Below are 49,871 nucleotides of genomic sequence, written 5' to 3'. Positions count from 1 at the left end.
GGGAGAGCAACTGTGTTCCAAGTCAAGCGCTAATCAGGCTAGCGCGGGCTGTGGATAAGAGGGCTGCCAAGCGGTGCCGGACTTGATGACGGCGTTGATGATGGTGAGCAGCTTGTGCATGCAGGCGGTCAGCGCCACCTTCTTAGGCTTGCCCGCTTGCACCAGTCGTTCGTAGAAGCTCCTGAGGACAGGGTCATAACGCACAGCGCTGAGCGAAGCCATGTACAGCGCCGAACGGACATTGGCCCGTCCACCCCAGGTGGAGCGCCGACCCTTGAATGTGCCGCTGTCGTTGTTCAACGGCGCCACACCCACGAGTTTGGCGATCTCGCGTCGCTTGAGTTGGCCGAGTTCGGGCAGCGCAGCCATCAGCATCGCTTGTGTGCCTGGCCCCACTCCCTTGAGCCCTTTGAGCAACTCCAGCTTGTCCTTGAAGTGCTCCTTCAGGAAGCCGCCCGCATCGTCATCGATCTTTCCGATTTGGTGGTCCAGCATCTTCAGAATGGTGCGAATGCTCTTGCGCTGCGACGCGTGCATGCTCGCCAATCGGTTGTGCTCAGCCACCCGCATGGCCACGAGCTGACTGCGCCGCGTCACCATGGCTAGCAGTGTCTCCTGCGCGTCCGTGGGCAGTTTGTAGAGCAGTCGCTCGCGCCGGTCGCTGGCATGCAGCGTGCGCGCAAACTGCGACAGCATCTTCGCGTCCGTGCGGTCCGTCTTGGCCAGGTAGCCCATCGCTTTGGCGAAGTCATGCGCCTGGCGCGGATTGATCACCATGACGGCCAAACCATGCGCGCACAGCATCGCCGCCGCCGGCTGCTCCAGCCCACCGGTGGCTTCCAGCAGAACGACTCCCACGCGCTCGCGCATCTCAGTGAGCATCGCCAACAGCGACTTCAAACCGGGCTCATCGTTGCTGAAGGTCTGCGTCTTGTCCCTGTCATTCAAGGCCACCTCAAGCGTGGCTTTGGAAACATCGATACCAACAAAAATCAGTTCAGGTGCGCCTGCCATTTCCCATCCTTGCAAATTCGAGGTCCGAGCACGCCAGTGCATGTCGGCCGTCCAGCAACTGTTCGGGCTTGCTCAACAGACGGCCAGTCGTCCACGCCAAATGCTCTCCCACGGGCTAGGTATCCCAGAGGGCAGACGGGCTGTGGACAACTGCCAAAACAAACCTGTGTGTACTCTCAAAACGAAAGATACAAGGGCAGGGGTGAGGGCCAGCAGCCGCTCGCAGCGCACCAAACTGTATACACTCCCCTCCTCAACGTCGCCGCGGCGCCCAGTTTTTCTCAGCGCGACGCTTGCCGGTTCACAGCGCCCGCAGTGGTGGTCCGGAACTTGCTCAACGTTCGTTGATGGACAGCTACCTGCTTGACTGGGCCAATCTGCTGCTGCGCTGGCTGCACGTGATCGTGGCCATCGCCTGGATCGGCGCTTCGTTCTATTTCGTCTGGCTGGACAACCACCTGCTCAAGCCGCAGGCCGAGGACCTGAAGGCCAAGGGCGTGGACGGCGAGCTCTGGGCGGTGCACGGCGGTGGCTTCTACAACCCGCAGAAGTACATGGTGGCGCCCGCCAACCTGCCGCGGGAGCTGCACTGGTTCTACTGGGAAAGCTACTGGACCTGGATGAGCGGCTTCGCGCTGTTCGCGCTGCTCTACCTGTTCAACGCCGACACCTACCTGATCGACAAGCGCGTCCATGACTGGAGCGCCGGCGCGGCGGTGGCTGCGGCGCTGGGCTTCCTGGCCGGCGGCTGGATCGTCTACGACCAGATCTGCCGGCGCTTCGGTCGCAAGGCCGACGGTTCGATCGGCAACGACGGCGTGGTGCTCGGGCTGGTCGCCGTGGCCATAGTCGCCGCGGCCTGGGGCGCGAGCCAGCTCTTCGCCGGGCGTGCGGCCTTCCTGATCACCGGCGCGATGATCGCCACGATGATGAGCGCGAACGTCTTCTTCTGGATCATTCCCGGCCAGAAGCAGGTGATCGCCGACATGCGGGCCGGTCGGCCGGTGGACCCGGTCCACGGCCAGCGCGGCAAGCAGCGCAGCGTGCACAACACCTACTTCACCCTGCCAGTGCTGATCGCGATGCTGTCCAACCACTACGGCATGCTCTACAGCCATCCGCAGAACTGGCTGGTGCTGGTGCTGCTGATGCTGGTGGGCGCGCTGGTGCGGACCTGGTTCGTGAAACGCCACAAGGGTGTCGATGCCTGGCCGCTGCTGGTGGCCGTGGTCATGCTGCTGGCGGGACTGATCGCGTGGCTCGCGCCGCAACCGGCGATGGTGCCCGTGACCGCGGCCCCCGCGCTGAGCGCCCCGGCCACGCCTGGCGCCGCCTCGACGGGGGCAACCGCGACCGCCGCCGACGGCAAGGTGCCCTTCGAGACGGTGAAGGCCATCGTCGATGCGCGCTGCCTGGCCTGCCACAACGCGGCGCTGGCGCCCAAGCGCATCCAGTTCCACGAGCCGCAGCTGATCGAGCAGCACGCGGCCGAGATCTACCAGCAGGTGGTCGTGCAGAAGAGCATGCCGCTCAACAACGCGACCGGCATCACCGACGAGGAGCGGGCGACGCTCGGACGCTGGTTCAAGGAACGCTGACGCCGTCGCACGCCCCGGGCCGGAGCCACTCGCTCAGACCAGATCGGCCATGACCTCGATCGGAATGATCGCGCCGGGATGCTGGATCACCCGCGCCGCGACGCGATTGCCGAAGACCGCCGCGCTCACCGCATCCGCGCCGGCCAGGCGCCGCGCCAGGTAGCCGCCCGCGAAGGCATCGCCCGCGGCGGTCGTGTCGACGACGCGCGCCACCTCCTCCGTCGGCGCCTCGGCCCAGTGCCCGGGCGTCTGCGCGCTGTGCACCAGCGTGGGCGATGCACCGCGTTTGATCAGCACCTCCGGCGTCGGCAGCGATTGTGCCTGCGCGATCGCAGCCTCCAAAGAGTCGAGGCCCGTCAGCGCCTGATGGTCGTCCGCGGTCACCAGCGCGATCGTGGCCAGCGAGAACGCGCGCTCGAAGGCCACGCGTGCCGCGGCGCGGTCGGGCCACAGACGCGGTCGGAAGTTGTTGTCGAACACCACCTGAGCGCCGCGTGCGCGCAGGCGCTCCATCAGCGCGAAGAGCCGCTCCCGCCCCGCGGGCGGCAGCACGGCCAGCGTGATGCCGCTGAGGTAGAGCGCGTCGAAGTCCTCGGCATGGCGCTCGAGCGGGCTGACGGCCTCATCGAAATAGGCCTTCGCCGCGGCGGTGTCGCGCCAGTAGTGGAAGCTGCGCTCGCCGGCGGGATCGACCTCGATCAGGTACAGCCCGGGCATGCGTCCGGGGATCCGCCGCACCAGCCGGGTGTCGATGCCCTGGTCGCGCCAGCGCTCCAGCAGGCCGGTGCTCAGGCCGTCGTCGCCGAGGGCGGTCGCATAGGCCACCTGAACGCCGGCCGCATCGCCGCAGCGCTTGAGGTACACGGCGGTGTTGAAGGTGTCGCCGCCATAGCCCTGGGTCATGGGACCGAAGGCCTGACCCTTGAGTTCCAGCATGCATTCGCCGATCACGGCGACGCGTCGAGTCATCGGAGACCTCCCATCCATGGCTGATCCGTTCAGCGCAGCCAGCGCTGAAGTTCCGGCATCGCGACGGGCAACTGCCCGGCGACCATCGCCGAGAACACCTGCGCGCCCTTCGCGCCCAGGTGGGTGCGATCGAACACCGGATTGGCCGCGCCGGCGCGTTCGGGCGAGGAGGCACCCTGTGCGGGCGCATCGATCGGCTTGGGCGCCATCGCGAGCGTGTCGGCCTCCGCTTCTCCCATCGCCTGCACCGCGGCGTGGCTGATCGCGTTCAGGTCGATCACCGGCACGCGGTGCTCGGTGGCGACGCGGATCGTCGCCTCGGCCCAGGGACGCAGCGCGTTGTCGAGCCGTCCCTGTGCGTCGAAGCTGCGTCGCGTCAGCGGCGTCAGCATCACCAGGCGAGCGCCGGTTGGCGCGACGTCGTCGATGTAGCGGGCGAGATTGGCGGGGAACTCGGTCTGGAGGTCGGTCGAGCGGCCCGGCTTGCCGGGCTGGTCGTTATGGCCGAACTGCATGAGCACCACATCGGTTTGCCCGGCCGGCCGGGCGCGCAGCAGCGCCATCACCTGGTCCCACAGACCTTCGGCACGGAAGCTCTTCGTGCTGCGCCCGCCCTTGGCGAGGTTGAGGCAACTCACCCCGGGCTGGAAGCGCGCGCACAACGCGTCGCCGTAGCCGCTCTTCGTGGCCATCGTCGAATCGCCGACGAGGATCACGCGGAGCGACGTCGGCGGCGTCTCCTGCGCTTGAACCGCGCCGGCCAGGAGCGCCAGCGCGAGCAACCATGACTGCTTCATGCGCGCATTAGAACTTATAGCTCGCGCCCAGCAGGAACTCACGGCCGGTGACGTGATAGACCACCGGGCTGTTGCGGGCCCGGGAGATGAACTGGTCGTTCGCCTCGTTGGTCAGGTTGACGCCCTCCAGCGTGACCGTGAGCCGGTCGTTGATCTTGTAGGAGATCGACGCGTCCACGTTGAGCGTGGCGTTCTTCCCTTCGACGTCGTTGTTGTTCTGCCCCGGCACCCGCGTCAGGAAGGACGAGCGCTTGGAGGCCGAAACCCGGGCGCTGAAGGTGTCGTCGTCGTAGTACAGCGTGGCGTTCCACGACTTCGGCGACATGTTGAGCAGGTCGTCGGTGATGGTGGCGTTGCTGGTCGGCGAAACCAGGTAGGTGATCTTCGACTTGACGTAGGTGTAGTTGAGGACCGTGCCGAAATTGCGCCCCCACGACGGCAGGAAGGTGAACGGCTGCTGGTAGTTCAGCTCGATGCCGCGCAGCTTGCCCCCCGGGGTGTTGATCGGCGTGGTGAGCTGGAAGACCTCCTCGCCGGTGAAGTTGGAGGGCAGCAGCGACAGCGGCAGGCCGGTCTGGTTGTACGGCGCGTTGGTGCGCAGGCTCTGGATGTAGGTGTCGATGTTCTTCTGGAACACGCCCACGCCGATGAAGGCATTGCGGCCGAAGTACCACTCCAGGCTGCCGTCGAAGGTCTTGGCGCGGAAGGGCTTCAGATACGGGTTGCCGGTGGTGATCGACAAGGTGCCCGTGGTGCTGATGGTGCCGCCCGGGTTGAGGTTGCCCAGCTGCGGACGCGCCATGACCTTGGCCGCGGCGAAGCGCGCGATGAGGTCCTTGGTGAGGTTGGCCGAGACGTTCAGCGCCGGCAGCCAGTCCTTGTACTTCTGGCCGATGACGACCTCGGTGCCGCCGCCGGTGGCCAGGTAGCCAGTGGCCTCCTGCTCGGTGACGACGTAGCGCACGCCGACGTTGCCCTGCATCCGCAGGCCCAGCACGCGGCCCTCGAAGTCCGCCTGCACGAAGCCGCCCCGGTCGCGCTCGACCACCGCGCGGTTGTTGCCGCGCGCATTGCCGTTCGTGATGGAGGACAGGGTGAAGTCGCCCGGTCCGCCCGCAGGCCCGCTCTTGAGGCAGTTGCAGTAGATGTCGTAGGCGGCGGCGATGGCGTTGAGGTCGGGAATGACCCAGGACGTGGGCGTGCCCGCCGGCAGGCTCAGGCCGCGACCGAAGTTGGTCAGCATCGTCGTCAGCACGCCCGATCCGGCCGCCGGCGAGAAGATGGTGTCGTTCTGGTTGATGCGGCGGAATTCGTAGGTGTCGAAGCTGTACTTCTTGTAGTCGTAGCCCGCCTTGAGGGTCAGCGTGTCGGGCAGCACCTCCCACGCCAGGTCCAGGTGGGCGATGTCGTTGCGGTTGTTGGCGCCCTGCGGCCGGATGCGGACCTCGCTGGTGGTCGTGTTGGCGACCGTGGTGGGCTGCGTGCCGGTGGTGACCTGCGGCACGCCGACGATCTGCAGCGCGCCGTTCGGCACCGTCGGGTCGAAGGGGTACTTGATGACCGGCAGGCGGTCGTCGTTGCGGAAGTCCAGCGTGTAGCCGTTGACGTTGAGCGCATCCAGCGTGACCGTGGTCTGCACCGGGTTGCGGAACTTGGAGTCCGCTCGGCCCACCTTGGCGTTGAGCTTGAGGTGGTCGGTGAGCTCCTGCTCCAGCGTCAGGCTGGGCTGGCGGAAGGTGGTGGTGAGCTCGTCGTAGCGCGACTCGGCGCGGATGTCGACGCCGTTGAAGACGCCGTACTGGAGCGCGCCGTTGGGCGCGTACTGCGCCTCGACGACGCTGGTCTGCGGCTTGCCGCCCTGGCTCGCGGTGCGGCTGAAGGAGATCGCCTCGAGGAAGTCCTCGCGCCGCGTCGCATCCAGCTTCGAATACAGCATGTCGAAGGTGAGCAGCGTGCGATCGGTCGGCTTGAACTGCACCGAGCCGGTCAGGCCCAGCCGGTCCTGGTCGTGGGTGAGCCGGCCGTAGCGCGGCAGGCGCGGGTGGAAGTTGTCGGCGCTGCTGGCCAGGCTGTAGGCCGAGCTCGCGCCGGCGGACGCCGGCAGGCGCGGCACGCCCTGCGCGGCCGGGCCGCAGTTGGCCGCGGTGGTGGCGGGATTCGCGGGCGTCGTGCCCTGCGGCGAGCACCAGCCGCCCGAGGACGGGCCGTTGTCCCAGCGCACCGTGGAGAAACCTTCCTCGAACAGGCGGCGCTTCGAGTACGCGCCGGACACCAGCACGCCCAGCCGCTTGTCGAGGAAGACGTCGCTGATCAGGAAGGCGGCGCGAGGGTCGGTCTCGCGCGCCAGGTCGTTGTAGCGCGCCTTCACCGAGGCGGTGATCACGCGCTTGTTGAAGTCGAAGGGCCGCGCCGCCTGCAGGTCCACCGTCGCGCCGAGCGAGCCTTCGTCCACTTCCGCCGAGCTGCTCTTGCGCACGGTGATGGTGTTGAAGAGCTCGGAGGCGAAGACGTTGAAGTCGAAGCCGCGCGAGCGGTTGGCGCCGCCGGAGCTGTCGGTGCCGCCGGTGGTGGCGAGCGCCTCGATGCCGTTGATGCGCACCCGGGTGAAGTCGGCGCCCAGGCCGCGCACCGTGATGTTGCGGCCCTCGCCGGCGTCGCGGTCGATCACGACGCCGGGAACGCGCTGCAGCGATTCGGCCAGGTTGGTGTCGGGGAACTTGGCGATGTCCTCGGCCTTGATGACGTCGACGATGCCGCGGTCCTGGCGCTTGGCGTTCAGCGCGCTTTCCAGCGACGCCCGGATGCCGGTGACGACCACCGTCTCGAGCGCCTTGTCGCTGGCGGCGGCGGAGGCCGCCGGCGCGGCCGCTGCCGGGGCGGCCTGGTCCTGGCTCCAGGCGGGCAGCGTGAGCGTCGCCGTGCCCAGCAGGCAGGCGGCGAGGCGGGTCAGGCGGGGCGTGGGCGACGCGGCGCGATGCGCGCGGCGCTGACGATCGGACGAGGTCGTCCCGAGGCGAGTCCCATGACGGTGGGGCATGACGTTGTCTCCAAGGTGCTTCTGCGGCCGCGGGCTCGGGATCGTGGCCCTCGCTCTCGCGGCATCGGTCGGTCGCGGGCGCACGCAGGGCGCCGGCAGGTCGGGAGCGGCCGTCGCTGCAGTGCGATCGCCGCCTCGGTACTGCGGATGTCTGCGATCCGCGCCGCGCGCGGACCCTGGGGTCAGGTCGGGGTCAGAGGTAGTCCTCGCGCCGTGGCGAGAACTGGTCCAGCAGCGTGCTGCCGGGCTCCAGCGCGACGACGCCATGCATCGTCAGCCGCGGCGCGACGAAGGCGTCGCCCGGCTTGAGCGTGCGTTTCACGCCGCCGACCTCGCAGGCGAAGGAGCCGCTCAGGACGAACGCGATCTGGTCATGCGCGTCGTGCGCGTGCGGCGTCCCGATGGCGCCTTCGTCGAACTGCACCAGCACCGACATCAGCTCCGGCGTGTGGCCGACGATCTTGCGGCGGATGCCGTCGCCGAGCTCGGTCCAGGGCGCGTCGTCGTTCAGGAAATACGGATTCATCGGGGCGGTCTCCTCGCGATCCCGGCAAGCGCCGGTGCGGCTGGCGCCGGGAGGGTCCCGGCCGTCGTTGCGAGCAACTATAGCGAGGTCGCGAAAAATTGAAACAGCGGTTCACTACATAGAAACCATAGTTCCGGGAAAGTCCGCAGACCCGTACGCTTCGCTCCCATCAGTCGCCGGAAGCACCCCGATGCCGGGTGTTTCCTTCCGCCGCCGCACGATGCCGCGTGGCACGGACACCCCCACCGCACCGAGGTAGACATGGACATCCGCCAACCCATCCACAGCGAGCATGCCCGCACGCTGGACACCGAAGGCCTGCGCCGCCAGTTCCTGGTCGAGGACCTGTTCCAGCCCGACCGCGCGACGCTGACCTACAGCCAGATCGACCGGATCATCGTCGGCGGCATCATGCCGGTGACCCAGCCGGTGACCTTCTCGGCGGACCTGGGCAAGCACACCGGCACCGACTACTTCCTGCAGCGCCGCGAACTGGGGCTGATCAACATCGGCGGCGCGGCCCGCGTCTTCGTCGACGACACGCAGTACGAAGTCGGCCCGCGCGAGGCGCTCTACATCGGCCAGGGCGCGAAGATCGTCGAGTTCAAGAGCGTCGACGGCGCCAACCCGGCGAAGCTCTACTTCAACTGCGCGCCGGCCCACACGTCCTATCCGACGCGCAAGGTCACGCTGGCCGAGGCCTCGCCCGAGACGCTGGGCGCGCCCGAGACGAGCAACCGCCGCACCATCTACAAGTTCCTCGTGCCCGACGTGCTGCCCACCTGCCAGCTGCTGATGGGCATGACGCAGATGGAGCCGGGCAGCCTGTGGAACACCATGCCCTGCCACCAGCACGACCGCCGCATGGAGGTCTATTTCTACTTCGACATGAAGGCCGACGCGGTGGTCTTCCACATGCTGGGCGAGCCGACGCAGACCCGCCACCTGGTCGTGCGCAACGAGCAGGCGGTGATCAGCCCGAGCTGGTCCATCCATTCCGGCGTCGGCACCCAGGCCTACACCTTCATCTGGGGCATGGTCGGCGAGAACCAGGTCTTCAAGGACATGGACCACGTGCCGATGACGACGCTGCGCTGAAGCGCCGCGGCTCGCGACCCCACCCGACCAAGGGAATGAACGAGATGATCCTGGACAACTTCCAACTCGATGGCCGCGTGGCCATCGTCTCCGGCTGCAACACCGGGCTGGGGCAGGGCATGGCGGTGGCGCTGGCGCAGGCTGGCGCACACATCGTCGGCGTCAACGTGTCCGACCCGGTCGAGACCCGGACCGAGGTCGAGCGCCTGGGCCGGCGCTTTCTGGACCTGCGCGCCAACCTCGGCGACATCAGCTGCATCGAGGGCCTGGTGGCCGAGGCCAAGTCGCTGACCGGCCGCGTCGACATCCTGGTCAACAACGCCGGCATCATCCGGCGCGAGGATGCGATCCGCTTCAGCGAGAAGGACTGGGACGACGTCGTCGACCTCAACCTCAAGACGGTGTTCTTCTTCTCGCAGGCCGTGGCCAGGCAATACCTCGCGCAGGGCGGCGGCGGCAAGATCATCAACGTGGCGTCGATGCTGTCCTTCCAGGGCGGCGTGCGCGTGCCCTCGTACACCGCCAGCAAGAGCGGCGTGATGGGCATCACCCGGCTGATGGCCAATGAATGGGCGGCGCACGGCATCAACGTCAACGCGATCGCGCCCGGCTACATGGCCACCAACAACACCGCCGCGCTGCGCCAGGACGAGAGCCGCAACGCCGCGATCCTGGACCGCATTCCCGCGGGCCGCTGGGGCGTGCCGGACGACCTGGCCGGACCGGTGGTGTTCCTCGCCTCCAAGGCCTCCGACTACGTGAACGGGTATACCGTCGCGGTCGACGGCGGGTGGCTCGCCCGCTGACGCCATGTTCGGCGCGACGGGGTCCGCAGAGGCCCCGCGCGCCCGCCGACGGAGACACGGCACATGTATGAGAACAAGCGACTGGGCTTCCTGTTCGTCCTGCCTTTCGTGCTGGGCGTGCTGCTGTTCAAGCTCTTCCCCTTCGTGATGAGCTTCGCGCTCAGCTTCACGCAGTACGACCTGATCGATCCGCCCCAGTTCGTGGGGCTGCGCAACTACGAGGAACTCGCCACCGCGGACCCGCTGTTCCGAAAGTCGCTGGGCGTGACGCTGCTCTTCGCGCTGCTCGCCGTGCCGCTGCGCGTGGGCTTCGCGCTGTTCATCGCGCACGTGCTCAATTTCAAGCTGCGCGGCATCAACTTCTTCCGGGCGGCGTTCTACATCCCGTCCATCCTCGGCGGCTCGATCGCGGTGGCGGTGCTGTGGCGCTTCGTCTTCGCGCGCAACGGGCTGGTGAACCTGGTGCTGGTGAAGCTCGGCCTCGAGCCGATCCCGTGGCTCGCCGACGAGCATTACTCGATGTGGACCATCGTGCTGCTGTTCACGTGGCAGTTCGGCTCGGCGATGGTGATCTTCCTGGCGGCGCTGCAGAACGTGTCGATCTCGCTGTACGAGGCGGCCGAGTGCGACGGCGCCAGCAAGGCCCAGCAGTTCTGGAAGATCACCGTGCCGCTGATCACGCCGGTGATCTTCTTCAACGTGATCATGCAGATGGTCCACGCGTTCCAGGAATTCAACGGCCCCTACATGATCACCGAGGGTGGCCCGCTGCACTCGACCTACGTGCTGGCGCTCTACATCTACGACCAGAGCTTCCGCTTCTTCAACCTGGGCTACGGCGCGGCGCTGTCGTGGGTGCTGTTCGCGCTCGTCGGCGGACTGGCGGCGCTGTCCTTCTGGAGCTCGAAGTACTGGGTCTTCTATTCGGGCGAGAAGGAGTCCAAGCGATGAGCCGCCTTCCCACCCCCCAGCGCCGCAGTACGCCCCTCCAACCCCCTCTCCCGCTTGCGGGAGAGGGCGGGGGTGAGGGCCGCGGCCGTGGCCACTCGCCCACCCTGACCCTGGGCCGCGATCGCGGCAACCGCCCGCTGCGCTACCTGGCGCTGGCCGCGGTCGCCATCGTGATGCTCTACCCGCTGCTGTGGCTGGTCGGCGCCTCCTTCAAGAGCAACGCCGAGATCTTCAGCTCCGCCGGCTTCTGGCCCGACCGCTTCGACTTCGGCGCCTACGCCAAGGGCTGGAAGACCAGCACCGAGTACACCTTCGCGACCTACTTCCTGAACAGCTTCCTGATCACGATCCCGCGCATCGTCGTGACGGTGATCTCCTGCGTGCTGGTGGCCTACGCCTTCGCGCGCTTCGAGTTCTGGGGCCGCAAGCTGCTGTTCAGCATCATGATCGCCACGATGATGCTGCCCCTGATCGTGCTGCGCCTCCCGCAGTACCTGGTCTTCCGCGAGATCGGCTGGCTGGACTCCTACCTGCCGCTGATCGTGCCCTCGGCCTTCGCCACGGACACCTTCTTCGTCTTCATGCTGGTGCAGTTCCTGCGCGGCATCCCGCGCGACATGGAGGAGGCCGCCCAGATCGACGGCTGCAATGCGCTGCAGCTGCTGTGGCACATCATCGTGCCGCTGCTCAAGCCCGCCATCATCTCGGTGATCGTCTTCCAGTTCATCTGGACGATGAACGACTTCATGGGCCCGCTGATCTACCTGGCCTCGGTGGAGAAGTACCCGGTCTCGCTGGCGCTGAAGATGAGCATCGGCGCGACCGAGGAGGTCGAGTGGGCCAACGTGATCGCGATCTCGGTGGTGGCGCTGATCCCGTCGATCGCCGTGTTCTTCGCGGCGCAGAAGCATTTCATCGAGGGCGCGACGTCCTCGGGCGTCAAAGGCTGACAAGGGCTGACAAGGACATCGGCATGGCAAGACTGAGCCTCAACAAGGTCGAGAAGGTGTACCCCAACGGATTCAAGGCCGTGCACGGCGTGGACCTGGAGGTGCGCGACGGCGAGTTCATGGTCTTCGTCGGCCCCTCGGGCTGCGCGAAGTCGACGCTGCTGCGGATGATCGCGGGGCTGGAGAGCATCACCGGCGGCGAGCTGCGCATCGGCGAGCGCGCCGTCAACGCGCTGCCGCCCAAGCAGCGCGGCATCGCGATGGTGTTCCAGAACTACGCGCTGTATCCCCACATGAAGGTCTACGACAACCTGGCCTTCGGCCTGAAGCTGGCGGGCACGCCCAAGGCCGAGCTCGACCAGCGCGTGCGCCATGCCGCGAAGCTGCTGGAGATGGAGCACCTGCTGGACCGTTATCCGAAGCAGCTCTCCGGCGGCCAGGCGCAGCGCGTCGCGGTGGGCCGGGCGATCGTGAAGAAGCCGGACGTCTTCCTCTTCGACGAGCCGCTGTCCAACCTCGACGCCAAGCTGCGCGCCGCGATGCGGGTGCGGCTGACCGAGCTGCACCGCACGCTGCGCGACAGCCAGCAGCCCGCCACCACGATCTACGTCACCCACGACCAGGTCGAGGCGATGACGATGGGCGAGCGCATCTGCGTCCTCAAGGAGGGCGTGATCCAGCAGGTCGACACGCCGACGGCGCTCTACGACCGGCCGGCCAACGCCTTCGTCGCCGGCTTCATCGGCTCGCCGGAGATGAACCTGCTCGAGGCGCGCCTGCAAGCCACCGACACCGGGCTGGCCGTCGAGGTGGGCGGAGCGCGGCTGCCGCTGCCCGCGGACAAGGCAGCGGGCATCGCGGCGCTGCCGCGCCTGGCGGATGCGGCGGTGACCTTCGGCCTGCGGCCGGAGCACATCGGCCTGGCGCCGCGCGTGCAGGGCGACAGCGTCGGCGTCACGGCGCGGCTGCGCTTCACCGAGCACATGGGCTCGGAGGTCTACCTGCATGCGGAGCTGGGCGCGCTGCCGATCACGGCGCGCATCCCGGCCGAGCAGGCGATCGCGCTGCAGGGCCTGGCGCGCGGCGACGCGCTGACGCTGCACCTGCAGCTGTCGGCCTGCCACCTCTTCGACGCGGGCAGTGGCGTGAACCTGATGTCCGCCGCGCTGGGGACGCGCGCATGAGCCTGCCGAGACGACAGGTGCTGGGCTTGGCGGCGGGCGGCGCCGCGGTCGCCGCCGCGCTGACGGCGCCGGCGGTGCTGCGCGCGCAGGACAAGGCCACCGTGCTGCGCTTCGCCTGGTGGGGCGGCGCGGGCCGGCATGAAGCGACGCTCAAGGCGCTGGCGCTTTTCGAGCGCCGCCACGGCGTGCGGGTGAAGGCCGAATACATGGGCTTCAACGGCTACCTGGAGCGCCTGACGACGCAGATCGCCGGTGGCTCCGAGCCCGAAGTCATGCAGATCAACTGGGCCTGGCTGGCGATGTTCAGCAAGCGCGGCAACGGCTTCGCCGACCTGCACCGGCATGCGGCGCTGCTGGACCTGGCCCAGTTCGACCGGGAAGACCTCGCGTATGGCGAGGTCGCGGGCAAGCTCAACGCACTGCCGGTGTCCTTCAGCGCGCGGGTGATGCTGTGGAACCAGGCGGCCTTCGATCGCGCGGGCCTGGCGCTGCCGCGCAGCTGGGACGAGCTCTTCGCCGCCGGACCGGCCTTCCGCCGCCTCCTGGGCCAGGACGCCTACCCGCTGGACGGCGAGCTGTACGACATGATGCTGCTCTCCCAGGCCTGGGTGCAGCAGCGCCACGGCACGCCCTATGTCGATCCCGCGTCGCCGCGCGTGGCGATGAACGAGGCGGCCGCGCTGGACTGGGTCCGCATCTACAAGCGGCTCGTCACCGAGCACGTCGCCACGCCGCTGCCGCTGCGCGCGAGCCTGGGCGGCGCCGAGAAGCCGACCGAGCAGCAACCCGACTGGGTGGTCGGCCGCTGGGCGGGGAACTACACCTGGGACTCGGTGATCGGGTTGCGCGCGTCGACGCTGGACAAGCAGCAGAAGCTGGTGCTCGGCGACTTCCCGACGCTGCCCGGCGCGCTGGACAGCGGCATGTTCGGCCGGCCCACGGTGATGTACGCGGTGAGCCGCCATGCGGAGAAGAACGGCCGGGCCGAACTGGCCGCGCGGCTCGTCAACTTCCTGCTGACCGACCCCGAGGCCGCGACGCTGCTGGGCCGCACGCGCGGCCTGCCGTCGGCGCGCGGCCCCTTCGAGCAGCTGAAGGCGGCCGGCACCCTGCCGCCGCTGGAGGTCGCGGCGCATGAGCAGATCAAGGTCCAGCGCGAGTCGGGCCGGCTCAAGCGCCCGGCGCCGCTGTTCGAGCATGCGCGGCTGCACAAGTTCATGCGCGAGGTCTTCGAGACCGTCGCCTATGGCAAGACCACCGAGGTCGATGCCGCGCGCCGCCTGGTCGCCGAAGGCCAGGCCCTCCTGCAACGGATCAAGTGAACCCGTCTCCCCGAGGATCAAAGCGACCATGAAAGCCACCGAACGCCAGCTGCGCTTCGTCACCCGCGAGGACCCCGATACCGGCGCGCGCGTCACCCGGCTCACGCCCACCGACGTGACCTGTCACCGCAACTACTTCTATCAGAAGTGCTTCACCAACGATGGCCAGCGGCTGATCTTCGGCGCCGAGTTCGGGCCCGGCTCGAGCTGGAACTACCACCTGCTGGACCTCGGCTCGCAGGTCGCGACGCAGCTCACCGACCAGGCGGGCGAGAACACCTTCGGCGGCTTCCTGAGCCCCGACGACCAGCACCTGTACTTCGTCCGCGCGGAGCGGCGCCTGATCCGCCTGTCGCTGCGCGACCTGAGCGAGGAGGTCGTCTACACCGTGCCCGAGGGCTGGGTGGGTTACGGCACCTGGGTCTCGAACAGCGCCTGCACGAAGATGGTCGGCATCGAGATCGCCGCGAGCGACTGGTTCCCGCTCAGCGACTGGCAGAAGTTCCACCAGATGTTCCATGCGAAGCCGCGCTGCCGCCTGATCCGCATCGACCTGGCCACCGGCGCGCGCGAGGTGATCCTCGAGCAGCAGGGCTGGCTGGGCCATCCGCAGTACCGGCCAGGGGACGACCACACGGTCGCGTACTGCCATGAAGGGCCGCATGATCTGGTGGATGCGCGCATGTGGTTCGTCGACGAGGACGGCCGCAACGTCCGGTGCGGGCGGCGTCAAGACAAGGGCGAAAGCTGCACGCATGAGTTCTGGGTGCCGGACGGTTCCGCGATGATCTACGTCTCCTACCTGAAGGGGCAGCGCGATCGATGGATCTGCGCGCTCGATCCCATGACGCTTCAATCCCGGCGCCTCACGAAGATGCCACCCTGCTCGCACCTGATGAGCAACCACGACGGCACGCTGCTGATCGGCGATGGCTGCGACTCGCCGGCCGATGTCGCCGACACCGGTAGCCACCAGATCGCGACCGATCCCTTCCTGCACCTGTTCGACCTGAAGGCCGGCACCGAGCGGCGCGTGGCGCGGCATGACAGCTCGTGGCGCGTCTACAAGGGCAATCGGCAGGTCACGCATCCGCATCCGTCGTTCACGCCCGACGAGCGGCAGGTGCTGTTCAGCGCCGATGCCGAGGGCGAGCCGGCGCTGTACCTGGCGGACCTGTGATGCGGGGCTGGCGCGGCGCGGTGATGGCGGGGCTGTGCGTGGCGGCGCTGCAGGCCGCGTGGGCGCAGGACCGGCCGCAACTCGGCGACGACGCGGCCGCCCAGGCCACGGCCGCGCGCTACCTCGGCGATTGGCGGCCGCAGACGCTCGATCCCTCGCGCTGGACGCCGACCTTCGTCGTCGCCGCCGACGGGAGCGGCACGCACCGCACGCTGCAGGCCGCGATCGATGCCTTGCCGGCCAAGGGGCAGGGCGGATCGGCGGCCCCGGCGCGCGCCTACGTGCTCGTCAAGCCGGGCACTTATCGCGAGCCGCTCTGCATCCAGGACAAGGCGCCGTTCACGCTGTACGGCCGTGGCGATGCCGCCGAGGTCGTGATCGTCGAAGGCCGCTACAACGCGCTGCCGAAGGCGCGCGGCGCCGTCGCGCACCGCTGCATGCCGCTGCTCGATGCGGAGACCTTCGGGACACCGGGCAGCGCCAGCGTGATGCTGTTCAGCGACGACGTGCAGCTCGCGCGGCTGACCATCGCCAACGATGCGATGGACCACGTGGCCGACGGAAAGGGCTACCCGCCCGGCGTCGGCGAGAGCGGCGGCGCGCAGGCCGTCGCGCTGATGACGCGCGGCGACCGGATCCAGCTCGAGCAGGTGCGGCTGCTCGGACACCAGGACACCTTCTATGCCGAGCGCGCCAGTGAGGACCTCGCGAGCGAGTCGCGCGTGTTCGTGCATGCCGGCGAGATTCGCGGCGACGTCGATTTCATCTTCGGCGGCGCGACGCTGGTGATCGACGACAGCGTCATCGTGAGCCGCGCCGGGCGGCGCTCGCCGGGGCAGGGCGGCGTCGTGCTCGCGCCCAGCACGCCCGATGGCGTGCCGCGCGGCTTCCTGGTCCAAGGTTCGCGCTGGGTGGCGGAGCCCGGCGTGGCGCCGGGCAGCGTGCGCCTGGGCCGGGCCTGGGACCGCGGCGTGAAGGCCGGCGAATGGCGCCGGTCGCCGTCGACGCCCAACGGCCAGGCGGTGATCCGGGACAGCCAGCTCGGTCCTCATCTGACGGCCTGGGCGGCCTCGACCTCGCGCCGCCCTTTCGCCGCGACCGGCGAAGCGGCCAACCGCATGACCGAGTACCGCAATGTCGCGTCGACCGCCGCGTCGCCAGCCGCGTCCCGCGACGCGGTGCCCGCCGCGGCCTTCGACGCGATCGCGCCCGGCGATGGCTGGGCCTCGATGAACGGCGGCACGGCAGGCGGCGCGAAGGCGAAGGTCGAGGCCATCCGCGTCGTGCGCACGCGGGCCGAGCTCGATGCCGCGCTGGCGCTCGGCGACACGCCCAAGCTGATCGCGCTGGCGGCGCGCATCGACCTGGCGGCGGACGCGTCCGGCCGCCCGCTGGGCATCGAGGATTTCCGCGATCCGGCTTTCGATCTCGACGCCTTCGCGCGCCAGTACGACCCGGCGACCTGGGGCCGTCGCCCGCCCGAAGGGCCGCTCGAGGAGGCGCGCAAGCGGTCCGCGCGGCGCCAGGCGGCGCAGGTCGTCGTCAAGGTGCCGTCCAACACGACGATCGTCGGCCTCACACCCGATGCGGGCTTCGACAACGGCTCGCTGATGCTGGAGAAGGTCTCGCAGGTGATCCTGCGCAACCTGCGTTTCTCCGATGCCTACGACTTCTTCCCCGCCTGGGACCCGAACGACAACGGGCATGGCGAATGGAACTCCGAGTACGACACCGTCTCGCTGCGCGAGGCGACGCAGGTGTGGATCGACCACTGCGTCTTCGACGACGGCGCCCGGCCCGATCCGCGCGAGCCGGTGGTGCTCGGCCAGCGGATGCAGCGCCATGACGGCTTGCTGGACATCACGCGGCGCTCCGACTTCGTGACCGTGTCCTGGAACGTCTTCCGCCGCCACGACAAGACCATGCTGATCGGCGGCGGCGACGGCCATCGCGACGACCGCGGGCACCTGCGCGTCACGCTGCATCACAACCTGTGGGAGCAGGTGAAGGAGCGCGCGCCGCGGGTGCGCTACGGCCAGGTGCATGTCGCCAACAACCTCTACCTGGCGGCGCCGGCGGGGGACTATCCCTACGCCTACTCGATCGGCGTGGGCCTCGAATCGCAGGTGCTGAGCGAGGCCAACGCCTGGGAGGCGGCGGCCGGCATCGCGCCGGGGCGGGTGGCGCGGCTGCTCAAGGGCGACCGGATCGAGGACCGCGGCTCGCGCTTCAACGGCGAGCCGGTCGACCTGGTGGGCATGCTCCGTGCCGCGAATCCGGACCGGTCGGTCGCCGGCGAGGCCGGCTGGACGCCACCGTACCGCCTGTCCATCGAGGCCGCGACCGAGGTGCCGGCCCGGGTTCGCGCGGGCGCGGGCACCGGCCGGCTGTGGTGAAATCTTCCCTTTCCAGGAACACGTTGCGCATGGATGACGATCTGAACGATGGCAAGCAGCAGCCCGAGTCGGTGGCCGCGGTGCTCAAGGTCTTTGCCATCCTGCAGGCCCTGTCGGAACGCAGCGACACCGGCATCTCGGAGCTCTCGGTGCGGCTGGCCATGCCCAAGGCGACGGTCTACCGCTTCCTGCAGACGATGAAGACCCTGGGCTACGTGCACCAGGAGTCCGACAGCGAGCGCTACGGCCTGGCGATGAAGGTCTTCGAGATCGGCGCCAAGGCGCTGCAGTATCCGGACCTGGTCGACCTGTCCAAGCACCACATGCAGATGCTGGCCGACGCCACCGGCGAGACGGTCCACCTGGGCACGCTGATCGACAGCGAGATCATCTACGTCCACAAGGTCGACTCCCGGCACATGCTGGGCATGTACTCGCGCATCGGTCGCCGCGCGCCGCTGCACTGCACCGCGATCGGCAAGGTGCTGATGGCCTGGGAGCATCCGGAGCGCCGCGCGCGCGTGCTGGCCGGCGCGGAGTTCCAGCGCTTCCGCGACAAGACGATCACCGAGCCGGCCGCCTTCCAGGCCGAGCTGGAGCGGGTGAAGGCGCAGGGCTTCGGCGAGGACCGCGAGGAATTCGACGACCACATCCGCTGCCTGGGCGTGCCGATCTTCGACCGGCTGGGCCAGCCCATCGCCGGCATGAGCGTGAGCTTCCCCACCTTCCGCTACGACGAGGCCAAGGCGCCCGAGGTGGTGGCGATGCTGCAGGCGGCCAGCCGCGACATCTCGGCGCGGCTGGGCTGCGCGAAGTTCCCGCTCGACACCTGAGCCCGGGCGGCTCAGGCACGGGACAATCGCGGCCTTCTTCGTTCCCGTCCCAATCCCTTTTCGCGCTGCATCGGCGCGACACCGCGATAACGCGGTTGTCGCGTGGACCGATGTTGTCGTACAACTGAGCCCCTGATGACTGTGCCGCTGACCCGTACCCGCCCGAAATCGCTGGCCCTCGGACTTGTCCGGGCGCTGGAGGACCGCATCCGCGCGGGCGCGCTGGCCAGCGGCGACAAGCTGCCGACCGAGGCGGCGATCATGGCCGAGTTCGAGGTCAGCCGGACGGTGGTCCGGGAAGCGATCTCCAAGCTGCAGGCGGCCGGGCTGGTCGAGACGCGGCATGGCATCGGGACCTTCGTGCTGGGGCTGGGGGAGGGCGGGCCCTTCCGCATCGGGGCCGAGCAGATGGCGACGCTGCACGATGTCGTCGCGGTGCTGGAGTTGCGCATCGGTGTCGAGACCGAAGCCGCGGCGCTGGCGGCCCAGCGGCGCGGAGACGCGCACCTGGACGCGATGCGCGCGGCGGTGGGCGCTTTCGCGGAGGCGGCGCTGGCGGGCCGCGACGCGGTGGCGGCGGACTTCCAGTTCCACCTGGAGATCGCCCGCGCGACGGGCAATCCGCATTTCGAGCAGCTGATGGCGACGCTGGGCGCGCCGAGCATCCCGCGCGCGCGCCTGGCCAGCCTGCAGGCCGCCGGCGACGAGGACCCGATCGCGCAGCGCGACTATCTGCTGCGCGTGAACGCGGAGCATGAAAGCATCCTCGACGCGATCGCCGCGCGCGACGCCGAGGCCGCGCGCGCGGCGATGCGCACCCACCTGGCCAACAGCCGTGAACGCCGCCGCCGCGCGGCGCTGGCGTTGCAGGAACAGCGCTGAACGCAGCGGCCGCGGCGGGCTTCAGTCGGCGACGGCTGGCGCTTCGTCGCTGGGCCGGGTTTCCTCCACCGTGAACTTCCAGCCCTTGCGGCCGGAAGTGGCGACGATCTTCTGATGCACGAGGCGTTCGACGGTCATGATCCGGTCGAACGCGGACTTCAAGGTCTCGTCTCCCGCCGCGTGCTTCAGATAGAGCAATCGCTGCAGGGTGTCGTTGGACTTCGGCACGCGACCTCGACGTTCCCAGAGGCTGATGTTCTGCTCGCTGACGCCTTGCAGCGTGGCCATGGCTGCCTGGGACAGGTGCATCTTCGACCGCAGGTACCGGAACTCCTTGCCGGTGAGGCGGCCGGGTTTTCGGACCAGGTGCGCGGCGATCTCATCGAGCAGTTGTTCGAGGGCGGCGAACGACACGGCGGGACCGAATGGTGTCTCCTTGATGGTGAATCCGTTCTTCAGCCAGACGTTGTCCAGTCCGCATTCGGTGAAGTGATACAGCGTCATGTTCTCTCCTAAGCAATCACCGTCACGACGATGAGTTCCGGGTCCTTGTCGTCGAGACCCACGCACACCTGGACATCGCGCTCGGCCCCGTACCACCGCAGGCGACACATCAGGCGCGCCGAGGGAAGGTCCACCTCCGGCGGCAGATCGATACGCCCCCTGCGCAGGCATTCCAGCGCGTCTTCCAGGCTGATGCGGCGCTGGCGCATGCGTTGCTTCGCATGACGGGTCCACAGGATCCGTGCGGGCTGCTCCACGATGCGGCGGATATGTCGCTCCAGCTGCGGCATCGAAAACTTCTTGAATGTCACTTCAGTCGCGCCTCCGTGTCTCGGATGCCCATAATTTTTATGGGATTGATCCTAGAGGCGTCCTGGCTGGGGCGGGACCACCGGTGTGGCGCAAACCCCATAGTTTTTATGGGTGGGCGACTTCCCGCAATCGGTAGTTCTGCGTGTTTTCCCCGATCTCCAAGTGCAGCGCGGTGCCTTGTCACCGTCGGAACTCAACTTGTATGATGACTGACAACAAGGCCGCCACCGCCGCTTCGGACTGAGTACCGGGGCGCATCAAGAGCGGCTTCCACGGTTCCTTCCCGGAGACAAACCATGACCGTCCTGACCCGCCGCCTGGCCGTCAAGGCCGGCGCCGCCCTCGGCGCCGCCGTCCTGTCCCTGTGCACCGCCACCCTGGCCCATGCCAACGGCTTCCCCGACCACCCCGTCACCCTCGTCGTGCCTTTCCCGGCCGGCGGCTCGACCGACATGCTCGCCCGCGCCCTGGGCGCCGAGCTGCAGAAGAAGTGGGGCCAGACCGTCATCGTCGACAACCGCCCCGGCGCCACCGGCACGCTCGGCACCTCGCAGGTCAAGCGCGCGCCGGCCGACGGCTACACGCTGCTGGTGTCCTCGCTCGGTCCGTTCGTGATCGCGCCCCACCTGCTCAAGGCGGTCCAGTACGACGCGCTCAAGGACATCGACCTGCTCACCGTCGCCATGCAGGCGCCCAACGTGCTGGTCGTGCCGGCGGCCTCGCCGCTCAAGAGCGTCAAGGACGTCATCGACGCGCTGAAGAAGGACCCGGGCAAGATGACCTTCGCGTCCTCGGGCAACGGCTCCTCCGACCACCTCACCGCCGAGCTCTTCTGGCTGCAGACCGGCACCAACGGCCTGCACGTGCCCTACAAGGGCGGCTCGCCGGCCATCACCGACCTGCTCGGCGCGCAGGTCGACGCCTCCTTCCAGAATGTCAACGCCGTGCTGCCGCACATCGTCGGCGGCAAGCTGCGCGCGCTGGCCGTCACCGGCGACAAGCGCTCGGCCGTGCTGCCCAACGTGCCGACGCTGGCCGAGTCCGGCATCAAGGGCGCCGACGTCTACTCCTGGCAGGGCGTGGCCGCCCCGCGCGGCCTGCCGCCGGCGGTGCGCGCGCAGCTGCAGAAGGACCTGGTCGCGGCGCTGCACGAGCCCGCGGTGAAGCAGAAGTTCACCGACATCGGCATCGAGATCGTCGCCAACACGCCGGACCAGGCGCAGAGCTTCCAGAAGGCCGAATTCGCCCGCTGGAAGCAGGTCATCGAGACCCGCAAGATCACCGCCGATTGATCCCCGTTCCCGCGATCCCGATCAGGAGCCCCCTGTGAGCGCAAGCAGTCCCCTCGTCACGTCCGCCCGCGCGATCCCCGTCGCGGGCCACGACGGCATGCTCATGAACCTGAGCGGCGCGCACGCGCCGTTCTTCACCCGCAACCTGCTGGTCCTCGAGGACAACGCCGGCCACGTCGGCATCGCCGAGATCCCCGGCGGCGAGCCGATTCGCAAGACGCTGGAACAGGCCGGGGAGCTGCTCGTCGGCCAGCCGGTGGCGAAGTGGAACGCGCTGCTGGCGCAGGTCCGCGAGCGGTTCCAGGGCCTGGACAGCGGCGGCCGCGGCCTGCAGACCTTCGACCTGCGGACCACCATCCACGTGCTGACCGCCGTCGAATGCGCGCTGCTGGACCTGCTGGGCCAGCACCTGGGCGTGCCGGTGTGCGAGCTGCTGGGCGAGGGCCGGCAGCGCGACAGCGTCGCCATGCTGGGCTACCTGTTCTTCGTCGGCGACCGCGCCAGGACCGGCATGGCCTACAAGACGCCCGACGACGAGCCGGTCAGCTACGCCCCCGGCGACGCCTGGCTGCGGGTGCGCCACCAGGTCGCGATGACGCCCGAGGCCATCGTCGAGCAGGCCGTCGCCGCGCAGGCGCGCTACGGCTTCAAGGACTTCAAGCTCAAGGGCGGCGTGCTGCGCGGCGAGGAAGAGGTCGAGGCGATCCGCGCGCTGAAGGCGCGCTTCCCCGAGGCGCGCGTCACGCTCGACCCGAACGGCGGCTGGCTGCTCAAGGACGCGGTGCGCCTGCTGCGCGACCTGGGCGGCGTGCTTGCCTATGCCGAGGACCCCTGCGGCGCCGAGGACGGCTTCTCCGGCCGCGAGGTGATGGCCGAGTTCCGCCGCGCCACCGGACTGCCCACCGCGACCAACATGGTCGCCACCGACTGGCGCCAGTTCACGCACGCGCTGAGCCTGCAGTCGGTGGACATCCCGCTGGCCGACCCGCACTTCTGGACGATGTCCGGCGCGGTCCGCGTGGCGCAGACCTGCCGCGACTTCGGCCTCACCTGGGGCTCGCATTCCAACAACCACTTCGACGTCTCGCTGGCGATGTTCACGCATGCCGCCGCCGCCGCGCCGGGACGCCTCACCGCCATCGACACCCACTGGATCTGGCAGGACGGCCAGCACCTCACGCAGCGGCCGCTGAAGATCGTCGACGGCGAGGTCGCGGTGCCGACCGCGCCGGGCCTGGGCGTGCAGCTCGACATGCAGGCCGTCGAGGCCGCCCACCAGCTCTACCTGAAGCACGGGCTGGGCGCGCGCGACGACGCGGTCGCGATGCAGCACCTGATTCCCGGCTGGAAGTTCGATCCGAAGAAACCTTGCATGGTCCGCTGAGGACCACCCCCGGAGCCTCACCGTTCCCCCGCGGGGCGCGGCTGCGGCTTCCCACATGGAGAGAGACATGCACGATCAGAAGACCGCCAAGAACACGAACACCAGGAAGACCACGACGACCGGGCAGGCCCGCGTCGCGCGCCGCGCGGTCCTCGCCGCGGCCGCCGCCGGCGCGATCGCCGGCCTCGCGCCCAGCGCCTTCGCGCAGGCCAACTGGCCCGCCAAGCCGCTGCGGATCATCGTCCCGTACACGCCGGGCGGCTCGTCGGACATCATCGCGCGCATCCTGTCGCCGCTGCTGTCCGAGCAGCTCAAGCAGACCGTCATCGTCGAGAACAAGCCCGGCGCCAGCGGCAACATGGGCGCGGACCAGACCGCCAAGGCGAACGACGGCTACACCGTCATGCTGTGCGACGTCAGCGCCCTGGCCATCAGCCCCTCGCTCTACACCAAGCTGCCCTTCGATCCGTCCAAGGACCTGCGCGGCGTGGCGATGCTGGCCTACTCGCCGCACATGCTGGTGGTGCATCCCTCGGTGCCGGCCGGCAACCTGAAGGAACTGGTCGAGCTGTCGAAGAAGTCCAAGATCGACTTCGCCGTCACCGCCATGGGCAGCGCGCCGCACCTGGCCGGCTACCAGGTCGCCAGCCTGACCGGCGCGAAGTGGGAATACATCCCGTACAAGGGCGGCTCGCAGGCCGTCACCGACACGATCGCCGGCCAGACGCAGGTGCTGATGAACGGCATGCTGGCGACGCTGCCCTTCGTGCAGCAGAACAAGCTCAAGGTCATCGGCGTGAGCAAGGCCACCCGCGTGCCGCTGCTGCCCAACGTGCCCACGCTGGCGGAGCAGGGCGCCACCGGCTTCGAGTCCGGCACCTGGCAGGGCATCCTGGCCCCGGCCGGCATGCCCAAGGCCCATGTCGACAAGCTGTCCGCCGCGCTGATCAGCATCATCCGCTCGCCCGACGTGCGCGCGCGGCTGGCCGCCCAGGGCGCCGAGGTCAACACGATGAACGCGGCCGAGATGGACACCTTCTTCAACGCCGAGCGCAAGAAGTGGGCGGGCGTCGTGGCCAAGAGCGGGCTCAAGCTCGATTGATGACGCACCGAGGAGTCCAGTCATGCCGACGCCGACCACGCCCTATTCGAGCTTCCCCAACACGCTGCGCCAGCGCCTGCGCGCCGGCGAGCGCCTGATCGGCTGCTGGTGCTCGCTGGCCAACCCGATCAGCACCGAGGTGCTGGGCGTGGCCGGCTTCGACTGGCTGCTGCTCGATGGCGAGCATTCGCCCAACGAGGTCAGCAGCTTCGTGCCGCAGCTGATGGCGCTCAAGGACAGCGTCAGCGCGCCGGTCGTGCGGCCGAGCAGCAACAACGCCGTCGAGATCAAGCGGCTGCTCGACGCGGGCTTCTCCAACCTGCTGATCCCCTTCGTCGAGACCGCCGAGCAGGCCGCCGCCGCGGTCGCCGCCACGCGCTACCCGCCGCAGGGTATCCGCGGCGTGTCGGTCTCGCAGCGCAACAACCGTTACGGCACCGTGCCCGGCTACTTCCAGGGCATCAACGAGCAGATCGCCTTGATCGTGCAGATCGAAAGCCCGGCCGGCGTGGCCGCCGCCGCGCAGATCGCCGCGGTCGAGGGCGTCGACGCCGTCTTCATCGGCCCCTCGGACCTCGCGGCCGGCTACGGGCACCTGGGCCATCCGCAGCATCCGGAGGTGCAGGCCGCGATGGCGAGCATCCATGCCGCCTGCCGCGCCGCCGGCAAGCCGGTGGGCATCCTCGCGCCGGTCGAGGCCGACGCGCGCCGCTACCTCGAGCAGGGCGCGACCTTCGTGGCCGTCGGCAGCGACCTGGGCCTGTTCCGCGCCGCGACGCAGGCCCTGCGAGACAAGTTCAAGGACTGAAAGAGAGAGACCCTCATGAGCATCAAGATCGGCTTCATCGGCCTGGGCATCATGGGCGCGCCCATGGCGGTGCGCCTCGCGCAGGGCGGGCACGCGCTGTTCGTCCACACCCGCAGCCAGGTCTGCGAGGAAGTGACCGCCGCCGGCGCCACCGTCTGCGCCAGCGCCACCGAGGTCGCGCAGCGCGCCGACGTCATCTTCACGATGGTGCCGGACACGCCGGACGTCGAGCGCGTGCTGTTCGGCGAGGGCGGCGTGGCCGCGGGCCTGAGCGCCGGCAAGACCGTCGTGGACATGAGCTCCATCTCGCCCATGGCGACCAAGGACTTCGCGCGGCGCATCGAGGCGCTGGGCGCCGAATGGCTGGACGCGCCGGTCTCCGGCGGCGAGGTCGGCGCCAAGGCCGGCACGCTGTCCATCATGGTCGGCGGCGAGGAGGCCACCTTCGCCCGCATCAAGCCGCTGTTCGAGCTGATGGGCAAGAACATCACGCGGGTGGGCGGCGCGGGCGCCGGCCAGACGACCAAGGTCGCCAACCAGATCATCGTGGCGCTGAACATCGCCGCCGTCGGCGAGGCGCTGGTCTTCGCCTCCAAGGCCGGCGCCGATCCGGCCAAGGTGCGCGAGGCGCTGATGGGCGGCTTCGCCTCCAGCCGCATCCTGGAAGTCCATGGCGAGCGCATGATCAAGCGCACCTTCAACCCGGGCTTCCGCATCGCGCTGCACCAGAAGGACCTGAACCTGGCGCTGCAGAGCGCCAAGGCGATGAACCTGGCGCTGCCCAACACCGCCGGCACCGCGCAGCTGATGCAGGCTGCCGCGGCGCAGGGCTGGGACCAGCTGGACCACTCGGCGCTGGTGCGGGCGCTCGAGGTCATGGGCAACCACGAGGTCGGTAGCACTACGGACGCCGGCTGAGCGGCCGCTGCCCACAATCGGCGCCCATGAGCTCCACCTCCGACGCGGCGCGGGCCGCCGCCTCCGGCGCTGCCGGCCCTGCTGTTTTCCCCGCGTCCGGCGACGCGTCATCGAATGCCATGGACGCCGCGGACGCACGGACCCGGGCGCTGCTCGACGACCCGCGCGCGCTGCTCAAGCACCTCTACCGCGTCGCGGTCGACCGCGCGCTGCCGGGCAAGATCCTCGCCGGCCATCTCCCGCCGCCGTCCAAGGGCCGCACGCTGGTGATCGGCGCGGGCAAGGGCGGTGGCTCGATGGCGCAGGCGATGGAGGCGGCCTGGCCCGCGTCCGCGCCGATGAGCGGGCTGGTCATCACGCGCTACGGCCACATTCCGCCGGACTACCAGCCGCGGCGCATCGAGATGGTGGAGGCCGCGCACCCGGTCCCCGACGCCGCCGGCGAGCGGACCGCGGCGCGGATGATGCAGCTGGTGCGCGACTTCCGGCCGACCGCCGACGACCAGGTGATCTGCCTGATCTCCGGGGGCGGCTCGGCGCTGATGCCCTTGCCGGCGCCCGGGCTGACGCTGGCCGACAAGCAGGCGGTGAACCGCGCGCTGCTGGCCAGCGGCGCCAACATCGCCGAGATGAACTGCGTGCGCAAGCACCTCAGCGCGATCAAGGGCGGCCGGCTGGCCGCCGCCTGCGCGCCGGCCAAGGTGCTCACGCTGATGATTTCCGACGTGCCCGGCGACGACCCGCAGGTGATCGCCTCCGGCCCGACCGTGCCCGACGCCACGACCTGCGCCGACGCGCTGGCCATCTGCCGTCGCTATCGCATCGCGCTGCCGCCGCAGGCAGTCGAGGCGCTGGAGCGCGGCGACTGGGAGACGCCCAAGCCGGGCGACACCTGCTTCGACGGTCATGAGCAGCGCATCATCGCCGCGCCGCGTCAGAGCCTGCTGGCCGCGGCCGAGGCGGCGCGCGCGCTCGGCCTGACCGCGCACGTGCTCTCGGACGAGATCGAGGGCGAGTCGCGCGAGGTCGGCCGCGTGCATGCGGCGCTGGCGCGCTCGGTGGCGCGGCATGGCGAGCCCTTCGCCAGGCCCTGCCTGATCCTCTCCGGCGGCGAGACCACGGTGACGCTGGTGCCGCAGCCCGGGCGCGGCGGTCGTGCCGGCGAGTTCGTGCTCGGCTGCGCGATCGCGCTCGACGGGCAGGAGGGCGTCTGGGGCCTGGCCGCGGACACCGACGGCATCGATGGCGTCGAGGACAACGCCGGCGCTTTCCTCAGCCCGAGCACGCTGCAGCGCGCCCGCGCGCTGGGCCTGAAGCCGGCCGAGCTGCTGGCCGCCAACAACGGCTACGCGCTCTTCGAGGCGCTCGGCGACCTGCTGATCACCGGTCCGACGCAGACCAACGTCAACGACTTCCGCGCGCTGCTGATCCGCTGATCCGGGAGGCGTCCGATCGCTCGGATGTTGACCTCCCTCATGGCAATTTCCGGCCAGTCCCGCGACAGTCCGGCATCCCCGGTTTCCGAGAATGCCCCGTGACCGCCGACTTCCTGTCCGATCCCGCCGCGCCCGTTGCTCGCGGCGTCTCGTCGCCCGCCGCCGCGGAAGGCGATGCGGCCCACAACGCCGCCTTGATGCCGGGTCCCGCCCATCCGGTGCCGTGGCGCGCACTGCTCGGCGATGTGCTGCTGGAGGCCGACGACTGGTCCGCGCTGGCCAGCATGGCGCGGGTGCGCCGCTGCCGGGCCGGCGACTTGGCGGTCCGCCGCGGGGACGCGGCGGTGGCGATGGTGGCGCTCTGCGAAGGGCGGGTCGTGGCGGGCGGCCCGCTGGCCGGCCCGTGCTGGCTGGACCTGCACACCGCCTGGCTGGACGGGCGCTACGAGGAAGACGCGCGGATCGTCTCGGCCACCGCGCTGGTGATGGAGTGGCCGATGGCGGCGGCGACCCTGTGGCTGCGCTCGCAGCCGCCGGTGCTGGCCGCGCTGCTGCGCGCCAGCGCGGCGCAACTGCGTGAGGCGCAGGACGCGCTGCGCGGGCTGACCACGAAGGACGCGACCGCCCGCATCGCCGCCTGGCTGCTGGCGCAGGCCGGCGGGTCGGCCGAGGTGCGGCTGGCCGAGCGCAAGCGCGACGTGGCGGCGCGGCTGTCGATCTCGCCGGAGACGCTGTCGCGCGCGCTGCGGCAGCTCGCCGACCGGGGCATCCTGGCGGTGCAGGGCTACCGCATCGGCCTGCTGGACCCGGTGGCGCTGCTGGCGCTGGCGCGCTGCGGCCGGGCGGCATAGACTCGCCTCCACCTGCCGTCGCGTCCAGAGGAGGCCGCCGTGACGATTGCCAGCATGACCCCCACGACTCCCGTTTCCGCCAGCGCGGAGCGTTTCCTCGGGGGGCACGCCAGCCTCCCGGTGATGCCTGAAGTCGGGCGCAAGCTCTTGCGCAGCCTGGACGACGACGGCGTCTCGCTCGGCCAGATCGCCGAGCTGATCGGCAAGGATTCCACGCTGGCGGCCAAGGTGCTGCGGCTGGCCAACTCCGCGCGCTACAGCCCCTCCCACACGATCGGCACGCTGCAGGACGCCGCGATGGCGCTGGGCCTGGAGACGCTGCGCAACCTCGCGATGGCGGCCAGCATCTCCGCCACCTTCCCCGAGGTGAAGGGCCTGGATCGCCAGCGCTTCTGGCGCCACAGCGTACGCACCGCCGGCTATGCGCGGCTGCTGGCCAAGCTGCTGCAGGGCGATGCCGACACCGCCTACCTCGCCGGGCTGATGCTGCGCACCGGGCAGCTCATGATGGCGATGAGCGAGCCGGACCAGGTCGCCGACGTCGAGGCCCACGCGGCCGAGCCGGGCAGCCGGTTCTCGCTGGAGATGCATCGCTTCGGCTGCACACATGCCGACGTGACGGCGGCGCTGGCGGCGCACTGGCACTTCCCGGCCGACCTGGTCGAGGCCTTCAAGGACGCCAACGCGCCGCTGGAGATCCGGCCGTTCTCGATGCTGGCGGCGATCCTGCACCTGGCGGAGGTGCTGGCCGATGCCTGCGACCAGCAGTCCGACCGCATCGCCGCGCTGGAGCTCGCGGTGCCGGAGCTGGTGGAGCACCTGCACATGGACCTGGACTTCCTGCGGCTGCGCCTGGATGGCTGCGGGGATCCGGGACAGGACGTCGAGCTGATGCTCAAGTGACGCGGCTCGCGCCCGGCTGAGGTAAGGTCGGCCGCTTCAACAAGACCGAGCGGAGACGACATGACGACGTACCAGGGAAGCTGCCATTGCGGCCGGGTGGCCTATGAGGTGGACGGCGAGATCGATGGGGCGATGGCCTGCAACTGCTCGATCTGCCAGCGCAAGGGCTCGCTGCTGTGGTTCGTGCCGCGCGGGCAATTCCGGTTGAAGACCGACGAGGCCGCGGCCAGCACCTACGAGTTCAACAAGCACGCGATCAAGCACCGCTTCTGCGCGGTGTGCGGCATCCATCCCTATGCCGAGGGCACCGACCCGAAGGGCAACGCGATGGCGGCGATCAACGTCCGCTGCCTGGAGGGCATGGAGCTCGACAGCATTCCGGTGACGCACTTCAACGGGCGCGACATGTGAACGAGTGAGCGGGCGCCGGCGCGGCGGCGCTCAGGCGTCGCCGGCCGGCAGATGCACCGAGAACCGCGCGCCGCCCCAGCGCGAGACGCCCACCTCGATGCGACCGCCGGCGGCGCGCACGATCAGGTCACACAGCGCCAGCCCCAGGCCGGTGCCTTCGATGTCCGCCGCGCGCGCGGCGGCGCCCCGGTAGAAGCGCTCGAACACGCGCTCGCGTTCCTCGGCGGGAAGGCCCGGGCCATCGTCCTCGACGACCAGTGCCGTCCCGTCCGGCCGCGCGACCACCGAGACCAGCACCGAGCCACCGGCGGCACCGTACTTGACCGCGTTCTCCACCAGGTTGGTCGCGACCAGCATTAGCAGCTCCCGCGGCACCCGGGCCGCCGCGCGGGGCCCGTCGTCGCCGAGCTTGTCCGCCCCAGGCGCGTCCGCATCAAGCGCCGCATCAGACGCCGCGACCGGCGCGTTTGTCTCCAGCGCATCCGCACCGGGGGCGTCCGCACCCGCCAGGCTCAGCGTCATGCCGCGTGCCTGGGCCGCGGGCCGGGCGCGCCGCACGACCGCCTCGAGGATCGGGCCGATGGCCACCGGCGCGACCGGCGCCGAGTCCTGCCCGGCATCCAGCCGCGCCAGCGTCAGCAGTTCCTCCACCAGCGCCGTCAGCCGCGCGACGTCCTCCAGCCCGGAGCGCAGCGCCTGGACATACTCGTCGGCGCCGCGCGGCCGGCGCAGGGTGATCTCGAGCTCCGTGCGCAGCCGGGAGAGCGGCGAGCGCAGCTCATGCGAGGCGTCGGCGGTGAAGCGGCGCTGCGCCTCGAAGGCGTGCTCGAGCCGGTCCAGCATGTCGTTGAGCGTGTCGATCAGCCGGCCGATCTCGTCGCGCGTGCCGGGATGCGGCAGCCGCTCGGCGAGGGTGCGGCCGCCGATGCGGCGGGCCTGCCGGACGATGTCGTCGACCGCGCCGAAGACGCGCCCGGTCAGCTGCGCGCCCGCGGTGGTGAGCACCACCACGAGCACCAGGCTCATGACGAGGAACACCCAGCCCGCCGAGGCGACGGCGTGGTCGACGTCGTCGAGCGAGCCGGCCACCTGCACCGCCAGCGCGCGGCCGCCATGCACCGGCACCGACACGCGGCGTGTCGGCTCGTCGCCGAAGGCCAGGTGCTCGAAGACGGTCTCGCCGCGGGCCAGGCGCGCCAGCAGCGCGGCCTCGTTCGGCAGCGACGCGGCGCCGAGGTTGGCGCTGCGCGCGAGCACCTCGCCGCGCGGGCCGATGATCTGCACCAGCCGGTCCAGCCGCGCGTAGGGCGGTGGCGCGGCGGTGGTGCCGGGCTCGTGCACGGCGACCGGCAGGCCGGGGCTGGCGGCGAGGATGCTGGCTTCCTGCTCCGCCAGGGCCAGCAGCGCGCCGTCCAGCTGGGCGCGCAGGGCGGTGACCAGGCTCAGGTAGGTGAGCGTCGCCGCCACCGCCAGCACCGTGGTGACCACGACCACGTGCAGCAGCGCCAGCCGGCGGCGGAAGCTAAGCATCGTCCGGTCCCCGCAGCCGGAAGCCGCGACCGCGCACCGTCTCGATCAGCGGCCGGGCGCCGGCCGCGTCGATCTTGCGGCGCAGCTTGCTCATGTGGGCGTCGATCAGGTTGTCGATCGCCAGCGGGTCGCCGTGCCAGATCTGCTCGGCCAGGCGCTGGCGCGGGACCACGGCGCCGGGCTGCCGCATCAGCGCCTGCAGCAGGGCGAATTCCTTGGGCGTCAGCTCGATGGGCCGCCCCGCGCGGGTGACCTGCAGCGAGGCCGGGTCCAGGCGCAGGTCGTCCGCGACCAGCACCGGCGGCCGCGTCATGTCCGAGCGCCGCAGCAGCGCGCGCAGCCGCGCCAGCAGTTCCTCGAATTCGAAGGGCTTGGTCAGGTAGTCGTCGGCGCCGGCGTTCAGGCCGTCGACGCGATCGGACAGCGCGTCGCGGGCGGTGAGCATCAGCACCGGCACCTGCTGGCCGCGCGCGCGCAGCGTGCGGCACAGGGTGACGCCGTCGCCGTCGGGCAGCATGCCGTCCAGCACGATCAGGTCGTGGGTGGTCACGAAGGCCGCCTCGTCGGCCTCGGCCAGGCTGGCCGCGTGGTCCACCACGAAGCCTTCCTCGCGCAGCCCGCGCACCAGCAGCCCCGCGGCCTTGCGGTCATCCTCGACCAGAAGAATCCTCATCGCCTCTCTCCGAATGGGCGGCAGTCTCGCATGCCGGCGCGATTCCCCGTCGGCTTCCCCGCTGGCTCAAGGCGCCGGCGCGCGGCCGAGGCTGAGCTGCAGCCGCACGGTGGCGGCGGCGAGCTCGCTGCGTGCCTGCAGGTAGGCGAGCTCGGTGTCGTCCGCCGCGCGCTGGGCCGACAGCAGCTCCAGCAGCGAGGCGGCGCCCTGCCGGTACGAGAGGCGCAGGCCTTCCACCACGCGCCGCGCGTCGCCCAGGGTCGCGTCGCGGTAGCGGGTCAGGTTCTCGAGCGCGGCGCGGTACTGGGCGTGGGTCGCGCGGACGTCGGCCTGCGCCTGGAGCTCGGTCTGGCGCAGCGCGAGCAGGGCCTGGGTGACGGCCGACTCGGCCTGCACCAGGTCGCCGCGGTCCAACCGCGACAGCGGGATCGGCACCGAGACCGAGACCGACACGGTGTTGGACCGCGGCGAGGGGGCGACCGCCGAGCCGTCCGCCGCCACGCCGCGGTGTCCCTGCGGCGTGTAGCCGTAGTTGAGGCTGACGCTCGGATCGACCCAGCGGTTGGCGCGGACCAGGTCCGCGGCGGCACGGGCGCTGTCCACCGCCGCGCGGGCGATGCGCACGTCGTCGCGCTGATCGAGCGCTCGCGCCACGAGGGCATCGAGCGCCTCGCCCTCGTGGCTCCCCTCGATGCCGCCCGAGCCGCCGATGGCCTCGATGCCCTCGATGCCGTCGAGTCCCTCGGGCGCCAGTCCGTCGCGGAAGGTGCACAGCGGCGACGCGTCGCCGAAGGCCTCGCGCCAGCGGCGACCCAGCGGCGCGGCCAGCGCTTCCATGGCGGTCCGGGCGTCGGCCCTCGCGCGCACGACGGTGGCGAGGAACTGATCGCGCTCGTTGCGCGATTGCAGCAGCTCCAGGCCGCCGAGATCGCCGGCGCCATGGCGTCGCTCGTTCATCCGGACGATGTCGCCCAGCGCGGCCAGCGAGGCCTCCTGCCGCTGCAGCGCCTCGCGCGTGCGGCAGGCCTCGATGAAGGCGGCGGCCGCGTCCGCGGCGGCCTGGCGACCGGCGCCGGCCAACGCGGCTTCGCCGGCGCTCACCTGGCTGCGCGCGGCCGCGACGCGGCGCTCGCGCTTGTCGCCGGTCTCGATCGTGTAGCTCAGCCCGATGCTCTGCGCCAGACGCGGCTTGGGGCGCACCTCCCGGCTGAGCTCCGCCGGCCCGACACCGAGCGACAGCGACGGATCGGGCCGCAGTCCCGCCATCGGCACGCCCGCGCGTGCGGCCGCCACCGCCTCGCGCTGCGCGGCGATCGCATTGCTGAAGCGCTCCACCGCGTCCAGGTAGGCGGCGAAGGGAACGCCGGCGGCGTCGGTATTGGCGTCCGGCGTCGACGCATATGTCATCGGGTAACCGGTCATAAGCGCGACTGCCAGGACCAGGGCGTCACGGCGGCTGGTCGGACGCCGGCGCTGACCCGTGGTCTCAGCGGTGATGCCGGCGCCTTCGCGGCGAGGGGTGAGGAAGAAGAGGCGCTTCATGCCAGGGGTTCCGATGCTGGGTCGTGGTCGTGGTCGTGGTCGTGGTCGTGATCGAGCGTCGCCTGCGCGGCACGCCGGGCGGCGGCGCGCTCCACGCGCGCTTCGATCGCGTGGTAGAGGGCCGGGAGGAGCAGCAGCGTGAGCAGCGTCGCCGTCACCAGCCCGCCGACGACGACCGTGGCCAGCGGTCTTTGGACGTCGCTGCCCAGGCCCGTGGCCAGCATCGCGGGCGTCAAGCCGAAGGCCGCGACCGCCGCCGTCATCAGCACCGGGCGCATGCGGCCGGCGGCGCCTTCGAGCACCGCCTCGCGCAGCGGCCGGCCGTCGTCGCGCCGCAGCCGGTTGATCTGCGCCACCATCAGCACGCCGCCGAGCACGGCCACGCCGAACAGCGCGATGAAGCCCACGGCGCTGGAGACATTCAGCGTCATGCCGCGCAGGTGCAGCGCCGCGAAGCCGCCGATCATCGCCAGCGGCACCACCCCCAGCACCAGCAGCGGCTGGCGCAGGTTGCGGAACTCGGCGAAGAGCAACAGCAGCATCACCCCCAGCGTCAGCGGCAGGATCACCGCCAGGCGCTGCTGCGCGCGCTGCAGGTTCTCGAACTGCCCGCCCCACTCGAGGCGCCAGCGCTGGCGGTCGAAACGGACCTGCCGCTCGAGCGCGGGCTGGGCCTCGGCGAGGAAGCTCGACAGGTCGCGGCCCCGCGTGTTGAGCCGCACGATGAGATGGCGCTGGCCCATCTCGCGCACGATGACGCTCTCGCCCACCGTCGTGCGGATGCGCGCGACGTCCGACAGCGGCACCTGCGCGCCATTGGCCCCCGTCAGGCGCAGATCACCGATCGCCTGCGGGCTGGCGCGCGACTCGGGCGTGAAGCGGACCGTCATGTCGTAGCTCTTCTCGCCGACGTAGACCTGCCCGATGGCCGCGCCGCCGATGCCGGTGGACACCAGCGTGGCGACGTCGGCGGCGTTGATGCCCAGCCGCGCCGCGGCGGCGCGGTCCAGGTCGATACGCAGGTTGGGCAGCGGCGGCTCGACGTCCACCGCCACGTCGGCGGCGCCCGGCACCGTCCGCAGCACCTCGGCCACCCGGGCCGCGATGCGGCGTCCTTCGTCGAGGTCGTCGCCGAAGACCTTGACCACCAGGTCGCTGTGCGCGCCCGACAGCTTGTCCTGCACGCCGTCGATCATCGGCTGCATGAACGACACGCTGTAGCCCGGCATGCGGGCATAACGCTCGGCCAGGCGCCGGATCAGTCCCTGCTTGCCGCCCGGCGCGGTCCAGCGCTCGTAGGGCGTGAGGCTGATGCTGGCCTCGATGTGGGAGGGCGTCCAGTAGTCGGTACCGTCGTCGTTGCGACCGGTCTGCGTGACCACGTGGGCGACCTCGGGGAACTCCAGCGTCGCGCGGCGCAGCGCATCGGCCATGCCGGCGGCCTTCTCCAGCGTGATGCCGGGCGGCATCTGGACCTGCAGCCAGATCGAGCCCTCGTCGAGGTAGGGCAGGAAGTCCCGCCCGATCGTGCCGGCCAGCGCGGCCAGGGCCAGCGCCGACGCGATCAGCGCCGCCGCCAGCCAGCGGCCGCGTCCGACGGCGCGCGCGAGGAAGTCGGCATACCGCGCCTGCAGCGCCTCCAGCGGCCGGTTGCGGAAGGGCGGGCGCGGCCGCCGGAAGGCCAGCCAGGCCAGCGCCGGCGTGAGCGTCAGCGCCACCAGCAGCGCGCCCACCAGCGCCGCGCCGACCGCGTAGGCCATTGGGCTGAAGAGCTTGTACTCGATGCGCTCGAACGCGAACAGCGGCAGGTAGGCCGCGGCGATCACCGCCATGCCGAAGAAGATCGGCCGCGCCACCTGCAGCGTCGCGACGATCGCGTCGCGCGGGGTCAGCGGCCGGTCGGCCGCCTGCTCGCGCCGGCGCAGCAGGTGCTCGACGACCACGACGGCGCCGTCCACGAGGATGCCGAAGTCGATCGCACCCAGCGACAGCAGGTTGGCCGGCACATGGGCGTGGTGCATGAAGATGAAGGCCGCCAGCAGCGCCAGCGGGATGGTGACGGCCACGACCAGCGCCGCGCGTGGACTGCCGAGGAAGAGCAGCAGCACCAGCGTGACGACGACCATGCCTTCCACCAGGGTGTGGCCGACGGTGTGCGACGTCGCCTCGATCAGCGTGGCGCGGTCGAGGTAGGGCACCACCTTGACGTCGCCGGGCAGCAGCGCCGTGTTGAGCTCGTCGACGGCCGCGTGCAGGCCATCGAGCGTGCGCGACGGGTTGGTGTCCTTGAGCAGCAGCACGATGCCCTCGATCGTGTCGCCGTCGGTGTCCTTGCCCAGGATGCCGCGGCGTTCGACCTCGCCCAGGCGCAGCTCGCCCAGGTCCTGGACCAGCACCGGCACGCCGGCGGCCGTCTTCACCACCACGTTGCCCATGTCCTGCAGCGAGCGCAGCAGGCCGACGCCACGCACGACATAGGACTGCTCGCCGCGGTCGATCACGCTGCCGCCGCCGCTGCTGTTGTTGGCGTTCAGCGCGTCCACGACCTGGCTCAGCGTCAGGCCGTACTGCGTCAGCCGCGCGGGATCGAGCGAGAGCATGAACTGCGTGGTCAGCCCGCCGAAGTTGGTGACGTCCACGACGCCCGCCACCTTCTTCAGCCGCGGGATGACGGTCCAGGCCTGCAGCTCGGAGAGTTCGCGCAGGCTGCGCGTGGGGCTCTCCAACGTGTAGCGGTAGATCTCGCCGGTGGGCGAGGTGTAGGGATCCAGCCCCGGCCGCGCGCCATAGGGCAGCGAGAGCTCGGCCAGGCGCTCCTGCAGCCGCTCGCGCGACCAGTAGCCCTCGACGCCGTCCTGGAACACCACGGTCACCAGCGACAGGCCGAACAGGCTGCGCGTGCGCAGCACCTGCATGCCGGGCGTGCCGAGTAGGGCGCGCTCGATCGGGATCGTGATCTGCTGCTCGACCTCCTCGGCGGCCAGGCCGTTGACCTGCGTGACGATCTGCGAGGTCACGTCGGCGATGTCCGGATAGGCCTCGATGGGCAACTGCCGGAAGCTGTGGACGCCGTAGAGCGCGGCGAAGGCGAAGACCAGCCAGACGATGCCGCGGCGGTCGAAGCACAGGGTGACGAGGCGCTCAATCATGGAGGAGCACTCCGTCGCGCACGACCACGCGCTCGCCGGGCCGCAGGCCCGAGACGATCTCCACCTGGTCGCCCAGCGCGGCGCCGACGCTCACCTCGCGGGCGACATACCGACCCGGCGCGCGTTCGACGAAGACGCGGGTGAACAGGCCCTCCTGCAGCAGCGCCGAGGCGGGCACCACCGGCGCGGGGTGCGAGGGACCGGCGAAGCGCAGCTTCACGAACATGCCGGGCCGCAGGCGGCCGTCGGCGTTGTCCAGGATCAGGCGGACCTTGACGGTGCGGGTGTCGGGATCCAGCACCTCGCCGATGTAGCGCACCGTGCCGGCGCGCGGATCGTCGGGATAGGCGTTCAGCACGACCTGGGCCGACTGCCCGACGAAGATCCTGGCCAGGTCCTTCTCCGGCACGGCGGCGGTCACCGAGACCCGGCTCAGGTCCGCGATCGTCATCAGCGGCGCATTGACGTCGTTCCAGTAGCCGCCCGGCGCGGCGTTCATCTCGATGACGCGGCCGGCCAGCGGCGCGCGGACCGACAGGCGACGCCCGGCGTTGTCGTCCGCGCTCGCGCCCAGCTGTGCGAGCCGGGCCTGCGCGGTACGCAGGTCGTTGGCCGCCTGCGCGCGGGCGAGCTGCGCGGCCTCCAGGTCCTTGCGCGCGGCGATGTCGGCGTCGAAGAGGAGTTGCTGGCGGTCGAGGTCGCGGCCTGCCTGGGCGGCCGCGTCGCGCGCCCTGGCCGCATCGCCGCGGGCCGCGCTCAGGTCGGACGAGTCCAGCGTGAAGAGCACGTCGCCGGCGCGCACCGGATCGCCCAGCGCGCGGTGCAGTCCCACCACGCGACCCGTGACCGGCGGCGCGATGCGGGCGAGGTGGTCGGGCAGCGCCTCGATCGTGCCGGGCGCGGCGATGGGCTGCTCGACGGCCTGGCTCCGCACCGCGGCGACCACGAGGCGCTCGCGCAGCGGCGAGTCCGCCGGCACCACGATGTCCGCGCCCTCGCGGTGCGGGGACGCCGTCGCGGCGGTCGCGGCGGGCGGGGCGGAGGCGGCGTGGGCCGGGGAGTCGTCACAGCCGGCGAGCCAGAGCGGCGCGCTGGCGAGCAGGAGCAGGCAGGCCGGGGTCGTGAACGACCGTGGCGTGCCGCGGTCGGCAATGCGGAAGAAGCGGAGAGGCAGCATGAGGGGCTCCTGCGGGCGACGGCCGCAGAACGCCCCTCAAGCGTGGGCTGGAGGGATCCGGACGGTCGTCGCTCGCGGCGAAGGGAATCGGCGAGGGGCAGCGGCGGGTGCCGCGTGGCGTTGACAACTGGGGTCGGGATCCATGGCGGCTCCTTGGGGACTGGACGGGCAAGCGGACAGGCCGGGCCGCCAGTGCGACGCGACGAGCGGCAGGTTACGCAGTCGTTCCTGAAGAAACCCTGAACTTGCAGCCATGTCCGGGCTCACACCCGAAAGTCATTCAAGCCTGATCTGTTGCGCCGGCAGGATCGCCCCGTCGGCCGCGGAGCCGTGCCAGCGCCGCAGCGCGCGCTGGAAGAACAGGCTGTTGGGCAGTTGCAGGCTGGTGCCACTGGCCGGGTCGCCGCTTTCGAGCAGCGTCGTGTAGACCAGGTTGATGTCGACCACGCGGCCCTTCACGCCGGGCTTGTCGCCGGATTCCAGCAGTTCCACGACGTCGCCGACGCGGAAGGCGCGGGTGACGTAGATCAGCAGCGCGCAGAAGAGGTTGGACAGCACGCTCCACGCGGCGAAGAACGCGACCGCGCCCACGGTCGCGAAGCCGGTGAAGGCGGTCCAGAGGACGGCGCCGGAGACGCCCAGCCGCTCCAGCGACCAGAGCACGGCGCCGCCATAGATCAGCACCGCGACCGAGCGCAGGAAGACCGTGGCGACGGTCACGGGCAAGGCGTAGGCGCTGGTGAGCTTGCGGGTGAGGTGACGCGCGATGCGCATCACGAGCCAGGCGCCCAGACCGATCAGGATGACCTCGATCAGCGGGACCAGGAGGTCGAGCCACTCGGCGGCCCAGGCGGGCAGGACATCGTGCAGGAGCCGGTTCAACTTGTTCATGGGAGGCGAGTGTCGGTGCCTTCGGCGGGGAATGTCTGTATCGGCATGAACGCCCTCGCCCCGCGAGGAGCGGGAGGGCAGGGAGAGCGGCTGCTTCGAAGGGCGGCAGCGCCGTGGCGGGATCTCGTGTGCCCGAAGGGTGGGACAACCGACGAGCCGGCCGCGCGGCGGCACGCGGTTAACCTCCGGCGGCCGCTCACGTCCCGTGTGGCGGCCTCGCTCACGAGGAGCGCCGGCCGGGCGCCCCGCCGCGTTCCTTCACTGCCCGAGGGCTTCATGCATCGACTGTTCCGAGTCCTGGTCTCCGTGTGCGTGCTCGGCCTGTCCGTCACGGCCGCGCGCGCCGACGACAGCACCCGCATCGCGTTCGACAGCTTCACGCCCAAGTCGCTCTTCGACCTCGCACGCGAGCGCCGCGCGCAATGGGTGCCGACGCCGGTATGGGGCGATCTGAGCCTGCCGGCCGGTGTTGCCGGACCGGTGCCCGCGATCGTGCTCGCGCACGGCAGCGATGGCGTGGGGCCGGGTCTGCAGCAGTGGGTCCAGGCCTTCAACGGCATCGGCGTGGCGACCTTCATTGTCGACAGCTTCGCGCCGCGAGGCGTGTCGTCGACCGCGGCGGACCAGACCAGCGTGCCGGCCGCGGCCAACGTGATGGACGCCTTCCAGGCGCTGCGGTTGCTGTCGGCCGACCCCCGCATCGACGCCAGGCGCATCGGCATCATGGGTTTCTCGCGCGGCGGCACCGTGGCGCTGCAGACGGCCCAGTTGCCGTTTCTGCGGGCCGTGGTGAAGACCGGCCAGGCCTTCGCGCTGCACATCGCGACCTATGCCGGCTGCTCGCAGATCTATACCTCGCCGAACGTCACGCGCGCGCCGCTGCTCAACCTGGTGGGCGCCGCCGACGACTACACGCATCCGGAGCCTTGCGAGGCGCTGGGCCTCGAGTACGCCACGCTGGGCACGCCGGTGGAGACGCATCGCTACGCCGATGCGCATCATGCGTGGGACAGCCTGCTGCCGGTGCGCTACCGGGCCGATGCGACCAGCGGCTACGCCTGCGGCGTCATCCGCACCGACATCCCGACCTGGGTGGTGACCTCCGAGCGCACCGGGCAGGTGATCCCGTCGGACCAGCTGACGGCGTTCATCAACGCGTGCATGACGCGCGGCGCGCACGTCGGCCGCAACGAGGCCGCCTTCCAGGCCTCGCGCGAGGACGCGACACGCTTCGTGCGGCGCGTGTTCTTCGGCCAGTGAAGGCCGCGTCGAATCCGGCACACTCGCCCGCCAATGTCGGCTGTTCGCGCCGGCGGCCGGTGTTGTGAACTGAGCGGGGGCGAGCCCCGCTTCAATGCGCGTGCGCGAGCGCGAAATCCAGCGCCGCGCACACGGCCGTCACCTGCGCCGCGACGCATTCGTCCGGCGTGGTGCGCGGGCTGTCGGGATAGACCTCGGTGGTGGTGGTGAAGGGCGCGCCGGTGAGGCTCGCGCACAGGCCGGACTGGCGCACCGGGAACTCGATCACGCCGTCCGCGATCACCGGGAAGCCGATGATCCGGCCCTGCGCGTCGGGCGGCGCGATGTGGGTCACGCGCCGCACCGCCTCGATCACGGCCTGCTGGAAATCGAACCGCGTGGTCTCGCTGTCGCCGACCAGATAGAAGCCGTCCGGCACGCCGTCGCGGTCGGGCTCCTTGCCGTCGCGGGCCGCCAGCGCCGGCTGAAATTCGGTGGCGTCGGTGTCGGTGGTTTCGTGCAGGTCGATGTGCAGCAGGAACCGGCCCGCCAGCGGCTCGACCAGCGCGATCAGCGCGCTCGACTCCGCGGCCTCGCGGCGCGCGCCGAAGTTGCGGTTGGGATCGACCGCGTGGTAGTTCCAGCGGCAGATCCGCTCATAGGCCCAGGGGCTGACGCAGGGCACGACCAGCAGGTTGACGCGGCCGGCGTAGCGCGCCGCGTGGTCCTCGGCGAAACCCAGCGCGCCCAGCACGCCGCTGGTCTCGTAGCCATGGACGCCGCCGGTGACCAGCGCGACGGGCAGCTCCGGCCGCCAGTCGCGGCTCTTGAGCGCCAGCAGGGAGTAGCGGTCGTCGCCGTAGGCGAGCTCGCCATAGCGGACGATCTCGAAATCGTCGGCGAGCGCCTCGACGCGCGGGACCACGTCCTGGTCGTGGCGGCGATGCCGGACCTGGCGCTCGCGCCAGGCGATCCGTTCCGCGTCGCCCCAGGGGACGCCGGGAGTGCCGATGGGATAAAAGCGCGCTGTGCTCATGCTGGCTTCCGGAAGAGGGTTGGACCGATGGCCCGCGATGATGCCGCAAGGCAGGGAGGCCGGCCGTCGGTCACGGTGAGGGCCCGACGCCGGCAGGGGAGAATGCGCGTCGCTCGGGCGGCGCTGTCCACGGCGGCTGCCCGCGACCTCTGGTGCCTGGACATGAAAGACCTCGACATGCAGCGTTTTCGGATCGCGGCGGCCGGCCTGGCCACCCTCGGCCTCACGGCCTGCCAGTCGCCCGCGCCATCGGACGATCCGTCCTGGACCACGCAGGCCGTCTCGATCTATCGGACGGAAGCGGACGCCCTCGACGTCGTGGCGGGCCGGTTCGGGCCGGTGCCGCTCGCGTTGGAACGCAGCGCCGACCTGGTCGTGCTGGGGCGAAGCTCATGCTCCTCGACCGCCGTGAAGGTCCGCAATGCCCAGGGCGTCATCGGATGGACGCCCGCGAGCGGGGTGTCCGACCCCGGACCTTGCCCGCTGCCATCCGGCCCGGCGTGATCGCCTGATCGAACGCGCAAATCCGCGGACGAGCGGACGACCGGAAATCGCCCGCCCGGAACGACAGAACGCCCGGCATGCCGGGCGTTCTGCATGGAGCGATCCGACGGCGTCCGGGCGCGGATCGCGCCGCCGACACAGCGGCCCGCGGGCTCACTGGATCGAGGCGACCTGCGTGTCGGCGGACGCGTCGCGCCGGCCGGTGATGACGACGGTGGGCAGTTGCTCGCGCTTGACCGAGATCACCACCGGATCGAGCGTGATGATCGAGGCGCGCAACTCGCGCTGGCCCTGGGCGTGGGCCATGCCCAGCGCCAGCGTCAGGGCGGCGACGGCGCCGAAGGCGACGGCCTTGACCGTGGTGTGAGTGGCGGAAGCGAGGGCGAGGCGGCGGGTGGTGCTCATGTCGATCTCCTGAAGCGGTGTGCGGTGTCGATGGAGTCAGTGTCGTCATCGCCGACGCGCCTTTCGAGCGGCGGGCGACGAAGCCGCATCGCGACGGCGCGAACTGCATCGGCGCCGGACAGACCGTCGGCAGCCGGCGCCCATCGGTTCCGTCGAAGCAGCGCTGGCGCTCCAGGAAGACCGCGTCAGCGGCCGCCCGCCACGTCCAGGGTCGCGCCCACCGTGTAGCTCGCCGCCGGGGACAGCAGCCAGGCGATCGCCTCCGCGATCTCCTCCGCCCGGCCCAGCCGCCCGATCGGGACGGTGGCGGCGGCCGCCGCGAGCAACGCCGGCAACTCGGCGGCGGGCCGGCTGTCGGCATGGATCTCGGTCTCGATGATCCCGGGCCGCACGCCGTTCACCCGGATGCCCTGGCCGATCAGCTCCTGGCCCAGGCTCAGCGTCAACGTGTCGACCGCCCCCTTGCTGGCGGCGTAGTCGCTGTAGAGATCCGCCGAGCCCCGCTGCGCCGCGCGCGACGACAGGTTGACGATCGCGCCGCCGGCGCCGCCGCGGGCGGTGCTCATGCGCAGCGCCGCCTGCTGCGTGCAGAAGACGACGCTGAAGACGTTGACCTCGAACATGCGACGCAGCCGCTCGGGCGTGATGCCGTCCAGCGAGGTGGCGGGCGCCACGATGCCGGCGTTGTTGACCAGCCCGGTGACGCGGCCGAGCGCCTCGTCGACCTGCCGGAACATCGCCTCGACCTGCGCCGGATCGGCGACGTCCGCCTGCACGGTCAGCGCGCGCCGGCCCAGGCGGCGGACGTCCTGCGCGACCGCCTCCGCCGCGGCGGCGTCGTGCCGGTAGTTGAGCGCCAGGTCGTGCCCCTGGCGGGCCAGCAGCCGGGCGGTGGCGGCTCCGATGCCGCGGCTGGCGCCGGTGATGAGGGTGAGGGGGCGGGCGGTGTCGGTGCTCATGCGGCGGATTCTGCGCCGCCCGCGGCGGTCACCGGCACGCGGTCCTGGCATCATCGCGCCTTCGTCCTCTCGACCAGGAAGTTCCATGGGCCAGCGTCTCCGCTTCTTCGCAATGGCGCTGGGCCTGCTGGCCGTGACGCCGCTGGCACTGGCCGAGCAGTTCAAGGTGCTGGTCTTCAGCAAGACCGCGGGCTGGCATCACGAGTCCATCCCGGCCGGCGTGGCGGCGATCCAGCGGCTCGGGCAGCTGCACGACTTCGGCGTGTTCTGGACCGAGGACGCGAACCGCGTGATGAACGACCAGGAACTGGCGAAGTACCAGGCCGTCGTCTTCCTCCTCACGACCGGCGACGTCCTGGACGCGGCGCAGCAGGCGGCCTTCGAGCGCTACATCCGCGCCGGCGGCGGCTTCGTGGGCGTGCACAGCGCCGCGGACACGGAACACGGCTGGCCCTGGTACGGGCGCCTGGTGGGGCGGATGTTCCAGGCGCATCCGGCCAACCAGACGGCGACGCTGGTGGTGCAGGACGGCAACTTCCCCGGCATGGACCGCTTCCCGCGGCGCTTCCTCTTCACCGAGGAGTGGTATCAGTTCGGGCCGCCCCGGTCGGAGGGCCTGAAGGTGCTGCTGACGGTGGACGAGCGGACCTACCAGCCCGCCACCGAATGGGGCGGCAAGCCGGTCGCGCCCATGGGCGCCAGCCACCCGATCAGCTGGTACCAGCGGGTCGACGGTGGGCGCAGCTTCTACACCGCCCTCGGCCACCTGCCCGCCACCTACGGCGACGAGCGGTTCCAGCACCACCTGTTCGGCGGCATCTACTGGGCCGCCACCGGCAAGGGTTTCAGCGCCGAGTGAGCCCGGTGGGATGGGTGAGCCGGGCGAGCCGCTCTGACGCTGCCCCGCTCCCCTGAATCGGCGACGCGCGCGTCGTATCGGATGCAACCGGGCGTTGCGCGCGCGGGGCCCTTCGTGTCTGTCCTGTAAAGCGCGCGGCCTGGGCGCCGCTTGCGGCCGCTTACGAATCGGCGCCTTCGGTTGCAGGGCGTGCGAGGGGCGCTCCGAATAATCCGCCGCCCTTGAGGCACCCCACATCCCCGGAGGACGGATTCCATGACGATCACTTCGACGCGCCCCGGTGGCGCTCCCCGCCTGCATCCGCTGGCCCTGTCGCTGGCGCTGGCCGGCGTGCTCGCCGGTTGCGGCGGCGGTGGATCCTCCGACGAGGCGGCGGTCCAGGAGGCCAGCGTGCCCGGCGGCGCCGCCTCGGCCGGCGCCACCGCGACGGCGACGGCCGCGCAGGTGTGCTTCTACGAGCACGCGAACTATGCCGGCGCCAGCCTGTGCCGCAGCACCACCACCAGCTGGATCGGCCCGACCTGGAACGACCGCATCTCGTCGATCCGCGTGCCGGCCGGCTACAAGGTCGAGCTCTTCGCGGACCAGAACTTCCGCGGCGCCACCGTCACCCTGACGGCGGACAACGCCAACCTGGTGGGCGTGGCCCTGAACGACGCGGTGTCCTCGATGCGCGTCACGCCGCCCGCGGCGCCGTCCAACGTGACCCTGGCCTCGGTGCAGTTCGCGCAGTCGATGCTCTACGCCAGCGGCGACAGCCAGCTGGTGCTGGTCGCCAACAAGCCCACGCTGCTGAAGGTCAACGTGACCGCGCCGGCCGGCACCGCCGCGCCGACCGGCGTCGTGCGCGTCGACAACACCGTCGACGGCACCAGCCGCGACCTGCCGCTGGCGCCGCCGCGGCGCGGCCTGCCGACGACCGTGTCGGAGACGCAGTCCTTCGACGACGCCTACAGCGTCACCGTGCCGGCCGAGCTGGTGAAGAGCGGCCTGAAGGTCACGGTGACCGTCGCCGGCGCCGCGGCGCAGAGCTTCACGCCGCGGGTGGGCGGCGGCACGCCGATGCGCTTCATCCCGATCCCGGTGCGCATCGCCGGCACCACCGGCCAGCTGCCGGCCGACCAGACCGCGCACCTGCGCGCGCTGTTCCCGGTGTCGTCGGTGACGCTGCGTTCGCATCCGACCTTCGTGTCGTCCAAGGTGACGACGCTGCCGACCACGGACTCGGGCTGGAGCGATGCCTTCGGCAAGATCCTGGGCGAGCTCAACGACCTGCACCGCATCGAAGGCGCCGCGCGCCAGGACTACTACTTCGGCTTCATCCCCAAGCGCACCTGGGGCCTGGCGGGCCTGGGCTACATGCCCGGCAGCTCGGCCGTCGGCTTCGACATGCCGAGCGCGCCGGACACCGTGCGCGACGTGGTGGCGCACGAGCTGGGCCACAACTTCTCGCTGCCGCACGCGGCCTGCGGCGGCGCGGGTTCGCCGGACCCCAACTATCCGTACCCGGACGCCAACCTGGGCAAGCCGGGCCGCTACATCTGGAGCTACCTGTCGGACGTGAACGCGTTCTACGACCCGCGCCCGACCGACCGCCACGACATCATGAGCTACTGCGGCGGCACGGTGTTCTCGGACTACAACTACCGCCGCATGCAGACCTTCCTGACGCCGTCGGACGCGGTGGCGGCCGGCGCGACGGCCAAGAGCGCCGCAGCCTCCGCGGACGGCGACAGCAAGGCGGCGGCGCAGGACGTGCTGCTGGTCAGCGGCAGCATCCGCGGCCGCCAGGTCGAGATCAATCCGGTCAAGACGCTGGTCGCCAAGCCGGACGCGGCCGGCGGCCCGTACGTGCTGCGCGTGCAGACCGCGGGCGGCGAGGTGAAGGACTACGCCTTCTCGGCCCAGTCGCTGGACCATGATGGCGACCAGTTGCACTTCAGCGTGCTGGTGCCCAAGGCCGACAACATCGTCGGCATCAGCGTGCTGCGCGATGGCGCGACGCTGGCGCAGGCCCAGGCGCGCGTGACCAACGCCCGCCAGAAGGCGCTGGCGGCCGGCACCAGCCGCGCGCAGGTGCAGGTGAAGGAAGCCGGCGGCAAGGCCACGCTGCGCTGGGACGCCGAGGCGACGCCCTTCCTGAGCGTGACCTGGACCGACGGCACCCGCCGCCTGAACCTGGCGCAGGACCTGCAGGGCGGCGAGGTGACGCTGGACACGCAGGAGCTGCCGACTGGCGGCCGCTTCGAGTTCATCGTGTCGGACGGCCTGAACGCGCAGCGCGTCGAGCTGTCGCGCTGAGCCCGGACCGAGCCGGAGGCCGGGGCCTTGGCGCCTGGCCTTCGGCCTCGACGTCGACCTGAATGGACGCGCCGCGTGTCGGGAGATCGCGGCGCGTCTTGCATTGCGGCGGCAGGCCGTTATCGTCGAGCCCCATGACCTCATCCCCTTCCGATCGCGGGCCCGAGCGCCTCGCGGCCTGCTGTTGCGGCCAGCTCAGCGCGCGCGTCGTGGGCCATCCGGTGCGGGTGTCCATCTGCCACTGCCTGGCCTGCCAGCGCCGCACCGGCAGCGTCTTTGGCCAGCAGGCGCGCTTCCGCCGCGAGGAGGTGACGGTGGCCGGCCGCTCGACCGAATACGTGCGCGTCGGCGACGAGGGCACGCGGGCGCGCTTCCATTTCTGTCCGGAATGCGGCTCGACGGTCTTCTACGAGCCCGAGGCGCTGCCGGACTTCATCGCGATTCCCGTCGGCGCCTTCGCCGATCCGACCTTCCCCGCGCCCACCGTGTCGGTCTACGAGGACCGCATGCACGCCTGGGTCGTGCCGCCGCCGGACGCGGAGCACTGGGGCTGAGCGCCGGGCCGGCGCCATCGCTTCCCCGCCGCGTCGCGTCATTCCAAGCACAGGAGCTTTCATGTTCGACCACGTCAAGTTCGGCGTCCGCGACTACGCCGCCAGCAAGGCCTTCTACCTGCAGGCGCTGGCGCCGATCGGCGTGTCGGTGGTCGGGGAGGGCGAGCCTTCCTACGGCGCGGAACTGAGCGCCGGGGGCGAGTCCTCGCTGTGCCTGTTCGAGACCACCGAGACGCCGGCCCACCTGCACATCGCATTCGTGGCGCCGCGGCGCGAGCAGGTCGATGCCTTCCATCGCGCCGCCCTGGCCGCCGGTGGCCGCGACAACGGACCGCCCGGACTGCGTCCGACGTACCACCCGAACTACTACGCGGCCTTCGTCATCGATCCGGACGGGCACAACATCGAGATGGTCTGCCACGCTCCGGCGTGAGGCCGACTTGATGTCGGGGTGAGGCCAACGTGAGGCGGGTCAGCGGCAGAAGCCCTCGTCCCAGGCGCGCGTGCCGTAGAGCACAGGCATCAGGCGGCGAGGCCCGGAGGGATCGGCTGGATCGGCCGCCAGGCAGAACTTGGCCATGTAACCCCGGGTGGGATCGGACCGGTCCGATGAGCGGATGTTCAGGTAGACCTGGTAGACCCGGCCGGGCTGCAGCATCGGTGCAGTCGCGGGCCGCGCGCTTGCGCCGTCCGGTGCCTGGCCATAGGCGAAGCAGCTGGCCGACGACATCGTCTCCAGGCGCTGCGCATCCAGCAGCACCGACCAGACCTCGGCGACCGGGCTGACCGACACATCACTGACCATCACCGCCTGCAAGCGGATCGTGGGCCCGCGCGCAGCCTCCTTGGCGCTGATCGTGAAGCAGGGCTGGCCCTCCTGGAGCCGCACTTCGGCGTCGCCTACCCGCGAGGTCGCGCAGGCCGTGCCGAGCGCGGCGCACAAGGCCAGCGCCAGCGTCGCGTCAAGGCAGGTTCGCGGTGTCGGACGGGTTGGTGAGGAAGGCATTCAGCACCTCTTCGAAAAGGGCCAGTTGTTGCGCGAACTGCGCCTGCCGCATCGCCTGCGGCGCGTTCAGGTGCTTGAGCGCGAAGTAGTCGGCCAGCAGGTCGCCCTGTGACTCCATGTTGTAGTCGCCCAGCTTGGCGCCAGCCTTGAGCTCGTAGTCGTAGCCCAACCCGATGCGGATGGCACCACGCAGCCGCACCGGGTAACCGAGTTGGTACTGCCAGACATGCACCATCTCGTGGATGAACCACTGCTTGGTGTAGACGTCGGTTGATGAGAAGTCTTCCTTGAAGTGCTTCTTGTTGAAATAGATCTCCCCGTTGGGCGTCATCGCCGTGTCGTCGGGCTGCAAGCCGAAGGGAAGGTACTCGTCGTTGTGGACCTTCACCCGGCTGTAGTCGATCGCGTCCTTGAAGAGCAGCCGCGCCATTGCGATCTCGCCGCTGGTGAGAGGGCGGACCCCGCCTTCTGGCGTGGCCAACGGCCGCAGCGGCGCCGGGACATTGACGGCCCGTGCTGGAGGGATGACCTCCCCGGCCAGCATCGTCCAGGAAGTGTCGAGACTCGTGCCGATACCGGCGTCCAGGCCGATCGGCCCGGGGCGCGGCGAGGGGCCGAGGCACCGTGTGCCGGGGTCGGACAGCATCTGGCGGACGTCCAGCCCAATCGGGCCCGGAACAAGGGCACGTGCCATGGGAGCCTTTCAGCGAGGGATGCCGGTGGCGTTCCCGGCGATCCGACGATGTTGCCCGCTCGCGGACGCCGCGGCAAATGACTCTCGGCCAAGCGCACGCGCGACCGCTGTGCGCTGCCGCACACAAGCCGCCATCGCGGGAGACCGATAACCGGCGCGCCTCGCTCGATATCCAAACTGGGATCGACAAAGCCGGCGCGTGGCAGTAAAAACCGGCGTTCATAAAACATTCAGGAGACAAAAATGTTTCATACAGGTTGGAGCCGGCGTGCCGCGCTCGTTCGCGCGGTGCTGATCGTCGGCGGTGCGACGCTGGGCTTGCTGGCCGGCGGCGCTCGTGCCGAGGACAAGGGCCTGGTCGGCATCGCGATGCCGACCAAGAGCTCGGCCCGCTGGATCGCCGATGGCGACAACATGGTCAAGGCCTTCCAGGCCAAGGGCTACAAGACCGACCTGCAGTACGCCGAGGACGACATCCCCAACCAGCTCGCGCAGATCGAGAACCTCATCACCCGCAAGGTGAAGGTGCTGGTGATCGCGCCGATCGACGGCTCGGCGCTGTCGCCGGTGCTGCAGAAGGCCGCCGACCGCGGCATCAAGGTCGTCGCCTACGACCGGCTCATCAAGGGCACGAAGAACGTCGACTACTACGTCACCTTCGACAACTTCCAGGTCGGCGTGATGCAGGGCCAGAGCCTGGTCGACAAGCTCGGCCTGGCGCAGGGCAAGGGCCCGTTCAACATCGAGCTCTTCGGCGGCTCGCCGGACGACAACAACGCGGCCTTCTTCTACGACGGCGCGATGTCGGTGCTCAAGCCGTATATCGACAGCGGCAAGCTGGTCGTGCGCAGCAAGCAGCTGGGCATGGCCAAGGTCGGCACGCTGCGCTGGGACGCCGCCACCGCGCAGGCCCGCATGGACAACCTGCTGTCGGCCTTCTATGGCAAGGACAAGCTGCATGCGGTGCTGTCGCCGTACGACGGCATCAGCATCGGCATCCTGTCCTCGCTGAAGGGCGCCGGCTACTGCACTGCCAAGCAGCCGTGCCCGGTCGTTTCGGGCCAGGACGCGGAGCTGCCGTCGGTCAAGTCCATCCTCAAGCACGAGCAGGCCAGCACCGTGTTCAAGGACACACGCCAGCTGGCGCAGGCGGCGGCTACCGTCAGCGACGAGATGCTGGCCGGCAAGACGCCCGCCGCGGTCAACGACACCAAGACCTACAACAACGGCGTGAAAGTCGTGCCCAGCGTGCTGCTCAAGCCGGTCTCGGTCGACGCGGCCAACGTGAAGCCGGTGCTGGTCGACAGCGGCTACTACAAGGACACGCAACTGCGCTGAGGCGCGGTCATCGGTCCATGAACGCGACAACCCACGACAGCGCGGCCCCGGCCCCGCTGCTGGCGCTGCGCGGCATCACCAAGCGGTTCCCCGGCGTCGCGGCGCTGGAGGACGTGCGGTTGTCCGTGCGCGCCGGCGAGATCCATGCGCTCTGCGGCGAGAACGGCGCCGGCAAGTCGACGCTGATGAAGGTGGTGTCGGGCGTCTACCCGCACCCCGACCACGGCGGCGACTACGGCGGCGAGCTCTGCTTCGACGGCGAGGTGCGCCGCTTCGCCGGCATCGCCGACAGCGAGCGGCTGGGCATCATCATCATTCACCAGGAGCTGGCGCTGGTGCCGCAGCTCTCGATCGCGGAGAACCTGTTCCTCGGTCATGAGCCGGCGCGGCTGGGTGTCATCGACCGCATGGCGATGCACCAGCGCGCGGTCGAGCTGCTGGCGCGGGTGGGCCTGCGGGCCTCGCCACAGACGCCGGTCGGCGAGCTCGGCGTCGGCCAGCAGCAGCTGGTGGAGATCGCCAAGGCGCTGGCCAAGGAAGTGCGGCTGCT

The 49,871-nt window shown here is 70.4% G+C and carries 46 protein-coding genes; 28 read left to right on the top strand and 18 right to left on the bottom strand.

Annotated elements, in window-relative coordinates:
- Nucleotides 1-33 precede the first annotated feature (33 nt).
- Nucleotides 34-1,014 (bottom strand): IS110 family transposase, encoded by a 981-nt coding sequence (locus ACTJKJ_RS26410; RefSeq protein WP_440819474.1) that lies wholly within the window; start codon nt 1,012-1,014, stop codon nt 34-36.
- 347 nt (nt 1,015-1,361) lie between these two features.
- On the opposite strand from ACTJKJ_RS26410, the gene ACTJKJ_RS26405 reads away from it, so the two are divergent.
- Nucleotides 1,362-2,612 carry a urate hydroxylase PuuD gene (locus ACTJKJ_RS26405; protein WP_297384653.1) on the top strand — a complete coding sequence of 417 codons (1,251 nt, stop codon included), beginning with the start codon at nt 1,362-1,364 and terminating at the stop codon, nt 2,610-2,612.
- Between the two features lie 33 nt (nt 2,613-2,645).
- Here ACTJKJ_RS26405 and ACTJKJ_RS26400 read toward each other — a convergent pair whose 3' ends face one another.
- The 4 genes from ACTJKJ_RS26400 to ACTJKJ_RS26385 all read right to left on the bottom strand — a co-directional run bounded on the left by ACTJKJ_RS26400 (nt 2,646) and on the right by ACTJKJ_RS26385 (nt 7,941).
- On the bottom strand, nt 2,646-3,581 hold the full coding sequence (locus tag ACTJKJ_RS26400; protein WP_440823068.1) for a sugar kinase: 936 nt from the start codon (nt 3,579-3,581) through the stop codon (nt 2,646-2,648).
- A gap of 29 nt (nt 3,582-3,610) precedes the next feature.
- A complete protein-coding gene (locus tag ACTJKJ_RS26395) occupies nt 3,611-4,378 on the bottom strand; it encodes a rhamnogalacturonan acetylesterase (RefSeq protein WP_440823066.1) in 768 nt (255 codons plus the stop codon).
- Nucleotides 4,379-4,385: 7 nt separating this feature from the next.
- The gene (locus ACTJKJ_RS26390; RefSeq protein ID WP_440823064.1) at nt 4,386-7,415 is read right to left on the bottom strand and encodes a TonB-dependent receptor; all 3,030 of its coding nucleotides are present in this window, start codon (nt 7,413-7,415) and stop codon (nt 4,386-4,388) included.
- Nucleotides 7,416-7,608: 193 nt separating this feature from the next.
- On the bottom strand, nt 7,609-7,941 hold the full coding sequence (locus ACTJKJ_RS26385) for a cupin domain-containing protein (RefSeq protein ID WP_297384659.1): 333 nt from the start codon (nt 7,939-7,941) through the stop codon (nt 7,609-7,611).
- Between the two features lie 261 nt (nt 7,942-8,202).
- On the opposite strand from ACTJKJ_RS26385, the gene kduI reads away from it, so the two are divergent.
- The 10 genes from kduI to ACTJKJ_RS26335 all read left to right on the top strand — a co-directional run bounded on the left by kduI (nt 8,203) and on the right by ACTJKJ_RS26335 (nt 19,543).
- Nucleotides 8,203-9,039, top strand: coding sequence for a 5-dehydro-4-deoxy-D-glucuronate isomerase (kduI, locus tag ACTJKJ_RS26380; protein ID WP_440823061.1), 837 nt, complete (start codon nt 8,203-8,205; stop codon nt 9,037-9,039).
- A 35-nt stretch (nt 9,040-9,074) separates the two neighbouring features.
- Nucleotides 9,075-9,845 carry a 2-dehydro-3-deoxy-D-gluconate 5-dehydrogenase KduD gene (gene kduD / locus ACTJKJ_RS26375; protein ID WP_254783191.1) on the top strand — a complete coding sequence of 257 codons (771 nt, stop codon included), beginning with the start codon at nt 9,075-9,077 and terminating at the stop codon, nt 9,843-9,845.
- Between the two features lie 63 nt (nt 9,846-9,908).
- On the top strand, nt 9,909-10,796 hold the full coding sequence (locus ACTJKJ_RS26370) for a carbohydrate ABC transporter permease (RefSeq protein WP_091721903.1): 888 nt from the start codon (nt 9,909-9,911) through the stop codon (nt 10,794-10,796).
- Nucleotides 10,793-11,746: a carbohydrate ABC transporter permease gene (locus ACTJKJ_RS26365; RefSeq protein ID WP_440823059.1), complete on the top strand. Its 954-nt coding sequence runs from the start codon at nt 10,793-10,795 to the stop codon at nt 11,744-11,746. The genes ACTJKJ_RS26370 and ACTJKJ_RS26365 overlap by 4 nt, the downstream gene beginning before the upstream one ends.
- A 23-nt stretch (nt 11,747-11,769) precedes the next feature.
- Nucleotides 11,770-12,930, top strand: a complete 1,161-nt coding sequence (locus ACTJKJ_RS26360; protein WP_440823057.1) for an ABC transporter ATP-binding protein — start codon at nt 11,770-11,772, stop codon at nt 12,928-12,930.
- Entirely contained in the window at nt 12,927-14,252 is a 1,326-nt protein-coding gene (locus ACTJKJ_RS26355) for an ABC transporter substrate-binding protein (RefSeq protein ID WP_440823055.1), read from the top strand. Before ACTJKJ_RS26360 ends, ACTJKJ_RS26355 begins: the two co-directional genes overlap by 4 nt.
- A gap of 28 nt (nt 14,253-14,280) precedes the next feature.
- Nucleotides 14,281-15,432, top strand: coding sequence for an oligogalacturonate lyase family protein (locus ACTJKJ_RS26350; RefSeq protein WP_440823053.1), 1,152 nt, complete (start codon nt 14,281-14,283; stop codon nt 15,430-15,432).
- Nucleotides 15,432-17,828 (top strand): pectinesterase family protein, encoded by a 2,397-nt coding sequence (locus ACTJKJ_RS26345; RefSeq protein ID WP_440823051.1) that lies wholly within the window; start codon nt 15,432-15,434, stop codon nt 17,826-17,828. Before ACTJKJ_RS26350 ends, ACTJKJ_RS26345 begins: the two co-directional genes overlap by 1 nt.
- A gap of 29 nt (nt 17,829-17,857) precedes the next feature.
- Nucleotides 17,858-18,661: a DNA-binding transcriptional regulator KdgR gene (kdgR, locus tag ACTJKJ_RS26340; RefSeq protein ID WP_091721923.1), complete on the top strand. Its 804-nt coding sequence runs from the start codon at nt 17,858-17,860 to the stop codon at nt 18,659-18,661.
- A 135-nt stretch (nt 18,662-18,796) separates the two neighbouring features.
- Nucleotides 18,797-19,543 (top strand): FadR/GntR family transcriptional regulator, encoded by a 747-nt coding sequence (locus tag ACTJKJ_RS26335; protein ID WP_091721926.1) that lies wholly within the window; start codon nt 18,797-18,799, stop codon nt 19,541-19,543.
- Between the two features lie 21 nt (nt 19,544-19,564).
- On the opposite strand, the gene ACTJKJ_RS26330 is transcribed toward ACTJKJ_RS26335, so the two are convergent.
- Together ACTJKJ_RS26330 and ACTJKJ_RS26325 are read right to left on the bottom strand one after the other, a co-directional pair.
- Nucleotides 19,565-20,047, bottom strand: a complete 483-nt coding sequence (locus ACTJKJ_RS26330; RefSeq protein WP_297384681.1) for a hypothetical protein — start codon at nt 20,045-20,047, stop codon at nt 19,565-19,567.
- An 8-nt stretch (nt 20,048-20,055) separates the two neighbouring features.
- Nucleotides 20,056-20,337 (bottom strand): DUF4258 domain-containing protein, encoded by a 282-nt coding sequence (locus ACTJKJ_RS26325; RefSeq protein ID WP_297384683.1) that lies wholly within the window; start codon nt 20,335-20,337, stop codon nt 20,056-20,058.
- A 318-nt stretch (nt 20,338-20,655) separates the two neighbouring features.
- On the opposite strand from ACTJKJ_RS26325, the gene ACTJKJ_RS26320 reads away from it, so the two are divergent.
- The 9 genes from ACTJKJ_RS26320 to ACTJKJ_RS26280 all read left to right on the top strand — a co-directional run bounded on the left by ACTJKJ_RS26320 (nt 20,656) and on the right by ACTJKJ_RS26280 (nt 29,464).
- Nucleotides 20,656-21,651, top strand: a complete 996-nt coding sequence (locus ACTJKJ_RS26320) for a Bug family tripartite tricarboxylate transporter substrate binding protein (protein WP_091721929.1) — start codon at nt 20,656-20,658, stop codon at nt 21,649-21,651.
- Nucleotides 21,652-21,748: 97 nt separating this feature from the next.
- A complete protein-coding gene (locus tag ACTJKJ_RS26315; protein ID WP_440823072.1) occupies nt 21,749-23,035 on the top strand; it encodes an enolase C-terminal domain-like protein in 1,287 nt (428 codons plus the stop codon).
- A 67-nt stretch (nt 23,036-23,102) separates the two neighbouring features.
- Nucleotides 23,103-24,137, top strand: a complete 1,035-nt coding sequence (locus tag ACTJKJ_RS26310; protein WP_440823048.1) for a Bug family tripartite tricarboxylate transporter substrate binding protein — start codon at nt 23,103-23,105, stop codon at nt 24,135-24,137.
- 22 nt (nt 24,138-24,159) lie between these two features.
- Nucleotides 24,160-24,945 carry a 2-dehydro-3-deoxyglucarate aldolase gene (gene garL / locus ACTJKJ_RS26305; protein ID WP_440823046.1) on the top strand — a complete coding sequence of 262 codons (786 nt, stop codon included), beginning with the start codon at nt 24,160-24,162 and terminating at the stop codon, nt 24,943-24,945.
- Between the two features lie 15 nt (nt 24,946-24,960).
- Nucleotides 24,961-25,863: a 2-hydroxy-3-oxopropionate reductase gene (gene glxR / locus ACTJKJ_RS26300; protein ID WP_440823044.1), complete on the top strand. Its 903-nt coding sequence runs from the start codon at nt 24,961-24,963 to the stop codon at nt 25,861-25,863.
- 119 nt (nt 25,864-25,982) lie between these two features.
- A complete protein-coding gene (locus tag ACTJKJ_RS26295) occupies nt 25,983-27,299 on the top strand; it encodes a glycerate kinase type-2 family protein (RefSeq protein WP_440823070.1) in 1,317 nt (438 codons plus the stop codon).
- Nucleotides 27,300-27,397: 98 nt separating this feature from the next.
- On the top strand, nt 27,398-28,150 hold the full coding sequence (locus tag ACTJKJ_RS26290) for a Crp/Fnr family transcriptional regulator (protein WP_091721949.1): 753 nt from the start codon (nt 27,398-27,400) through the stop codon (nt 28,148-28,150).
- Between the two features lie 54 nt (nt 28,151-28,204).
- Nucleotides 28,205-29,053 (top strand): HDOD domain-containing protein, encoded by an 849-nt coding sequence (locus ACTJKJ_RS26285; protein ID WP_091721954.1) that lies wholly within the window; start codon nt 28,205-28,207, stop codon nt 29,051-29,053.
- 60 nt (nt 29,054-29,113) lie between these two features.
- The gene (locus ACTJKJ_RS26280; protein ID WP_440823042.1) at nt 29,114-29,464 is read left to right on the top strand and encodes a GFA family protein; all 351 of its coding nucleotides are present in this window, start codon (nt 29,114-29,116) and stop codon (nt 29,462-29,464) included.
- 30 nt (nt 29,465-29,494) lie between these two features.
- Here ACTJKJ_RS26280 and ACTJKJ_RS26275 read toward each other — a convergent pair whose 3' ends face one another.
- The 6 genes from ACTJKJ_RS26275 to ACTJKJ_RS26250 form a co-directional block, all read right to left on the bottom strand.
- Nucleotides 29,495-30,994, bottom strand: a complete 1,500-nt coding sequence (locus ACTJKJ_RS26275; protein ID WP_440823040.1) for a sensor histidine kinase — start codon at nt 30,992-30,994, stop codon at nt 29,495-29,497.
- A complete protein-coding gene (locus ACTJKJ_RS26270; RefSeq protein WP_183485566.1) occupies nt 30,987-31,667 on the bottom strand; it encodes a response regulator transcription factor in 681 nt (226 codons plus the stop codon). The genes ACTJKJ_RS26275 and ACTJKJ_RS26270 overlap by 8 nt, the downstream gene beginning before the upstream one ends.
- A gap of 66 nt (nt 31,668-31,733) precedes the next feature.
- Nucleotides 31,734-33,209, bottom strand: a complete 1,476-nt coding sequence (locus ACTJKJ_RS26265; protein ID WP_440823037.1) for a TolC family protein — start codon at nt 33,207-33,209, stop codon at nt 31,734-31,736.
- Nucleotides 33,206-36,358, bottom strand: coding sequence for an efflux RND transporter permease subunit (locus tag ACTJKJ_RS26260; protein WP_440823035.1), 3,153 nt, complete (start codon nt 36,356-36,358; stop codon nt 33,206-33,208). Before ACTJKJ_RS26260 ends, ACTJKJ_RS26265 begins: the two co-directional genes overlap by 4 nt.
- The gene (locus ACTJKJ_RS26255; RefSeq protein WP_440823033.1) at nt 36,351-37,535 is read right to left on the bottom strand and encodes an efflux RND transporter periplasmic adaptor subunit; all 1,185 of its coding nucleotides are present in this window, start codon (nt 37,533-37,535) and stop codon (nt 36,351-36,353) included. Before ACTJKJ_RS26255 ends, ACTJKJ_RS26260 begins: the two co-directional genes overlap by 8 nt.
- A 276-nt stretch (nt 37,536-37,811) precedes the next feature.
- Nucleotides 37,812-38,426: a mechanosensitive ion channel family protein gene (locus tag ACTJKJ_RS26250; protein WP_091721971.1), complete on the bottom strand. Its 615-nt coding sequence runs from the start codon at nt 38,424-38,426 to the stop codon at nt 37,812-37,814.
- Nucleotides 38,427-38,702: 276 nt separating this feature from the next.
- On the opposite strand from ACTJKJ_RS26250, the gene ACTJKJ_RS26245 reads away from it, so the two are divergent.
- The gene (locus ACTJKJ_RS26245) at nt 38,703-39,686 is read left to right on the top strand and encodes a dienelactone hydrolase family protein (protein WP_440823031.1); all 984 of its coding nucleotides are present in this window, start codon (nt 38,703-38,705) and stop codon (nt 39,684-39,686) included.
- Between the two features lie 91 nt (nt 39,687-39,777).
- On the opposite strand, the gene ACTJKJ_RS26240 is transcribed toward ACTJKJ_RS26245, so the two are convergent.
- Nucleotides 39,778-40,701 (bottom strand): M14 family metallopeptidase, encoded by a 924-nt coding sequence (locus ACTJKJ_RS26240; RefSeq protein WP_440823029.1) that lies wholly within the window; start codon nt 40,699-40,701, stop codon nt 39,778-39,780.
- 162 nt (nt 40,702-40,863) lie between these two features.
- Here ACTJKJ_RS26240 and ACTJKJ_RS26235 point away from each other — a divergent pair, with 162 nt between their 5' ends.
- Nucleotides 40,864-41,205 (top strand): hypothetical protein, encoded by a 342-nt coding sequence (locus ACTJKJ_RS26235; protein WP_440823027.1) that lies wholly within the window; start codon nt 40,864-40,866, stop codon nt 41,203-41,205.
- 153 nt (nt 41,206-41,358) lie between these two features.
- Here the strand turns inward: ACTJKJ_RS26235 and ACTJKJ_RS26230 are convergent, their stop codons facing one another.
- Both ACTJKJ_RS26230 and ACTJKJ_RS26225 read right to left on the bottom strand, forming a co-directional pair.
- A complete protein-coding gene (locus ACTJKJ_RS26230) occupies nt 41,359-41,610 on the bottom strand; it encodes a hypothetical protein (protein WP_440823025.1) in 252 nt (83 codons plus the stop codon).
- A 185-nt stretch (nt 41,611-41,795) separates the two neighbouring features.
- Nucleotides 41,796-42,569: an SDR family oxidoreductase gene (locus ACTJKJ_RS26225; RefSeq protein ID WP_440823023.1), complete on the bottom strand. Its 774-nt coding sequence runs from the start codon at nt 42,567-42,569 to the stop codon at nt 41,796-41,798.
- Between the two features lie 85 nt (nt 42,570-42,654).
- Here ACTJKJ_RS26225 and ACTJKJ_RS26220 point away from each other — a divergent pair, with 85 nt between their 5' ends.
- From ACTJKJ_RS26220 to ACTJKJ_RS26205, 4 genes are all read left to right on the top strand, one after another.
- Nucleotides 42,655-43,428 (top strand): ThuA domain-containing protein, encoded by a 774-nt coding sequence (locus ACTJKJ_RS26220; RefSeq protein ID WP_440823021.1) that lies wholly within the window; start codon nt 42,655-42,657, stop codon nt 43,426-43,428.
- A gap of 255 nt (nt 43,429-43,683) precedes the next feature.
- Entirely contained in the window at nt 43,684-45,729 is a 2,046-nt protein-coding gene (locus tag ACTJKJ_RS26215; RefSeq protein ID WP_440823019.1) for a peptidase inhibitor family I36 protein, read from the top strand.
- A gap of 134 nt (nt 45,730-45,863) precedes the next feature.
- The gene (locus ACTJKJ_RS26210) at nt 45,864-46,283 is read left to right on the top strand and encodes a GFA family protein (protein ID WP_440823017.1); all 420 of its coding nucleotides are present in this window, start codon (nt 45,864-45,866) and stop codon (nt 46,281-46,283) included.
- A gap of 61 nt (nt 46,284-46,344) precedes the next feature.
- Entirely contained in the window at nt 46,345-46,716 is a 372-nt protein-coding gene (locus ACTJKJ_RS26205) for a VOC family protein (protein ID WP_440823015.1), read from the top strand.
- A gap of 39 nt (nt 46,717-46,755) precedes the next feature.
- On the opposite strand, the gene ACTJKJ_RS26200 is transcribed toward ACTJKJ_RS26205, so the two are convergent.
- Both ACTJKJ_RS26200 and ACTJKJ_RS26195 read right to left on the bottom strand, forming a co-directional pair.
- Nucleotides 46,756-47,289 carry a hypothetical protein gene (locus tag ACTJKJ_RS26200; RefSeq protein ID WP_141225212.1) on the bottom strand — a complete coding sequence of 178 codons (534 nt, stop codon included), beginning with the start codon at nt 47,287-47,289 and terminating at the stop codon, nt 46,756-46,758.
- Nucleotides 47,246-47,983 (bottom strand): hypothetical protein, encoded by a 738-nt coding sequence (locus ACTJKJ_RS26195; protein WP_440823013.1) that lies wholly within the window; start codon nt 47,981-47,983, stop codon nt 47,246-47,248. The genes ACTJKJ_RS26200 and ACTJKJ_RS26195 overlap by 44 nt, the downstream gene beginning before the upstream one ends.
- A 243-nt stretch (nt 47,984-48,226) precedes the next feature.
- Between ACTJKJ_RS26195 and chvE the strand changes: the two genes are divergently transcribed.
- Both chvE and ACTJKJ_RS26185 read left to right on the top strand, forming a co-directional pair.
- Nucleotides 48,227-49,321 carry a multiple monosaccharide ABC transporter substrate-binding protein gene (chvE, locus tag ACTJKJ_RS26190; RefSeq protein WP_440823011.1) on the top strand — a complete coding sequence of 365 codons (1,095 nt, stop codon included), beginning with the start codon at nt 48,227-48,229 and terminating at the stop codon, nt 49,319-49,321.
- Between the two features lie 17 nt (nt 49,322-49,338).
- Nucleotides 49,339-49,871 (top strand): ATP-binding cassette domain-containing protein (locus tag ACTJKJ_RS26185; RefSeq protein WP_440823075.1); only part of this gene is annotated, 533 nt, incomplete at its 3' end.

Source organism: Roseateles sp. 22389 (assembly GCF_052044995.1).
Lineage (GTDB): Bacteria > Pseudomonadota > Gammaproteobacteria > Burkholderiales > Burkholderiaceae_C > Roseateles.
The sequence above is the reverse complement of the archived record's forward strand: the minus strand, read 5'-3'. Positions and strand labels throughout refer to the sequence as shown.

What these genes read in the sequence shown, in the direction of transcription:
- ACTJKJ_RS26280 (WP_440823042.1), top strand. Translation starts at nt 29,114, where the DNA reads ATGACGACGTACCAGGGAAGCTGCCATTGCGGCCGGGTGGCCTATGAG.
- kduI (WP_440823061.1), top strand. Translation starts at nt 8,203, where the DNA reads ATGGACATCCGCCAACCCATCCACAGCGAGCATGCCCGCACGCTGGAC.
- ACTJKJ_RS26320 (WP_091721929.1), top strand. Translation starts at nt 20,656, where the DNA reads ATGACCGTCCTGACCCGCCGCCTGGCCGTCAAGGCCGGCGCCGCCCTC.
- ACTJKJ_RS26225 (WP_440823023.1), bottom strand. Translation starts at nt 42,569, where the DNA reads ATGAGCACCGACACCGCCCGCCCCCTCACCCTCATCACCGGCGCCAGC.
- ACTJKJ_RS26370 (WP_091721903.1), top strand. Translation starts at nt 9,909, where the DNA reads ATGTATGAGAACAAGCGACTGGGCTTCCTGTTCGTCCTGCCTTTCGTG.
- ACTJKJ_RS26355 (WP_440823055.1), top strand. Translation starts at nt 12,927, where the DNA reads ATGAGCCTGCCGAGACGACAGGTGCTGGGCTTGGCGGCGGGCGGCGCC.
- kdgR (WP_091721923.1), top strand. Translation starts at nt 17,858, where the DNA reads ATGGATGACGATCTGAACGATGGCAAGCAGCAGCCCGAGTCGGTGGCC.
- ACTJKJ_RS26365 (WP_440823059.1), top strand. Translation starts at nt 10,793, where the DNA reads ATGAGCCGCCTTCCCACCCCCCAGCGCCGCAGTACGCCCCTCCAACCC.
- glxR (WP_440823044.1), top strand. Translation starts at nt 24,961, where the DNA reads ATGAGCATCAAGATCGGCTTCATCGGCCTGGGCATCATGGGCGCGCCC.
- ACTJKJ_RS26400 (WP_440823068.1), bottom strand. Translation starts at nt 3,581, where the DNA reads ATGACTCGACGCGTCGCCGTGATCGGCGAATGCATGCTGGAACTCAAG.
- ACTJKJ_RS26210 (WP_440823017.1), top strand. Translation starts at nt 45,864, where the DNA reads ATGACCTCATCCCCTTCCGATCGCGGGCCCGAGCGCCTCGCGGCCTGC.
- kduD (WP_254783191.1), top strand. Translation starts at nt 9,075, where the DNA reads ATGAACGAGATGATCCTGGACAACTTCCAACTCGATGGCCGCGTGGCC.
- ACTJKJ_RS26330 (WP_297384681.1), bottom strand. Translation starts at nt 20,047, where the DNA reads ATGACGCTGTATCACTTCACCGAATGCGGACTGGACAACGTCTGGCTG.
- ACTJKJ_RS26205 (WP_440823015.1), top strand. Translation starts at nt 46,345, where the DNA reads ATGTTCGACCACGTCAAGTTCGGCGTCCGCGACTACGCCGCCAGCAAG.
- ACTJKJ_RS26315 (WP_440823072.1), top strand. Translation starts at nt 21,749, where the DNA reads ATGCTCATGAACCTGAGCGGCGCGCACGCGCCGTTCTTCACCCGCAAC.
- ACTJKJ_RS26325 (WP_297384683.1), bottom strand. Translation starts at nt 20,337, where the DNA reads ATGCCGCAGCTGGAGCGACATATCCGCCGCATCGTGGAGCAGCCCGCA.
- ACTJKJ_RS26335 (WP_091721926.1), top strand. Translation starts at nt 18,797, where the DNA reads ATGACTGTGCCGCTGACCCGTACCCGCCCGAAATCGCTGGCCCTCGGA.
- ACTJKJ_RS26245 (WP_440823031.1), top strand. Translation starts at nt 38,703, where the DNA reads ATGCATCGACTGTTCCGAGTCCTGGTCTCCGTGTGCGTGCTCGGCCTG.
- ACTJKJ_RS26235 (WP_440823027.1), top strand. Translation starts at nt 40,864, where the DNA reads ATGAAAGACCTCGACATGCAGCGTTTTCGGATCGCGGCGGCCGGCCTG.
- ACTJKJ_RS26285 (WP_091721954.1), top strand. Translation starts at nt 28,205, where the DNA reads ATGACCCCCACGACTCCCGTTTCCGCCAGCGCGGAGCGTTTCCTCGGG.
- ACTJKJ_RS26230 (WP_440823025.1), bottom strand. Translation starts at nt 41,610, where the DNA reads ATGAGCACCACCCGCCGCCTCGCCCTCGCTTCCGCCACTCACACCACG.
- ACTJKJ_RS26405 (WP_297384653.1), top strand. Translation starts at nt 1,362, where the DNA reads ATGGACAGCTACCTGCTTGACTGGGCCAATCTGCTGCTGCGCTGGCTG.
- ACTJKJ_RS26250 (WP_091721971.1), bottom strand. Translation starts at nt 38,426, where the DNA reads ATGAACAAGTTGAACCGGCTCCTGCACGATGTCCTGCCCGCCTGGGCC.
- ACTJKJ_RS26195 (WP_440823013.1), bottom strand. Translation starts at nt 47,983, where the DNA reads ATGGCACGTGCCCTTGTTCCGGGCCCGATTGGGCTGGACGTCCGCCAG.
- ACTJKJ_RS26390 (WP_440823064.1), bottom strand. Translation starts at nt 7,415, where the DNA reads ATGCCCCACCGTCATGGGACTCGCCTCGGGACGACCTCGTCCGATCGT.
- ACTJKJ_RS26220 (WP_440823021.1), top strand. Translation starts at nt 42,655, where the DNA reads ATGGGCCAGCGTCTCCGCTTCTTCGCAATGGCGCTGGGCCTGCTGGCC.
- ACTJKJ_RS26385 (WP_297384659.1), bottom strand. Translation starts at nt 7,941, where the DNA reads ATGAATCCGTATTTCCTGAACGACGACGCGCCCTGGACCGAGCTCGGC.
- ACTJKJ_RS26215 (WP_440823019.1), top strand. Translation starts at nt 43,684, where the DNA reads ATGACGATCACTTCGACGCGCCCCGGTGGCGCTCCCCGCCTGCATCCG.
- ACTJKJ_RS26200 (WP_141225212.1), bottom strand. Translation starts at nt 47,289, where the DNA reads ATGCCTTCCTCACCAACCCGTCCGACACCGCGAACCTGCCTTGACGCG.
- ACTJKJ_RS26360 (WP_440823057.1), top strand. Translation starts at nt 11,770, where the DNA reads ATGGCAAGACTGAGCCTCAACAAGGTCGAGAAGGTGTACCCCAACGGA.
- ACTJKJ_RS26240 (WP_440823029.1), bottom strand. Translation starts at nt 40,701, where the DNA reads ATGAGCACAGCGCGCTTTTATCCCATCGGCACTCCCGGCGTCCCCTGG.
- ACTJKJ_RS26395 (WP_440823066.1), bottom strand. Translation starts at nt 4,378, where the DNA reads ATGAAGCAGTCATGGTTGCTCGCGCTGGCGCTCCTGGCCGGCGCGGTT.
- ACTJKJ_RS26270 (WP_183485566.1), bottom strand. Translation starts at nt 31,667, where the DNA reads ATGAGGATTCTTCTGGTCGAGGATGACCGCAAGGCCGCGGGGCTGCTG.
- ACTJKJ_RS26350 (WP_440823053.1), top strand. Translation starts at nt 14,281, where the DNA reads ATGAAAGCCACCGAACGCCAGCTGCGCTTCGTCACCCGCGAGGACCCC.
- ACTJKJ_RS26255 (WP_440823033.1), bottom strand. Translation starts at nt 37,535, where the DNA reads ATGCTGCCTCTCCGCTTCTTCCGCATTGCCGACCGCGGCACGCCACGG.
- chvE (WP_440823011.1), top strand. Translation starts at nt 48,227, where the DNA reads ATGTTTCATACAGGTTGGAGCCGGCGTGCCGCGCTCGTTCGCGCGGTG.
- ACTJKJ_RS26345 (WP_440823051.1), top strand. Translation starts at nt 15,432, where the DNA reads ATGCGGGGCTGGCGCGGCGCGGTGATGGCGGGGCTGTGCGTGGCGGCG.
- ACTJKJ_RS26310 (WP_440823048.1), top strand. Translation starts at nt 23,103, where the DNA reads ATGCACGATCAGAAGACCGCCAAGAACACGAACACCAGGAAGACCACG.
- garL (WP_440823046.1), top strand. Translation starts at nt 24,160, where the DNA reads ATGCCGACGCCGACCACGCCCTATTCGAGCTTCCCCAACACGCTGCGC.
- ACTJKJ_RS26295 (WP_440823070.1), top strand. Translation starts at nt 25,983, where the DNA reads ATGGACGCCGCGGACGCACGGACCCGGGCGCTGCTCGACGACCCGCGC.
- ACTJKJ_RS26275 (WP_440823040.1), bottom strand. Translation starts at nt 30,994, where the DNA reads ATGCTTAGCTTCCGCCGCCGGCTGGCGCTGCTGCACGTGGTCGTGGTC.
- ACTJKJ_RS26260 (WP_440823035.1), bottom strand. Translation starts at nt 36,358, where the DNA reads ATGATTGAGCGCCTCGTCACCCTGTGCTTCGACCGCCGCGGCATCGTC.
- ACTJKJ_RS26410 (WP_440819474.1), bottom strand. Translation starts at nt 1,014, where the DNA reads ATGGCAGGCGCACCTGAACTGATTTTTGTTGGTATCGATGTTTCCAAA.
- ACTJKJ_RS26265 (WP_440823037.1), bottom strand. Translation starts at nt 33,209, where the DNA reads ATGAAGCGCCTCTTCTTCCTCACCCCTCGCCGCGAAGGCGCCGGCATC.